This is a genomic window from Proteus sp. G2300, assembly GCF_009915965.1.
Classification (GTDB): domain Bacteria; phylum Pseudomonadota; class Gammaproteobacteria; order Enterobacterales; family Enterobacteriaceae; genus Proteus; species Proteus vulgaris.
The window spans coordinates 173,015-228,705 of the sequence record NZ_JAABNK010000003.1 but is presented as its reverse complement, the minus strand read 5'-3'; the positions used below and the strand labels follow the sequence as shown (position 1 = coordinate 228,705).

At 37.7% G+C, this 55,691-nt stretch carries 47 protein-coding genes and 1 tRNA gene (1 of these 48 cut by a window edge); 27 read left to right on the top strand and 21 right to left on the bottom strand.

Translation table 11 applies throughout. From position 1 onward, the window contains the following. The 4 genes from GWI97_RS01320 to GWI97_RS01305 all read right to left on the bottom strand — a co-directional run. Positions 1–1,704, bottom strand: a 1,704-nt coding sequence (locus GWI97_RS01320; protein ID WP_202609387.1) for a hypothetical protein, incomplete at its 3' end; no start/stop codon positions are given. A gap of 111 nt (positions 1,705–1,815) precedes the next feature. Next, entirely contained in the window at positions 1,816–2,679 is an 864-nt protein-coding gene (locus GWI97_RS01315; protein ID WP_036934312.1) for a YjjW family glycine radical enzyme activase, read from the bottom strand. Then, positions 2,651–4,192: a YjjI family glycine radical enzyme gene (locus GWI97_RS01310; protein WP_036934309.1), complete on the bottom strand. Its 1,542-nt coding sequence runs from the start codon at positions 4,190–4,192 to the stop codon at positions 2,651–2,653. The genes GWI97_RS01315 and GWI97_RS01310 overlap by 29 nt, the downstream gene beginning before the upstream one ends. Before the next feature lie 226 nt (positions 4,193–4,418). Continuing rightward, positions 4,419–5,147, bottom strand: coding sequence for a YtjB family periplasmic protein (locus tag GWI97_RS01305; protein ID WP_052038430.1), 729 nt, complete (start codon positions 5,145–5,147; stop codon positions 4,419–4,421). A 109-nt stretch (positions 5,148–5,256) separates the two neighbouring features. Between GWI97_RS01305 and serB the strand changes: the two genes are divergently transcribed. From serB to GWI97_RS01260, 9 genes are all read left to right on the top strand, one after another. Next, positions 5,257–6,234, top strand: coding sequence for a phosphoserine phosphatase (gene serB / locus GWI97_RS01300; RefSeq protein WP_036934307.1), 978 nt, complete (start codon positions 5,257–5,259; stop codon positions 6,232–6,234). Between the two features lie 38 nt (positions 6,235–6,272). Next, positions 6,273–7,664, top strand: coding sequence for a DNA repair protein RadA (gene radA / locus GWI97_RS01295; protein ID WP_036934306.1), 1,392 nt, complete (start codon positions 6,273–6,275; stop codon positions 7,662–7,664). 11 nt (positions 7,665–7,675) lie between these two features. Then, positions 7,676–8,920, top strand: a complete 1,245-nt coding sequence (gene nadR / locus GWI97_RS01290) for a multifunctional transcriptional regulator/nicotinamide-nucleotide adenylyltransferase/ribosylnicotinamide kinase NadR (RefSeq protein WP_036934305.1) — start codon at positions 7,676–7,678, stop codon at positions 8,918–8,920. Between the two features lie 383 nt (positions 8,921–9,303). Then, on the top strand, positions 9,304–10,443 hold the full coding sequence (locus tag GWI97_RS01285) for an ElyC/SanA/YdcF family protein (protein ID WP_161751808.1): 1,140 nt from the start codon (positions 9,304–9,306) through the stop codon (positions 10,441–10,443). 156 nt (positions 10,444–10,599) lie between these two features. Beyond that, complete coding sequence (locus GWI97_RS01280; RefSeq protein WP_226905384.1) at positions 10,600–12,156, top strand: alpha/beta hydrolase-fold protein; 1,557 nt, start codon at positions 10,600–10,602, stop codon at positions 12,154–12,156. A 200-nt stretch (positions 12,157–12,356) separates the two neighbouring features. Beyond that, the gene (gene phoA / locus GWI97_RS01275) at positions 12,357–13,796 is read left to right on the top strand and encodes an alkaline phosphatase (RefSeq protein ID WP_161751807.1); all 1,440 of its coding nucleotides are present in this window, start codon (positions 12,357–12,359) and stop codon (positions 13,794–13,796) included. Positions 13,797–14,217: 421 nt separating this feature from the next. Then, the gene (locus GWI97_RS01270; RefSeq protein WP_036934303.1) at positions 14,218–15,849 is read left to right on the top strand and encodes a Na/Pi cotransporter family protein; all 1,632 of its coding nucleotides are present in this window, start codon (positions 14,218–14,220) and stop codon (positions 15,847–15,849) included. A gap of 2 nt (positions 15,850–15,851) precedes the next feature. Further along, entirely contained in the window at positions 15,852–16,400 is a 549-nt protein-coding gene (locus GWI97_RS01265; RefSeq protein WP_087803377.1) for a GNAT family N-acetyltransferase, read from the top strand. Positions 16,401–16,598: 198 nt separating this feature from the next. Beyond that, entirely contained in the window at positions 16,599–16,862 is a 264-nt protein-coding gene (locus GWI97_RS01260) for a DUF1435 family protein (RefSeq protein WP_087803379.1), read from the top strand. A gap of 60 nt (positions 16,863–16,922) precedes the next feature. Here GWI97_RS01260 and GWI97_RS01255 read toward each other — a convergent pair. Both GWI97_RS01255 and rsmC read right to left on the bottom strand, forming a co-directional pair. Further along, positions 16,923–17,009: transfer RNA gene (locus tag GWI97_RS01255), tRNA-Leu, on the bottom strand. Positions 17,010–17,178: 169 nt separating this feature from the next. Continuing rightward, positions 17,179–18,195, bottom strand: a complete 1,017-nt coding sequence (rsmC, locus tag GWI97_RS01250; protein ID WP_072064368.1) for a 16S rRNA (guanine(1207)-N(2))-methyltransferase RsmC — start codon at positions 18,193–18,195, stop codon at positions 17,179–17,181. A 129-nt stretch (positions 18,196–18,324) separates the two neighbouring features. On the opposite strand from rsmC, the gene GWI97_RS01245 reads away from it, so the two are divergent. The 12 genes from GWI97_RS01245 to GWI97_RS01190 all read left to right on the top strand — a co-directional run bounded on the left by GWI97_RS01245 (position 18,325) and on the right by GWI97_RS01190 (position 32,331). After that, positions 18,325–18,735 carry a DNA polymerase III subunit psi gene (locus tag GWI97_RS01245; RefSeq protein WP_036934300.1) on the top strand — a complete coding sequence of 137 codons (411 nt, stop codon included), beginning with the start codon at positions 18,325–18,327 and terminating at the stop codon, positions 18,733–18,735. Further along, complete coding sequence (gene rimI, locus GWI97_RS01240; protein ID WP_036934298.1) at positions 18,704–19,150, top strand: ribosomal protein S18-alanine N-acetyltransferase; 447 nt, start codon at positions 18,704–18,706, stop codon at positions 19,148–19,150. The genes GWI97_RS01245 and rimI overlap by 32 nt, the downstream gene beginning before the upstream one ends. 699 nt (positions 19,151–19,849) lie before the next feature. Then, positions 19,850–21,439, top strand: coding sequence for a peptide chain release factor 3 (prfC, locus tag GWI97_RS01235; RefSeq protein ID WP_036934296.1), 1,590 nt, complete (start codon positions 19,850–19,852; stop codon positions 21,437–21,439). Between the two features lie 490 nt (positions 21,440–21,929). Continuing rightward, positions 21,930–22,274, top strand: a complete 345-nt coding sequence (locus GWI97_RS01230; protein ID WP_036934295.1) for a BON domain-containing protein — start codon at positions 21,930–21,932, stop codon at positions 22,272–22,274. Between the two features lie 128 nt (positions 22,275–22,402). Continuing rightward, positions 22,403–23,464, top strand: coding sequence for a patatin-like phospholipase family protein (locus GWI97_RS01225; RefSeq protein WP_036934293.1), 1,062 nt, complete (start codon positions 22,403–22,405; stop codon positions 23,462–23,464). Beyond that, entirely contained in the window at positions 23,461–24,243 is a 783-nt protein-coding gene (locus GWI97_RS01220) for a TatD family hydrolase (RefSeq protein ID WP_087803381.1), read from the top strand. Before GWI97_RS01225 ends, GWI97_RS01220 begins: the two co-directional genes overlap by 4 nt. A 351-nt stretch (positions 24,244–24,594) precedes the next feature. Continuing rightward, positions 24,595–25,896: a NupC/NupG family nucleoside CNT transporter gene (locus GWI97_RS01215; RefSeq protein WP_036934290.1), complete on the top strand. Its 1,302-nt coding sequence runs from the start codon at positions 24,595–24,597 to the stop codon at positions 25,894–25,896. A gap of 522 nt (positions 25,897–26,418) precedes the next feature. Beyond that, complete coding sequence (gene deoC / locus GWI97_RS01210; RefSeq protein ID WP_036934288.1) at positions 26,419–27,198, top strand: deoxyribose-phosphate aldolase; 780 nt, start codon at positions 26,419–26,421, stop codon at positions 27,196–27,198. Positions 27,199–27,265: 67 nt separating this feature from the next. Next, positions 27,266–28,588, top strand: coding sequence for a thymidine phosphorylase (deoA, locus tag GWI97_RS01205; RefSeq protein ID WP_036934285.1), 1,323 nt, complete (start codon positions 27,266–27,268; stop codon positions 28,586–28,588). A 66-nt stretch (positions 28,589–28,654) separates the two neighbouring features. Then, positions 28,655–29,881 (top strand): phosphopentomutase, encoded by a 1,227-nt coding sequence (gene deoB, locus GWI97_RS01200; RefSeq protein WP_036934281.1) that lies wholly within the window; start codon positions 28,655–28,657, stop codon positions 29,879–29,881. 77 nt (positions 29,882–29,958) lie between these two features. Then, the gene (gene deoD, locus GWI97_RS01195) at positions 29,959–30,675 is read left to right on the top strand and encodes a purine-nucleoside phosphorylase (protein ID WP_036934279.1); all 717 of its coding nucleotides are present in this window, start codon (positions 29,959–29,961) and stop codon (positions 30,673–30,675) included. Between the two features lie 342 nt (positions 30,676–31,017). Beyond that, entirely contained in the window at positions 31,018–32,331 is a 1,314-nt protein-coding gene (locus tag GWI97_RS01190; protein WP_036934277.1) for a CitMHS family transporter, read from the top strand. A gap of 61 nt (positions 32,332–32,392) precedes the next feature. Here the strand turns inward: GWI97_RS01190 and GWI97_RS01185 are convergent, their stop codons facing one another. Further along, positions 32,393–32,842 (bottom strand): hypothetical protein, encoded by a 450-nt coding sequence (locus tag GWI97_RS01185; protein ID WP_036934275.1) that lies wholly within the window; start codon positions 32,840–32,842, stop codon positions 32,393–32,395. A gap of 692 nt (positions 32,843–33,534) precedes the next feature. On the opposite strand from GWI97_RS01185, the gene GWI97_RS01180 reads away from it, so the two are divergent. Beyond that, a complete protein-coding gene (locus GWI97_RS01180; RefSeq protein ID WP_036934271.1) occupies positions 33,535–35,271 on the top strand; it encodes a pyridoxal phosphate-dependent decarboxylase family protein in 1,737 nt (578 codons plus the stop codon). A 96-nt stretch (positions 35,272–35,367) separates the two neighbouring features. Here the strand turns inward: GWI97_RS01180 and GWI97_RS01175 are convergent, their stop codons facing one another. The 4 genes from GWI97_RS01175 to GWI97_RS01160 all read right to left on the bottom strand — a co-directional run bounded on the left by GWI97_RS01175 (position 35,368) and on the right by GWI97_RS01160 (position 39,506). Continuing rightward, a complete protein-coding gene (locus tag GWI97_RS01175; protein ID WP_036934269.1) occupies positions 35,368–35,634 on the bottom strand; it encodes a DksA/TraR family C4-type zinc finger protein in 267 nt (88 codons plus the stop codon). 155 nt (positions 35,635–35,789) lie between these two features. After that, positions 35,790–36,950: an MFS transporter gene (locus GWI97_RS01170; RefSeq protein ID WP_036934267.1), complete on the bottom strand. Its 1,161-nt coding sequence runs from the start codon at positions 36,948–36,950 to the stop codon at positions 35,790–35,792. Between the two features lie 27 nt (positions 36,951–36,977). Then, positions 36,978–38,279 carry a hypothetical protein gene (locus GWI97_RS01165; protein WP_052038428.1) on the bottom strand — a complete coding sequence of 434 codons (1,302 nt, stop codon included), beginning with the start codon at positions 38,277–38,279 and terminating at the stop codon, positions 36,978–36,980. Between the two features lie 39 nt (positions 38,280–38,318). Then, positions 38,319–39,506 (bottom strand): ROK family transcriptional regulator, encoded by a 1,188-nt coding sequence (locus GWI97_RS01160; protein ID WP_224215390.1) that lies wholly within the window; start codon positions 39,504–39,506, stop codon positions 38,319–38,321. 285 nt (positions 39,507–39,791) lie between these two features. Here GWI97_RS01160 and GWI97_RS01155 point away from each other — a divergent pair, with 285 nt between their 5' ends. Continuing rightward, positions 39,792–40,208: a Rap1a/Tai family immunity protein gene (locus tag GWI97_RS01155; protein WP_036934265.1), complete on the top strand. Its 417-nt coding sequence runs from the start codon at positions 39,792–39,794 to the stop codon at positions 40,206–40,208. 103 nt (positions 40,209–40,311) lie between these two features. On the opposite strand, the gene pyk is transcribed toward GWI97_RS01155, so the two are convergent. Both pyk and GWI97_RS01145 read right to left on the bottom strand, forming a co-directional pair. Continuing rightward, positions 40,312–41,763 (bottom strand): pyruvate kinase, encoded by a 1,452-nt coding sequence (pyk, locus tag GWI97_RS01150; RefSeq protein WP_036934263.1) that lies wholly within the window; start codon positions 41,761–41,763, stop codon positions 40,312–40,314. A gap of 65 nt (positions 41,764–41,828) precedes the next feature. Continuing rightward, positions 41,829–43,166 carry an MFS transporter gene (locus GWI97_RS01145; RefSeq protein WP_036934261.1) on the bottom strand — a complete coding sequence of 446 codons (1,338 nt, stop codon included), beginning with the start codon at positions 43,164–43,166 and terminating at the stop codon, positions 41,829–41,831. 300 nt (positions 43,167–43,466) lie between these two features. On the opposite strand from GWI97_RS01145, the gene GWI97_RS01140 reads away from it, so the two are divergent. The 3 genes from GWI97_RS01140 to GWI97_RS01130 are packed head-to-tail and all read left to right on the top strand — an operon-like array spanning position 43,467 to position 48,432. Next, a complete protein-coding gene (locus GWI97_RS01140; RefSeq protein WP_036934260.1) occupies positions 43,467–44,744 on the top strand; it encodes an ABC transporter substrate-binding protein in 1,278 nt (425 codons plus the stop codon). A 57-nt stretch (positions 44,745–44,801) separates the two neighbouring features. Next, positions 44,802–47,177, top strand: coding sequence for an ATP-binding protein (locus tag GWI97_RS01135; RefSeq protein ID WP_036934258.1), 2,376 nt, complete (start codon positions 44,802–44,804; stop codon positions 47,175–47,177). After that, positions 47,155–48,432 carry a sigma-54-dependent transcriptional regulator gene (locus tag GWI97_RS01130; protein ID WP_123822390.1) on the top strand — a complete coding sequence of 426 codons (1,278 nt, stop codon included), beginning with the start codon at positions 47,155–47,157 and terminating at the stop codon, positions 48,430–48,432. The genes GWI97_RS01135 and GWI97_RS01130 overlap by 23 nt, the downstream gene beginning before the upstream one ends. 74 nt (positions 48,433–48,506) lie before the next feature. Here GWI97_RS01130 and GWI97_RS01125 read toward each other — a convergent pair whose 3' ends face one another. The 7 genes from GWI97_RS01125 to GWI97_RS01100 all read right to left on the bottom strand — a co-directional run bounded on the left by GWI97_RS01125 (position 48,507) and on the right by GWI97_RS01100 (position 54,916). Next, the gene (locus GWI97_RS01125; RefSeq protein ID WP_036934253.1) at positions 48,507–49,088 is read right to left on the bottom strand and encodes a common pilus major fimbrillin subunit EcpA; all 582 of its coding nucleotides are present in this window, start codon (positions 49,086–49,088) and stop codon (positions 48,507–48,509) included. Positions 49,089–49,563: 475 nt separating this feature from the next. Further along, positions 49,564–50,250 (bottom strand): hypothetical protein, encoded by a 687-nt coding sequence (locus GWI97_RS01120; RefSeq protein ID WP_036934251.1) that lies wholly within the window; start codon positions 50,248–50,250, stop codon positions 49,564–49,566. A gap of 136 nt (positions 50,251–50,386) precedes the next feature. After that, a complete protein-coding gene (locus GWI97_RS18460) occupies positions 50,387–50,518 on the bottom strand; it encodes a hypothetical protein (RefSeq protein WP_257474733.1) in 132 nt (43 codons plus the stop codon). Between the two features lie 660 nt (positions 50,519–51,178). Next, on the bottom strand, positions 51,179–52,630 hold the full coding sequence (gene dhaM / locus GWI97_RS01115) for a dihydroxyacetone kinase phosphoryl donor subunit DhaM (protein WP_115370680.1): 1,452 nt from the start codon (positions 52,628–52,630) through the stop codon (positions 51,179–51,181). Between the two features lie 25 nt (positions 52,631–52,655). Next, positions 52,656–53,288: a dihydroxyacetone kinase subunit DhaL gene (dhaL, locus tag GWI97_RS01110; protein WP_161751806.1), complete on the bottom strand. Its 633-nt coding sequence runs from the start codon at positions 53,286–53,288 to the stop codon at positions 52,656–52,658. Between the two features lie 30 nt (positions 53,289–53,318). Next, positions 53,319–54,383 carry a dihydroxyacetone kinase subunit DhaK gene (gene dhaK, locus GWI97_RS01105; RefSeq protein WP_036934246.1) on the bottom strand — a complete coding sequence of 355 codons (1,065 nt, stop codon included), beginning with the start codon at positions 54,381–54,383 and terminating at the stop codon, positions 53,319–53,321. Positions 54,384–54,655: 272 nt separating this feature from the next. Further along, the gene (locus GWI97_RS01100) at positions 54,656–54,916 is read right to left on the bottom strand and encodes an ogr/Delta-like zinc finger family protein (protein ID WP_036934245.1); all 261 of its coding nucleotides are present in this window, start codon (positions 54,914–54,916) and stop codon (positions 54,656–54,658) included. Between the two features lie 475 nt (positions 54,917–55,391). Here GWI97_RS01100 and GWI97_RS01095 point away from each other — a divergent pair, with 475 nt between their 5' ends. After that, the gene (locus GWI97_RS01095) at positions 55,392–55,589 is read left to right on the top strand and encodes a hypothetical protein (RefSeq protein ID WP_036934244.1); all 198 of its coding nucleotides are present in this window, start codon (positions 55,392–55,394) and stop codon (positions 55,587–55,589) included. A 26-nt stretch (positions 55,590–55,615) separates the two neighbouring features. Here the strand turns inward: GWI97_RS01095 and GWI97_RS01090 are convergent, their stop codons facing one another. Further along, positions 55,616–55,691 carry the 3' end of a hypothetical protein gene (locus GWI97_RS01090; RefSeq protein WP_036934243.1) on the bottom strand. 1,496 nt of this gene lie beyond the right edge of the window, so the window shows 76 of its 1,572 coding nt (coding positions 1,497–1,572); its start codon lies beyond the right edge, outside the window — the gene reads right to left on this strand; it ends in the stop codon at positions 55,616–55,618.

Genomic DNA, 55,691 nt, shown 5'->3' with positions numbered 1-55,691 from the left:
GTTGGCTTTATCGGCTTGCTCTTTAGCTAGGTGCTCTTGCTCAGCGTTGGCTTTATCGGCTTGTTCTTTAGCTAAACGCTCTTTTTCAGCTTGAGCTTCTTGTTGTTTGGCTATCTCGGCTAAGCGTTCTTTTTCTCTTGCATCGTCAGTAAATTTTTGTTTTTCATTATTAAAGTATTCATTACTGATTTTATTACTCTTCCAAATGACTTGGCGCCAATTATTATGTTTATCAGTAGATAAACCATAAATAATTCTTCCATCGTCAGTAATTGAATGTGCTTCAGAATCATTACCTTCGTCAAGGGTTCCTAAATCGTACATGATTTCGTTTGAGTAAAGAAAGGCATGACGATGGAATATAATAAACGTTTCCGGCCCTTTTTTTGATGAATCCATTGGGATTGTATCGTAATTATAATGATCCGTTTCAGACCATCCCACGATATATTGACCATCAGCTGAGATATCCATAGCTCTTGCATTTCGAAATTGTGCTTCATTTGTTTTTTTAGAAAGGTTACCTATATTCTTCAGCTTATCGTTCGAGAAATCATAGAGTAGTGCATGGCTAAAAAGTGAAGAAGATTTTTTTATGCTATGAGGTAGTTTTATTTCATAATCAGCATGCCAAATTTCGCCCCAGCCAACACTATAATTGCCATTTTCTGAAAAAGCAGTAAATTTAGATGAACCAAAATCAGAGTAGCTCACTTCTTTTATTGGCCCTTCTTTTCTAGTAATAAAAGCTACTTTAGGATATCCAGCATCAATGAGTTGTTTTTTAGATAGATTTCTATCGAGTTGGCCAATAATTACCTGAGCATTATCACTTACTTTTTGGATATCAACATTTCTTTTCTTTATTTTATCTAAAATTGGAGGAGAGCTTATTGCTAAAAGTAAGATGTCTTTTTCAGGGTGCGCTGGTAAATAATGGTTAATATTTTCAATGCTAAGGATAAAACTTTCTTTTTTAGCTATATCATATATATGTAAATTTTTTTCTTTATTTGAGGAATATAAAATAAAGTTACCATCTTTAGTAAGATGATGAATATTTATCTTATTATCTAGGATTGTAAATATATCATTTCTACTATTGTAGATAAAAGTATGACATAAAGGATAACCTGAGCAACCATTAACGTCATAAGTTATCTCAGTTAACCTTGATTTAGACTCTGTTGCATAACCAACGATAACTTCACCATTATAAGAGATTCTATCTAGATAAAGGGTATCTAATCGTTCATCTCTCCCCTTATTTATTTTCTTATGAGTGATACCGCCATCTGTGCTGATAAATAATTCACTGGGAAGAATGCTTTCATTAAAAAATGATGACTTTCTTATATCGTAAGACGGTAGCTCTTTTTGATTTTCATTATTTATATTATCTGCAAATATATTATATTTTAAAAGCGTATCATCATCTACGGCAGTATAAACATAGACACTTCCCAAAGGAGTAAATAGTTTTTGATTATAATTAGTCTTATCTAATATTTTACCATGTTTATATTTTATATCGTTATGTTTATTATTTCGAAGTTGATAATATTGGGTTGCATTATTTGAAATGCTAAAGGGTTTATAATTTGAATTACCCATATCTTTTATATCATAATTAGCATGGGAATTAATTGGAAATATATATATTGAGTATGTTATCAATAATATTGATTTATGTTTTATTTTCATAGCAGGAGCCCATAAAGAGATTTTCTAAATGAGATTATCTTCTGAGTTAATTAAAGTCAAATAGATAAGTTTGCATAAATTATAATATTTAATGGGGTTGAATTATTATATTTAATAAATATTTTGTATTTTAATTGAATTAATGTTTCTAGCTTTAAATTCATTCGTTAAAATAATAACTTCTTGTTGAGAAGCTGCACGCCAATTGCTGGCTTCTCCATAAACACCATGTTGATGGAATGCATTAATACGGATCAATACAGATTCACCAAGTGAATTAATAAATTGAGAAAGTAATTCAATATTCTCTAAATAATCAGTTTTCTCCGGAATATATAAAAGGCGTAATTCTGTAAGTAAATTATTCTTAGCTAACCATTTGATTGATTCTTTAATCCGTTGATTACCTCTACCCGTTAAATAAATATGAGTATCTTCATTCCAACTTTTTAAATCGATCATGGCACCATCCATAAAGGGAGCGATTTTTTGCCAGCCATTAAGGGAAAGAGTGCCATTACTGTCGATTAAACAAGTAAGGTGTTTAAGATCGGGTGCTTCTTTGATTGCTTTAAAATAATCAATCAAAAAAGGTAGCTGTAACGTGGATTCACCACCGCTTACTGTGATGCCATTAATAAATGCTGCATATTTGCGTGTAATAGCCATTAGCTCATCAACAGTATAGGTTAATGTCATCGGGCTTGATTGTCGTGGGCATTGTTGAATACAAGTGTCACATTGTTCACAACTGGTGCTGTTCCAACTTATCACACCATTTTGTAATGAAAGTGCTTGCTGTGGGCAAGTTGGAATGCAGTCACCACAATTGTCACAGATCCCCATCGTGTAAGGATTGTGACAATTTTTACACCGCAGGTTACACCCTTGCAGAAAGATGGCTAGACGATTGCCTGGGCCATCAACACAAGAGAAAGGGAGTATCTTATTTATCGAAGCGCATCTGCTGTTCATGACTGATAACTCGTGGTTTACGTTCAGCGATATGGCAGTTTGCTGTGGCTTCATCACCTAACCAAGTGGTATTAAGGCGGGAGCCTTCTTCTTTGTATTTTTTTAAATCCGATAAACGCACCATATAACCTGTAACACGAACGAGGTCATTACCACCTACATTGGCAGTAAATTCTCTTAATCCAGAGGAAAATGCCCCTAAGCAGAGTTGCATTAGGGCATCAGGATTTTGTTTGATGGTTTCATCAACCGTTAAAATATCGCTAATTCCTGAGGTATAAAATTGATGGTGAGGAGCAACCGTTATTAAGTGGGTAACAGGATCAGGCTCTTTACCATAAGGAATGCGAGTTGCAGGGGTTGTGCCAATATCAGAACTAATACCTGATTGTGCATGCAACATAGCTCGATGCTTCCAACCATATTTAACCGGTGTATCTGCGACAAATTGTGCTAGTTTTTCACTGATAACATAACTGAGTTTATTGGCAGATTCATTATCACCATAGGCAACTTGCTTGCCTTCTTTTTCAAGTAAAAACGCTACTGCTTCTGCCATGCCATAAATACCAAACATAGGGGCAAAACGATCAGGTGAGATCAATCCTTCTTCAACTAAGAAACTCTGTTTAAAGAAGTTAGATTTCTCATAGAGAAACTCACAACGAGCATCAATGATCTCAATCTGTTTTTGCATATAAAAAGGCAATACATTATTAAGAAAATCAGAGCTATTTTGGCTACGTTGTGCAACCTCTTTGAGGTTTATACGCACTAAGGTGCTACCACCACCACTTTGAGGTAAGGAGTTATAACAACTTACAATGCCATATTCATCTTTACCAAATACCGCATCTTGCAATGTGCCGTTGGCAATATGGGGTTTGCTACTATGGCAAATATTGGTGATGGCTTGATGCAATAAGTCAGAAGGTGTTGAATTTGCATCATAAATAAACGTGAGATTGGGGGCGACTTGTTGAAGCTCAACATCCACTTTAAGAATTAAACGTGTAAGAACAGAGTCTTCTGGACCAATATTGGCGTGCATAAAAGCATCTGGGAGTGTTCTATCAAGATAGCGCCAGAAGCGCTTTAATTTTGGGTAAAGTTGCTCTTCGGTTAGCTCGCCAACATAAGGTAGTAGGATTTTATCAATACGGCCTAAATAAACAGGCATAGAGGTTACAGAAGGAACATGATGATAAAGGATAGTCAGCATGTTTAAAGCGTCGTCAAAGTCTTGCGCGGGCTCTAGCTCTAAATAACGAGAACCTTGCGCTAAAAACTTCGCATAATCAGGTAAAACATAACGCGGTTTATATGGGGCGTGACCTTCATACATATCACAGATAACCCGTTCATTAAGCGCTTTAGTTGCATCCTCAGGAAGTGATGGATAAGGCAACATATTTTCAGCTTCTAATGCAAGAAAATGGCGTTTTTGTTCAGGAGAAAGGGTTGGATTTTCTACGATTTGTCGACAACGTTGGATAACGGATTGTTCAGTCATAACCACCTCAGTACTCAAAGAGCCAGAAAAAGATTTAAAACTTATCTTTTTAGGTTAATGACTTGGTTGAAATTTACCGTGACTTTAAACAAAACCCCTTTAAAGATTAAGGAAATAGCACAAAAATACGCATAAATTAGATATATCTAAATAACTGAGGTTAAAAAAGTGAGCTTAGCTAATTATTGACTAAACTCACTGAGTCATTTGTTAAAAGAATAAAGCGTTATGTTTTACCTATTCTATTATCAGTGTCATTATTTTCCTCTTTGACACTCTCTTTTGATTCATTTTCTTCATGATTTTCGTTTTCTTCAACGTCCTCTTTTTCAGTACGAGGCGGCAAATTGGCCGTTAATAAATAGGGGGATTGTTGCCAATGAACGGGGGTTAACTGAAGCAGGTTATGAGAAAGCAAAAAGCCAATGGCAAGTGCAACTAATAACATGACGCGTAATAAATTCGTTGTGTTATCGACTTGACTTGATTCTGTGATCAACTGATGAGTATCTAATGTCAGCCTTAAAAAACCTTTTGGTTTATCTTTACCCGGTACGGGAACAACAAGTTGGTGATTAAAAGAACCGCCACTCTTTTGCCCTTCTAGTGCTAATCGCTCTTTAACAGTGACATTTTCACCACTATGCGCTATTTGTGTCCCATCTTCTAAATAAAGACTGGCGTCAAGCACCCGACTATTGTGGGTAAGATGATTTAAATTAGCCATAATGAGGGGATTTACGTTATCTTTGCTACTGTCATCCAGATACGTGGATAAAGAGAACGCAACTTGTTCTGCCAGCGTTTTTGCAAGCTCTTCAAACTGGGTAATACGGGCATGCTGATTAGCACGGCTAAAATAAGACGCGCCTTGCATAAGAAATGCCAATAGTGCGATACAAATCAGTATAATCGCCGTTTTTTGTAGTTTGAATTTTAGTTTGTCTTTAAGCATGTTCATCCTTTTGCGTAAGCAAGTATGTGCATGTTGCCAGATGAGCCTGAGATAGAATAGGCTGAATAACGATTATTTTGTTCAGACAGGGGAAAACAGGAGAATAAGTATGTCAAATAGTCTGACCTATTGCTATTTACCGGATGAAATCCGTAAATGGCCAGGTCTGCCGTTATCACTCAGTGGCGAAGAGGTAATGCCACTAGATTACCGCGCTGGCGATAGTGGGTGGTTACTTTATGGACGTGAACTTGATAAGAAAAGAATAAGCGAATTCCAACATAAATTAGGTGTGGCAATCGTGGTGGTTTCTTCATGGCGTATTGATGATTACCAAGTGGTGCGTATTGCAGGTAGTCTAACTCGTCGAATTCGCCGTTTATCTGATGAATGTGGCCTAGATGTTGTCCCTCTCGGTGAAATCCCTCGCTTACGTTCTCCTGGGCTTTTAGTGATGGATATGGATTCAACGGCTATTCAAATTGAGTGTATTGATGAAATCGCTAAACTTGCGGGAGTTGGAGATAAAGTTACGGCAATAACAGAACGCGCGATGCAAGGCGAAATGGATTTTAGTGAAAGTTTAAAACTCCGTGTTGCTGAACTTAAAGGCGCGGACGCTTCTATTTTACAAAAAGTGATGGATGATTTACCACTAATGCCAGGATTAACGAGCTTAGTGCGCAAACTTCAGGCAATGGATTGGCATATTGCTATCGCATCTGGGGGTTTTACTTATTTTGCTGATAACTTAAAACAAAAATTACGTTTAGTGGCTGCTGTTGCTAACCATCTTGAAATTAAAGATGGCAAACTAACAGGTAAAGTTAAAGGCACCATTGTTGATGCGAAATACAAAGCACAAGTGCTTGCGCGTTTAGCAAAAGATTTAGAGATCCCAATGGAGCAAACCATTGCCATTGGTGATGGCGCAAACGATCTTAAAATGTTAAGAAAAGCCGGACTGGGTATTGCTTATCATGCAAAACCTAAAGTGTATGCTCAGGCAAAAGTGGCTATTCGTCATGCTGATTTAATGGGTGTGATGTGTATTTTAAGTGGTGGTTTAAAACACGAAGAACGCTAAAAGGCGTTTTTTAGAATGATTATCATAGGGAGAGATGTGTGGCAAAAGCAGCTAAAAGAGCCTTTGTATGTAATGAATGTGGTGCAGATTATCCTCGTTGGCAAGGGCAATGTTCGGCTTGCCATGCGTGGAATACAATTACAGAAATTCGTCTTGCAGCTGCGCCTTCTTCCCGTAATGAGCGCTTTAGTGGATTTGCTGGTGATGCAAAAGGCGTTAGCCGAGTTCAAAAATTATCTGACATTAGTCTTGAAGCATTACCCCGATTTTCGACAGGATTTAAAGAGTTTGACCGTGTATTAGGCGGTGGTGTTGTTCCTGGAAGTGCAATTTTAATTGGGGGAAGTCCCGGAGCGGGTAAAAGTACGTTATTGCTACAAACTATGTGTCGTCTAGCAACAGAAATGAAAACACTGTACGTCACTGGTGAAGAGTCGCTCCAACAAGTTGCGATGCGAGCACATCGATTAGGTTTACCGACCGCAGAACTGAATATGTTGTCAGAAACCAGCATTGAGCAAATCTGTTTAATTGCTTCACAAGAAAAGCCTAAATTGATGGTGATTGACTCTATTCAAGTGATGCATATGGCGGATATTCAATCTTCACCGGGCAGTGTTGCTCAAGTTCGTGAAACGGCTGCTTATCTGACTCGCTTTGCTAAAACCAATGATGTTGCCATTATTATGGTGGGCCATGTCACAAAAGATGGCACCTTAGCTGGGCCAAAAGTACTGGAACACTGTATTGACTGCTCTGTTATGTTGGATGGCGAAACAGACTCTCGTTTTCGTACTTTACGTAGTCATAAAAACCGTTTTGGTGCTGTTAATGAGTTAGGCGTTTTTGCAATGACTGAGCAAGGATTACGAGAGGTGAGCAATCCTTCAGCTATCTTTTTAAGTCGAGGGGATGAAATCACATCAGGCAGTTCTGTAATGGTGGTATGGGAAGGAACAAGGCCTTTATTGGTTGAGATCCAAGCCTTAGTTGATCACTCAATGCTATCAAATCCGCGTCGTGTGGCTGTGGGATTAGAGCAAAATCGACTCGCTATCCTACTGGCTGTGTTACATCGCCATGGTGGGTTACAAATGTCTGATCAAGACGTTTTTGTCAACGTCGTGGGGGGGGTAAAAGTCACAGAAACGAGTGCAGACTTAGCTTTGTTATTATCATTAGTATCGAGTTTTCGTAATCGCCCTTTACCACGTGATTTAGTGATATTTGGCGAAGTTGGCCTTGCTGGTGAAATTCGCCCTGTACCTAGTGGACAAGAGCGCATCGCAGAAGCAGCAAAACATGGTTTTAAACGCGCTATTGTACCAAGTGCAAATATGCCAAAGAAAAATCCACCGGATATGAAAGTGTATGGTGTGAAAAAACTGTCAGATGCATTATCTGTTCTTGATGATTTAGAAGACTTCTAAAGGAGCTAATTATGGGACCTTTTGATTATATCAAACAGGCTATCAGAAAAAATGGGTATACCTTACAACACGTTGCTGATGAAAGTGATATGACAAAAGGCTATCTTAGCCAATTGATTAATAATAAAATCAAGAGCCCTAGTGCGCAAAAGATGTCCGCATTACACCAATTTTTAGGATTAGAATATCCCATGAAAAAGAAAACAATTGGTGTTATTTTTGGTAAGTTTTATCCTCTTCACACAGGACATATTTATTTAATTCAACGTGCTTGTAGCCAAGTTGATGAATTACATGTGATCCTCTGCCATGACGAACCTCGCGATAAGGATCTATTTATTAACAGTGCGATGTCTCAACAACCCACAGTGAGTGACAGATTGCGCTGGTTATTACAAACCTTTAAATATCAAAAGAATATCCGTATTCATGAGTTTGATGAGCACGGTATCGAACCACAGCCCCATGGCTGGGAAATGTGGAGTGAAGGGATAAAAACCTTTTTGCGTGAAAAACAAATAACGCCTGATTTCATCTATACCAGTGAACGTGATGATGCGGATCAATATAATGCTTTCTTAGGGATTGAAACGGTATTGATTGATCCAGAACGCTCATTTATGAATATCAGTGGCAGTCAAATTCGCCAAGCACCTTTTAAATATTGGGAATATATTCCAACAGAAGTCAAACCTTTCTTTGTACGTACAGTTGCTATTTTAGGCGGTGAATCTAGCGGTAAATCAACGTTAGTCAATAAGCTTGCCAATATTTTTAATACAACCAGTGCATGGGAATATGGTCGTGATTATGTTTTCTCTCATTTAGGGGGAGATGAGATGGCATTGCAATATTCGGACTACGATAAAATTGCATTGGGACATGCTCAATATATTGATTTTGCAGTTAAATATGCCAATAAAGTGGCTTTTATTGATACGGATTTTGTCACCACCCAAGCGTTTTGTTTACGCTATGAAGGTAAAGAACACCCTTTTGTTCAAGCGCTTATTGATGAGTATCGTTTTGATTTAGTGATTGTTTTAGAAAATAATACGCCATGGGTAGCGGATGGTTTACGCAGTTTAGGCAGTGATAAAGATCGTCGCCGTTTTCAAACCTTACTCATGGAAATGCTTGATAAAAACAATATTGAATATATTAAAGTTAACTCTCCCGATTATGACGAACGCTTCTTAAGTTGTGTCGAATTAGTCAGAGAATTATTGATGATGCAATCAAAGCATATTGAGTAAAAATATAATGTAAAAAGCGCCATTAGTGGCGTTTTTACATTGAAGAACAAAATAAATAATACGATTTCAAACTTTTCACTTTCCACTAAAGAATAAATCGTTTTTTTATTCTTTATCACTGATGATCTATCAGAACAAAATCATTAACCAAAAGATAAAAATATATAAAAGAAACTGTCAAATAAGCTATCTACGTAATAATGCTATTTTTTTCAATAAGGTGAAAAAGGTTACTGAAAATTAATTCAGGGATCTTTATGATAGATATTAGGTATAGATTTATCGGTGTGTATTTCTTTTGTCATTAGGTGTGAGGAGTTACACACTCTATCTTCATTCGCTCAGGTGAAGAAGCAGACTATTTTTCGTAAAAGGATAAGATAATGGCGCAACCTTCCCGTGTTTCACTTCATATCAAGAAAACGGTCATTTCGTTAGCGATAGTAGCTTTAGGTTTTACCGTCTCATCAACTGCATTGGCTTACCAAAAAGTTCATCAGCCAGATAATAGTTATCAGCAATATGTTTCTCAGCGTCAAACTGTTGATAGCTTGATCCAAGATGCGTTAGATGCATTTAAGTCGCCGGCACGAGTGTCGGATGCAGGCTTTACAGGAAAACTGCCATCAAATATGGAAATAGTGACGCAAAAATTGCAACAAGCTTATAAGTTAGAGCCTTATCGCCTCGATTTATTATTTAGTACTGCTAGTGCTTATATCTATAACAATGATGTCCCTCGCGCTATTACTATTTATAAACAGATTTTAGAAGCGGCCCCTGATGATATTGATGCGCTAATTTACGTCACTTCGTGGACTCGTTTTGAAGGCAAAGATAAAGAAAGTGAAGCATATTTCAATAAATTAAAATCATTAAATCCGGCTAAAGCTGAAGAAGTCAGTCGTTTTTTTGCAGAGATTGATCGCGTAAGCAAAATGCCGTTAAGTGATAAATTGACACCAGCAGATTTGGCCAAACTAAATAAAACCAAAGATAACAACGCGATTGTGACATTGGGGTATGCCTTAAATCCTGATGGCACAATGAATAAGATTTTAATTGAACGCTTAAATAAAACTTTAGAAGTGGCTAAACAATTACCAGAAGCCATGATTGTCGTTACGGGGGGCGTGCCAAAAGCACATCAAACGGAAGGGAAATTAATGGCCGATTGGTTGGTAAAAAACGGTATTGCACCAGAACGTATTTTCCAAGAGAACTATGCACGTACAACGGTCGAAAATGCGTTATTTAGTCGTTATGCATTAACTAAACATCGTATTAAAACGGCTGTTATTATTAGCTCTGGTAGTCATGTCCGTCGTGCAGACGCAATTTTCACGCTTGCCAGTTGGCAAAGTGGCCCAAGTGATATTACTTACTTAACGGTTGTTGCACCTGATAAACCCTTAGCGGAATTACAAAAAGCGAGCAAATCAGATATCCAAGGCATTTATCGTGATGGCTTAAAGGCGCTGGGCTTATGGAGCTTCCGTAGCTATCCGTTAGAAGAGCGTTAATTTAATATTGGATCATAAAAAAGCTCAAATAAATTATTTGAGCTTTTTTATTTGAGGTTAAAAATAATTTTGATGATATACAGCCATTTTATTTATGGTAATGATAACAATTATCATTACCATTGTTTCTCACAATAGTTAATAATGAGAAATAAAGTGAGAATTCCTCTGATGATATGCATGTTGATGGCCTCTTTTTCAAGTTTTGCCAGTTGCTTAACAGTGACAGAAAATAAAGAAATGACAGGCCAGTTTGATAACGACACGGTGTGTTTTACCACTCATTTAGAAAGTCAACGTTATGTTGAATTAAGCGTAAAAGGGATACAAAATTTACGGTTAGAGAAACAAGATGGTACTCATCTTCGTCATTTATTAAAAGATATTCCCGCTGACGGGCAACAAAAGGTACGTTTTTTATTACCTGAAACTGCTAATTATCAATTAGTTGCACAAGGTGAAGCTAAAAACCAGTGGCTATTCATGCTAACAACACAACCTTATCAACCTTTAGATAAAGATGCTGGTATTGCACCAACTAGCCCTCGTTTGCAAACTCTCGCTAAACAACTTGATCAAAAAAATATTCAGGCATTTTGGCAACAAATACACCAAGAAGGGACTCCTCTGATTGAGCCTTATGATCATGATAAAAAGCGAGTAACTTTTCTCTGGCAAGGCGCAAAAAAGAATGTCTATTTGCTGGGATCACCTGAAGGTAACCATGATCCGTTAACTCATTTACCCAATAGTGATATTTGGTATCGTAGTTATATCGTGCCTAACGATACATTAATGCAATATAAATTAGCCCCTGATGTTCCGGTTATTGAAAATGCAGAACCCTTTGAACAACGTCGCGCGATTTTAACCACAGCACAGGCGGATCCGTTGAATTCTCACGATTCACCAAGTCAGTCAGAGGATATTTATAATCATTTCTCTTTGTTGTCATTAGACCGTCAGCGCGAATGCCATTTGCCTGATATTCTTGATAGAGCAATGAAAGGCAAGACAGAGATTGTTCGCTTTCACAGCGAGATCTTAAATAATGATCGTGAAATAGCACTTTACCTGCCAGCTCAAAAAATGGAAACGCCTCGACTTCTTGTATTATTTGATGGGCAAACTTATCGTCGCCAATATGGTATTGATAAGTTTTTTGATAAACAGATCGAAGAGGGGAAATTACCGCCAATCATGATCCTATTTGTTGACAGTATTGATGGCGATCGACGTGGGATCGAATTACCACCCAATCCTGATTTTTACCGTTTTTTAGCTGATGAATTGTTTGTTTGGTTAGAAAAAGAGAAAGGTATCCATGTCTCGGGGGAAGAAACGATAGTGTCAGGTTCTAGTTATGGTGGATTAGCTTCTTCATGGATTGCATTTAATCGTCCTGAGCGCTTTGGCAAAGTACTCAGTATGTCTGGCTCCTATTGGTGGGCGCCTGAAAATGAAGAACCAGAATGGCTTATTCGTCAATTTAAGCAAGCGGATAAAAAACCATTACAGTTTTTCTTAGAAGCAGGACTATTTGAAAGCCGTGGAGATAAAGGGGGAATTCTAAATAATAATCGCCATCTTAAACAAGTTTTAGAACAAAAAGGTTACCCTGTTAAATCACTCGAAATGGCCAGTGGACATGATTATATCTCTTGGTGTGAAACACTGTATCTGGGAACAAAAGCACTAACACAAGAAAATTAATCTCTCAGGACTCAATCGTAATACAATAGAAGCTTATACAAGATAATGCATAGTATAAGCTTCGTTCTTGTCACTAACCTGTCATAAAGCTGTCATCAAAATTGCTTTTACTCTTCATTTCTTTGTCATTTAACTACCGTAAGCTTTTTCTGACTTAAAACATTAATCTTGTTTTTACTTTAGAGTGCAAGGAAAAAGCTATGTCTCATCGTTACCAACGTTCTATTTTATCCGTTATTGTCACAACGCTATTGGCTGGTGCGAGTTTCTCTTCTTTTGCTGCTCCCGTTGCTGCGGATGCAATTTTGGCACAAGATCGCGCAGCAAAAGGTAATATCACAGAATTTGGCGGTGCTCGCCGTATGACTCAAGATCAAACTGAGGCATTAAAAGCAGCTTTAAATAATAATCAAGCGAAAAATGTGATCCTCTTTATTGGTGATGGTATGGGGGATTCTGAAATCACTGTTGCACGTAACTACGCTGAAGGTGCGGGTGGTTTTTTTAAAGGTATTGATGCATTACCGATGACGGGTCAATATACACACTATTCATTAGACAGAAAAACACAAAAACCTAACTATGTCACAGATTCGGCAGCCTCAGCAACGGCATGGGCTTCGGGTGTGAAAACGTATAATGGTGCATTAGGGATTGATGTATTTGGTAAGGATCATCAAACCATTTTAGAATTAGCAAAAGCCAACGGAAAGGCAACGGGGAACGTGACAACATCAGAAATTCAAGATGCAACACCTGCCGCACTATTTTCTCATGTCACTGGACGTAAATGTTATGGTCCTGTTGAAACCTTAGAAAAATGCTCAACTAATGCATTAGAAAATGGCGGTAAAGGTTCTATCTCTGAGCAACTACTAGTGACTCGTGCAGATGTTACATTAGGGGGCGGTGCAAAAAGTTTTGCTCAAACCGCAGTAGCGGGTGAATACAAAGGTAAAACATTAGAACAACAAGCCATTGAACGTGGTTATCAAATCGTCAAAGATGCTAAATCATTAGACGCCATTACTTTGGCGAATCAAGATAAGCCAGTATTAGGGTTATTCCATGAGGGCAATATGGCTGTAGCGTGGGAAGGGCCTAAAGCGGTTTATCATGGCAATATCAATAACCCGCCATTAGAATGTAAACCTAACTCTAAACTTGACCCTAATGCGCCAACACTGGCACAAATGACCAAAAAAGCGATTGATTTACTGAAAACCAATGAAAATGGCTTCTTCTTACAAGTCGAAAGTGCCTCTATTGATAAGCAAGATCATAATGCTAATCCTTGTGGTCAAATCGGTGAAACAGTTGCGTTAGATGAAGCTGTACAGATCGGTTTAGATTTTGCTAAACAAAACGGTGACACTCTGATTATTGTTACAGCTGACCACGCGCATTCAAGTCAAATTATAGAAGCTGATGTGAAATCAAGTGGATTAACACAAGCACTTATTACCAAAGATGGTGCGGTTATGGTGGTGAATTACGGTAACTCAGAAGAAGGATCTCAAGAGCATACGGGGGCACAATTACGAGTTGCGGCTTACGGTCCACATGCAGCTAATGTAGTTGGATTAACAGATCAAACGGACTTGTTCTTCACCATGCGTGATGCAATGGGCCTGAAATAAATTTAAGTTGATTTAATAGTCTGTCTGAACATGTAGTCGAATTGCCTTACTAAATTGTTGTATTTTTGCGCGACCTAGAGAGATACCCTCTGGTCGCGTTTTTTTATTGAACGTTTGATACATGAAAAATAAAATGATAATAAATCAATGGGTTATTTGTAGTGCGATTTTGAAAATGACATATTCTCTGTTATAATTAACAGAATTTACGAATTAATCTATGTAATATTCTCAACTTCTCCATTGATTATTGTGCTTAAGTTGCAATATCTTTTTGTCTAATAACGCACTGTGTTATTAAGGCATTACCAATAAAAATCTTTTCTCAGATAATTTATCTGCTCATGGTCTTTCTCTTTTTTATGAGATTGAAGGAGAACAGAGTCAAACAAACAATGATAAAAATAAGGTTGTTATTTCTATGCTGACACTGCTTCATTTACTCTCATCAGTCGCGCTTCTTGTATGGGGAACACATATTGTTCGTACTGGGATAATGCGTGTTTTCGGCTCTGATTTGCGCCGAATTTTAGGTAAAAGTATTAATAAAAAATCCAATGCTTTTCTTGCGGGGGTTGGTGTAACGGCATTAGTTCAAAGTAGTAATGCAACGGCACTTTTGGTTATCTCTTTTGTGACGCAAGGGCTGATTTCGATTACGCCTGCACTGGTTATTATGTTGGGGGCGGATGTCGGTACGGCGTTAATGGCGCGAGTACTGACATTTGATCTCTCTTGGTTATCTCCACTTCTTATTCTTATCGGGGTAATTACTTTTTTAAGTCGAAAAAAAGAGCGAGTCGGACAATTAGGGCGTGTAGGTATTGGCCTTGGTTTAATTATTCTTGCTTTGCAACTTATTGTAACATCCGCAGAGCCAATTACACATGCAAGCGCCGTAAAAGCCATTTTTACCTCATTAAGTGGCGATACTGTTTTAGCGCTTTTAGTTGGTGCTTTGTTTGCTATGGTAAGTTATTCAAGTCTTGCCGCGGTGTTATTGACTGCAACATTAAGTGCAACAGGGCTAATGCCATTGTATATCTGCTTATGCATCGTTATTGGCTCTAATATTGGTAGTGGTTTGTTGGCATTAATGAGCAGTCGAGGACAAAGTATTGTCTCACGTCAAGTGGTGTTAGGAAGCCTATTTTTTAAATTAATCGGTGCGTTGCTGGTTTTACCTTGGATAATTATTATTGCAAATAAAATTCAGCAATACGGATTTTCATCTGCTGAAGTCGTGATCTATTTTCATGTTATTTATAATCTCGCACGCTGTGTATTGATGATCCCTTTTGTCGGCATAATGGCAAAATTATGTCAGCGACTTATTCCTGAATTACCGGCTACGGGATCTGAAGTTGCACCTCGTTATTTAGATCAATCAGCGATTGATACTCCATCTTTAGCTATCGCTAATGCGGTTAGAGAATCGCTACGATTAGGTGATGTTGTAGAACAAATGTTGCAACGTTTTACGGCGTTAATGGAAGGCGATCGTCAGCAGAAAAGGGAAATTAGTCAGTTAGAAGAAGAGGTTGAATTACTCCATAGCAGTATTAAATTATATATGGCTCAAATTCAACAGCATGATTTGGGAACAGAGGATTCTCGGCGCTGGGCTGAAATTATTGATACAGCGATGAACTTACAACAATCATCCGCTATCATAGCGCGTATGTCTGCTGAAGTGGTGAGTAAAGGTTTAAATCATCACTTATTTTTATCGGAGGAAGGGCGTCGTGAATTACAGACACTCCTTGAGCGTCTGCAAAGTAATCTGAATCTGGCGATGTCGGTATTTGTTTCCGGCAATATGGAACATGCTCGTAAGTTACGTCGAGCAAAACATCGTTTCCGTTTACTCAACCAACGCTACTCGTTTGCACATGTAGAACGTCTTCATTTGCATAATATACGAAGCATTGAAACCAGTTCTCTGCATACCAGTTTGTTGGGTGATATGAAACGGTTGAATTCCTTATTCTGTGCGGTGGCTTACCACGCACTAGAACGAAGTGAATCATCATCAGAACAGGTTAATCTTTAATAATGAAAAATGTTATTCGTCAATTAACACGAAATGAAATTCCACAAGTTTGGGACATCGATAGAACTGAGCTTATTGAAAAGCTATATGTATTAAAAGAAGGAAAGTTGCTTTTATCAGAGCAGCGCTTTGATATGAAAGGTTGGCCAGAAGGTGAAGCAGAACATTACACCCCTGTTTTACTTGAAAGCTTTGATCGAGGGGCGCCTTTTTGGGGCATTTTTGAACATGATCGATTGGTCGCTGCGGCAAGTGTTGATCCGAAAAAACGCGGTCAAAATGGTACTCTACTTCAACTCTCTTTTTTACATGTTAGCCACCAGCAACGTGGGCAAGGTTTAGCACGAATACTCTTTGGCTATTGTGTGAAATATGCGAAGGAAAACGGTGCAAATGGATTATATATCTCATCAACACCTTCTGAAAATAGTGTGAACTTTTATCAGCATTTAGGCTGTCGCTTAATTGATATTCCTGATCCTGAACTTTATGAAAGAGAGCCAGAAGATATTCATTTGGTCTTTTATTTTATAAAGCCAAATAACGCATAATTTCGTTTATTGATAACATAATAAAATCAAACGCCTTATTGTTAAAATGATAAGGCGTTTTTTGTTTATTATATTTTAATGTATACTTAACCCTTTAAAAAATAAGGATATAAAGTTATTTTTTTTCATTATATAAGTTGATTTGGCATTGGGGTTATATATAATAATGAAAATCATTATCATTAATGGTGAGTTATTATGGCTAAATCAACACGCTTATCTCAAGTCGCTTCTTGGACATCTCGTATCAGTTTATGGGAAATGTTAGCTGTTTCTTCTTTATTTACAGTCATTATGCACTCTATTGCTGGAACATCTGCATTTACGTTAGTTTTAGTCGTTTCAATGCTGTTATCAACATTGATGTTATTCCATAAAAAATTACAGATGTGGGTAATGATCCCCGCTGGCGTAGTGTTGACCTATAGTTTGATGACACTTTTAGTTGCGTATCACGGATAGCAAATAAAACAGTAAAAAGAGGGGTTGAATGGAAGCCAAGGAAAAGAAAGGTTAATTGAGTGGTGCGAAGAGGGGGACTTGAACCCCCACGTCCGTAAGGACACTAACACCTGAAGCTAGCGCGTCTACCAATTCCGCCACCCTCGCAATCTCAACATTATCTTTGCAGATAGGAGGCGAATTCTATGCTTTTTATTTTTGGCGTCAATTATTTTTTTCACTAAATTATCTTAATGATGAAAAATAAAACACCCTGAATTATCACTTAAAATCAGCCTCAAAAATAAAGCCCTGTTTTAGATAACAGGGCTTTTGATTAATCTTTCTTCGTTGCTTGGTAAACTTTGAATTTACCTGTTGATGCGAGTACTTCATGAGAGCCAAACACATGATCGAGTATGTCGGGGTAAGGGATAAAGGAATTCGCTACAATGCGTAATTTACCGCCTTTTTTCAGGTAATTTGGTGCAAGACGAATAATATCTTCGGCTGCTGTATAGCTTGTGCCTAAACCATCATGGAAAGGTGGGTTTGAGATTATCCAATCATAGGTCTCTTCAACGGCAGAATAGACATTACTGGCAATGACTCGACCTTCTAATTCATTCACGTTTAAGGTGGCGATACTAGAAGAAATTGCCGCTGCATTCACATCACACAGTGTCAGTTTCAACATTGGGTTTTTCTTACCGAGTACAGTGGCAAGTACACCACAACCACATGCCATATCCAGTAAATCGCCAACCATTGCATCATCAAAAGTTGAAAGTAATAAACGGCTACCCTCATCTAATGCATTTTGGCTAAAGACACCCGGTAATGCCATTACAGTAAGATCGTCATGGCGGTAAGTTTGCCACCAGTTATTACGGTCAAACAGTGTTTGATATGTTTGAGTACCAAAAAATAAGCTGCAACGGCGTGCTGAATCTATTTTTTTAAGTTTAGCGATACCGTTCATTAATTCAGTGGCACTTTTAACACCGCTACGGTTTTCACCGACGATAAAGATTTCAGTACCCACTTGTAAATTAGAGCAAAGGCTACGCAGTTGGAAAGTGGCTTCGTTTTTATTTTTAGGCCAAAAATAGATCAAGGTATTGCAATATTTCACAAAGGACTGATCTGCAACTAAACCGAAGAGTGCGTTATCACCCATTGATTTTAGTAATGGTAACCACTGGTGATATTGGTTGGTATATGCTCTGACACTTTTCGCCTGAATTTGCGCCGCGAAAGTATCTTGAAGATCACCTGCAATAAGTACATGCCTGTCTGCGAAATGATCTAGGTGACGAAGAATAACTTCGCTAGCAGGGGACAGTGAGGACATTATGATTATTACTCCTTAAAAAACATGAGACGCATGATATCAGATATAAAGAAACCGACGCTATTTATTGGCGTAGTTTATGCCCTCTGATACTATGTACCGTTGTTCTACACTTGATAGGTAAGCATAATGAGCCGTAAAGACAGAATGTTATCCCAACTAGGAATTCGTCAGTGGGTACTTCGTAAGCCTGCCGTGTTAAAAGGCGAGCATTCTGTTCAATTTCCGGATACAACACGTTTACTTATCATTACTGATGATACCGTTGATCTAAATAACGGGCTTTTCTCTGATATTTTTAGCGCCATGGGGATAGATAAAAACGAAATCTATTGTATTACAACAAACGATGTGAGTATGCTCACAGAATCTTTTGATCTTCCCTGCTGGTTATTAGGCACTGATCTCATTCTTCCCTCTGAATATACTTCTTTGAGAAGCCCTTCATTACATCAGTTATATTTTGATGCCGATGCAAAACGCGATCTTTGGAAACAAATCTATCAATATGAAGACCATTTCACCCTTAAACCCTGCTGATTTACCTTTAGCATGGCAAATAGAAAAATTAAGTCATTCATTCCCTTGGAGTGAAGAAACATTTTATAGTAACCAAGGAAGTCATTATTTTAATCTGAAAATTTGCATTGATAATATTATTGTAGGTTTTGCAATTACGCAATTAATATTAGATGAGGCAACTCTTTTTAATATTGCGATTCATCCCGACTATCAAGGGAAAGGTTATGGTAAAGCACTTTTACTTGAACTAATTGAAATTCTTGAGAAAAAAAATATCACTACCTTATGGTTAGAGGTACGAGAATCAAATGAAAAAGCGTTCAATCTCTATGAATCTATAGGATTTAATTTTGTTTCAAAGCGCAAAAATTATTACCCGACAAAAAACGGAAATGAAGATGCGATTATCATGGCTTATCCTATTTCCTTCTAATTAAATATTTATTTAAGTTAAATTTAAAACGTCTTCTTTTAGGCGTTTTTTTTATTTTAAATAGCGTGCATGAATTTGTTTTTTTATTAATTGTATTTAAAATTTATCTTTATTTTTACTTAATGGAAATTTATTGGTTTAATTTCACTTTTGTCATGTTTTCATTGTAAGGTGAATGTGATTATAACAGTGTTAAAATAGTGAATAATATTTGAAATAAGTAAATCGAGTATTTGGTTTTGTTTTAAATAAAGTGATTGTTCTCTAAATATAGAAAAATTAAATTTAAACAAATGTACATTTATTTTGAATCTGATATTCAATCCCGCGTTTAACCAAAAATAAATAGGTTAATTCTTCGTATTATGAGTCGCCTCATAAAGGCAATTTGTAAATTTTTTAGTAAAATAGGTATTTGAGTGCATCAAGGAAAATAATGTTGGTTATATAGGTGTGAGAGCGGTTTTTGTCTCCATGGTGTAAAATAGACACGATTAATTTTTTCAAATACTAGGCATCATTCCTTCAAGCAGATAAAATAGTAACCATTGATTGTTTATACAGACAAGATAGGCGAAAATAAGCGCCAATTAAGATTAACTTGCGGGTTGAATGTCTTTATAGTCACTTTAATTATTAGTTATATAAATATATCAGTGCTTTACATTCACTCGTCTATCAACCAGAAGATCACCATTGATGTCTAATCCTATTTTTCAGCAAGAAGTTGCTCGTCGTAGAACTTTTGCCATTATTTCTCACCCCGATGCGGGGAAAACCACCATCACTGAAAAAGTGTTGTTATTCGGACAAGCTATTCAACGTGCAGGAACCGTAAAAGGGCGTGGTTCAAATCAGCATGCAAAATCTGACTGGATGGAAATGGAAAAACAACGTGGTATTTCTATTACAACCTCAGTCATGCAGTTTCCCTATGCTGATTGTCTTGTTAACTTACTCGATACCCCAGGGCACGAAGACTTCTCTGAAGATACTTATCGTACTTTAACTGCTGTTGACTGCTGTTTAATGGTAATAGACTCCTCTAAAGGGGTTGAAGATCGTACTCGTAAGTTAATGGAAGTAACACGTCTACGTGATACGCCAATCCTGACTTTTATGAATAAACTCGACCGTGATATCCGTGACCCAATGGAATTAATGGACGAAGTTGAAACAGAGCTAAAAATTGCTTGTAGCCCTGTTACTTGGCCTATTGGTTGTGGAAAACTCTTTAAAGGGGTTTATCACATTCTTAAAGATGAAACTTATCTTTATCAAACTGGGCAAGGTCACACTATCCAAAATTCTCGTGTAATTAAAGGATTAGATAATCCTGAACTTGATGAAGCGGTAGGTGATGATTTAGCAAGCCAATTGCGTGACGAATTAGAGCTTGTTTTAGGTGCCTCTCATGAATTTGATCATGAAGCTTTTTTAGCGGGCGAATTAACGCCTGTATTCTTTGGTACTGCATTGGGTAACTTTGGTGTTAACCATATGCTTGATGGCCTTGTAAAATGGGCGCCAGCACCAATGCCTCGTCAAACTGATATGCGCCAAGTGACAGCGAGTGAAGAAACATTTACTGGCTTTGTTTTTAAGATCCAGGCCAATATGGATCCTAAACATCGTGACCGTGTTGCTTTTTTACGTGTTGTGTCAGGTATGTATGATAAAGGGATGAAGTTACACCAAGTCCGAATTAAAAAAGATGTGGTGATTTCCGATGCACTAACCTTTATGGCGGGCGATCGTTCCCATGTTGAACATGCATATCCTGGGGATATTATCGGTCTTCATAACCACGGTACAATTCAAATTGGTGATACCTTTACTCAAGGCGAGATCCTGAAGTTTACGGGGATCCCAAACTTTGCGCCTGAATTATTCCGCCGTATTCGTTTACGTGATCCGCTAAAACAGAAACAGTTACTGAAAGGATTGGTGCAGTTATCAGAAGAAGGTGCTGTACAGGTCTTTAGACCACTAGCAAATAACGATTTAATCGTAGGTGCAGTGGGTGTACTTCAGTTTGATGTGGTTGTGGCAAGACTCAAGAGTGAATATAACGTTGAAGCGATTTATGAGTCCGTTAACGTTTCAACAGCTCGCTGGGTTGAATGTAATAACGAGAAAAAACTCGAAGAGTTTAAACGTAAAAATGAACAAAACTTGGCACTTGATGGTGGGGATAACTTAACGTATATCGCCCCAACGATGGTGAACTTGAACTTAACGCGTGAGCGTTATCCTGATGTTGAGTTTCATCAGACTCGTGAACACTGATACTTGTCATACTTCAAGTTGCAACGTTGTTGACTACGTTCATTCGCACTTTGAATCATTTTGAGTTTTTAACTTAATGAAAAAGCTGCATTTTTAATGTGGCTTTTTTGTTTCTTCGCGTCATTATGTATTAATTAACAGTAATACTCGATGAGATACGCTATTTTTCTATCAAATCTGCTTTTCATATCCCAAATATCCTGTCAAAAGATCTGCCTTCATTTGGAATTACTCTTTTTTTTTTCTGTTAACATGATACTCGTTTTTATATCTATTAATAAATATATGTAAAATTTTTTATAGTTTTATTCGTTATTATTGGAATAAAATTATTAGGATTAGTCTTTATTTGTTTTTTTTAACTTTATTAAACTAAAATACCTTATTAATGTAATGACTTTGTTTGTTAACATTTTGTAGTACTTCATAAAAATACAGATATTGATGACACATATTTTTTATCACCATTATTGTGATTCGGGGGAGAGCAATGAAACAATATAACATGTTGAAATTAGCATTAGTTATGTCCATAGGACTTGCTTTTGTCAGTACGGGAGCATTAGCTGAAACATCGTGGTATAGCGAAATTAATCGTGGAACGAATAATACTAGCGACACAATTAGCGACACGGCGATCTCTACAAAAATTAAAAATACATTATTACCTATCGAAAGTATTGATAGTGAATCTCTTTCTATTCGTACAGAATTTGGACATGTCTTTGTGACAGGATTTGTTAAGAGTAAAGAACAAGAAGCACAAATTACGCAAATTATTGAAAAAGTAGAAGGTGTGAAAAGTGTCGATTTTTCAGCAAATATTCAGCCTTAAATTAAGCTCATTTTTTTAGGTGATGAAAAACCGCGAAGACCACCTATTTTATTTGTATGAATTCGTAAAAAGAATGACGCAGAAAAAATGTGCGGGTATCCTTTGTTAAGTTGTATAAAGGAGACATTATGGGGAAGTATATACCTGTCACATTAAATAATATTACAGCACTTGAATTTCAATCCTCACTGCCACAAGGCAAAGTTGCTTTAGTCTGTGAAGGTGGAGGTCAACGCGGGATCTTTACCGCGGGTGTTCTTGATGAATTTATGCGCTCACAATTTGATCCCTTCGATATTTTACTTGGGGTGTCTGCGGGGGCGCAAAATTTATCTGCTTTTGCCTGCGGTCAGCGTGGTTATGCGCGTAAAATTATTAATCGCTATACAACCAATAATCAATTTTTTAATCCTATCCGATTTGTCCGTGGTGGTAATTTATTAGATCTTGATTGGTATATAGAAACGACGGCCAAAGAAATGCCCCTTGATATGCCAACAGCATTAAGGCGTTTTGATACTGGTCGCGAATTTTATATGGTAGCCAGTCGTTCTGATAATTTTAAAGCAAATTATTTTCAGCCTGATGAACCAACTTGGCTTGATATCATTAAAGCATCCAGTGCGATCCCTGCTTTTTACCGTAATGGCGTTTTATTTCATGATGTTGTCTACCATGATGGCGGAATAAGTGACGCTATTCCAGTAAGAGAAGCTTATCGACGGGGGTGTCGTACTATTGTTGTTATTCGTACTGTTCCCTCTGAATATCAATACACGACAGAGTGGGTCGATCGAATGGGGAAATGGTTTGAAAATAGCCGTTTACAACGTTTTATGGCAATGGCACAAGTACATATCGAAACCTATACCGAAACCCTTAAATTTATTCAATCGCCACCAGAAGATGTCGTTGTTATCGAAATTTATCCACCCACAACGTTGCAATCAAGTGCGTTAGGTAGCCGTTTAAATGCATTAAACCATGATTATCATGTAGGAAGGCGTTGTGGTCGTTATTTTCTGGCGACGATAGGTCAGCATTTTTCTAAGAACAAATTCAAACAACACGATAAAAAAATCTTCAGCTTATTTGAACAAGAAGCAAAAACAGATAAAGCAGAAGAAGCTTCTATCATTCAACAAGGAACAAGGCGTATACATCCTGACGTGAGGCAGGTTCAAGAATGAATAAATTTATTGATACTCACTGTCATTTTGATTTTCCTGTTTTTTATAATGATATTACGAATAGCTTATCTTTAGCACAACAAGCACAAGTTGAAAAAATGATTATTCCGGCTGTTGCTCGTTGGAATTTTGATGTAGTGACTGAATTATCAAATGAATATCCTCAATTATATAGCGCATTAGGATTACATCCTTTATATATTGAAGAACATAGAGAGCAACATCTCCTTGAATTAGAACAAAAATTAAAAATAAACTCTCGTTGTGTTGCTGTAGGGGAAATTGGTCTGGATGGTTATATGGAAAATCCTCAACCAGAAAAGCAGGAGCGTTTTTTAATTGCACAACTGAAATTAGCGGCTAAGTTTGATTTACCGGTTATTTTACACTCGCGTAAAACTCACGATACGCTAAGTGCGCTTTTACGTCGTTATGATGTTCCTCGTAAAGGGGTTGTACATGGTTTTGCTGGAAGCCAACAACAAGCCAAACAATTTATTCAGCAAGGTTACTTTATTGGTGTTGGGGGCACGATTACTTATGAGCGAGCACAAAAGACACGTCGAGCAATTGCTTCATTACCACTCGAATATTTATTATTAGAAACAGATGCTCCCGATATGCCTGTGAGTGGCTTCCAAGGTGAGCCCAATCGACCGGAACGTATTCAACATATTTTTTCTCAACTCTGTGAACTACGTCAAGAATCACCGGAGGTAATAGCACAACAACTCCATCTTAATAGCCTACAATTATTTCAGTTAAAAGATAATATCTAGTTATCGATTGCATTTAACTAACCTAAAGATTAAAAAGTCTCCTCAATTTAATCTTATTGATATGGATAAGGTGCTTATTTTACTTTACTGTTTAAGATTGAATACATGATTTGTTAATCACATGATTTTTTCTCTTTATCCTGCCTATTCAATAAATGTGTTTTTCTCTCTTTTTGTGTGATCTACTTCTCATTTGTGACTTTTGTGTTACTTTTTCCAGACTCTATTTGTGATGGATGTTGAGGGTTCTTTTCTTAGACTAGGTATAATTATCTGGCAAAAAGAGTCAATAAGCTCGACTAGAGCGTTATTGATAATCCATTAAATTTTTATATGAACAGGGATCCTTCAATGCAACTCATTATGAGCTTGGTCGGAATGGCAACATTAATATTGATAGCCGTTCTATTTTCCAGCAATCGACGTGCAATTAGACTACGTACAGTTGGTGGCGCATTCCTTATTCAGATTGGCTTAGGTGCATTTGTTCTTTATTCCGACAGTGGTCGTGAGGTACTTCTTGCGATTTCTGATGGCGTTAAGAATGTTATTGATTACGGCAATAATGGGATGAGTTTCCTGTTTGCAGGCCTAGTATCAGATAAAATGTTCGAGTTGTTTGGTGGTGGCGGTTTTGTATTCGCCCTACGCGTACTGCCTGTTATCGTATTTTTCTCTTCACTAATAGCAGTACTGTATTACCTTGGTATTATGCAAGTTGTCATTAAAATTCTTGGTGGTGGCTTACAAAAAGTACTGGGTACATCTCGAACAGAATCTATGTCTGCAACGGCAAATATTTTCGTTGGACAAACAGAAGCTCCACTTGTTGTTCGCCCTTATATTGCAAGAATGACAACCTCAGAACTCTTTGCTGTTATGTGTGGTGGTTTAGCCTCTGTTGCAGGTTCTGTACTTGCTGGATATGCCAGCATGGGCGTACCGTTGGAGTATCTGATCACCGCATCCTTTATGGCGGCTCCAGGTGGTTTACTCTTTGCTAAATTGTTGATCCCTGAAACCGAAACCCCTGATGATCAAAAAGATGCGTTTGATAAAATGGCAGATGACGAAAAACCAGCCAATATTATCGATGCAGCTGCTGCTGGTGCCTCTTCTGGTTTACAGCTAGCTCTTAACGTGGGAGCCATGTTACTGGCTTTTGTTGCTTTGATTGCATTAGTTAATGGTATCCTTGGAGGCATTGGTGGCTGGTTTGGTTATGAGAATTTCTCATTAGAATTGGTGTTTGGTTGGGTGTTTGCACCTATAGCCTTCTTGATTGGTGTTCCTTGGAGTGAAGCAACCATTGCAGGCTCATTTATTGGACAAAAAATTGTTATCAATGAGTTCTATGCTTATTCTGAATTTAGTAAATACCTTCAAGAAGATGCACTTGTTGCTGGTTCAGGACTGGTGGTGCTATCAGAGCAAACGAAGATAATCATCTCTTTTGCACTGTGTGGCTTTGCTAACCTTTCCTCCGTTGCTGTATTATTAGGCGGTTTAGGTGGAATGGCGCCAAATCGCCGTAAAGATGTGGCGCGTTTGGGGATGAAAGCTGTGCTTGCAGGTACACTTTCTAACTTAATGAGTGCAACTATTGCAGGATTCTTCTTTGCATTAACGGCAATGGCTGTTGTTGCTGCTTAATTGATTTTTTTATTGTGAAGAGCAGATAGGGTTCGCCTATCTGCTCTTTTTATGTTTGTTTTCTGCTGTAATGTTAACTACTTTTACTGTGTGAGATATTTCGCAGTTTGTATTGAATATGGTCAAAAGTCTGTCATTTCATATCAATTGCACTTTTTTTTACGTTATAAAGACGACTTAGAAACGGTATTCGAGTAATATTAAACCAGAAAATAACCATTATGTGATTTCTATCACATTTATATGTCACTGGTTGCAAGTTGTATTTGATTAGTGTGATGTAAAGCACATCTAATTGTTCCTTAGCGTGTTCAAATAAGATGTGCTGAAACTTCATGGAATGGCGAAGGCTCAATGTCGGGTCGCCGAAGTGAGCATAGCGCGGTGAGAGGGAGCTCAGCTGTCGTTGTAGCACAAGTTACAACAACATCTTCAAGGAACCAAGTCCGCTCGCCAACAAATTTAATCGCTAACCTTAAGCGTACGCCCACAAGGGCTTGAGAAACATCGTTGGAGAGTTTTATGACAGATTTAACCGCTGCAGCGCGCCTTGCGCTGTCTTTGATGGATTTAACTACGTTAAATGATGACGACACTGATGCAAAAGTGACTGCGTTATGTCATCAGGCTAAAAGCCCAGAAGGCAATACAGCCGCTATTTGTATCTACCCACGTTTTATTCCGTTAGCACGTAAAGTGTTACGCGAACAAGGTACACCAGAAATCCGTATTGCAACCGTAACTAACTTCCCTCATGGTAATGATGATTTAGATATCGCATTAGCAGAAACCAATGCGGCATTAGCTTATGGCGCAGATGAGGTTGACGTTGTTTTCCCTTACCGTGCATTTATGGCAGGTAATGAGCAAATCGGTTTTGATATCGTTAAAGCATGTAAAGAGGCTTGCGTAGAAGCCGGTGCTTTACTGAAAGTTATTATTGAAACGGGTGAGCTGAAAGAACCAGAACTTATCCGTAAAGCCTCTGAAATTTCAATCAAAGCAGGTGCTGACTTTATTAAAACTTCGACAGGTAAAGTGCCTGTAAATGCAACACTGGAAAGCGCTGAGTTAATGATCCAAGTGATCCACGATATGGGGGTTGGCAAAGATGTAGGTTTTAAACCTGCAGGTGGTGTTCGTACCGCTGAAGAAGCTGCTCAATATCTAGCATTAGCTAACCGCATTATGGGTGACAACTGGGTTGATGCCCGTCACTTCCGTTTTGGCGCCTCAAGCTTGTTAGGGAATTTATTAGCTACTTTAGGTCATGGCGAACAAAAATCATCTAGTGGTTACTAATCCATTCGTGTAATACGCCTACGTCATATTGTGGGCGTTATCAATGCTATAAAGCCAGGAGGTTGCAGTGTTTCTTGCCCAAGAAATTATTCGTAAAAAACGTGATGGTCATCCTTTAACTGAGGAAGAAATTCGTTTTTTCATTAATGGCGTCAGAGATAATACTGTTTCTGAAGGTCAAATTGCTGCATTAGCAATGACTATTTATTTCCACGACATGACTATGCCTGAGCGTGTTGCTTTGACATTAGCCATGCGTGATTCCGGTACTGTATTGAACTGGAAAAGCCTAAATTTAAATGGCCCAATTGTTGATAAACATTCAACCGGTGGTGTAGGTGATGTTACTTCACTGATGTTAGGGCCAATGGTTGCCGCATGTGGCGGTTATGTTCCAATGATTTCTGGTCGTGGATTAGGTCATACAGGTGGAACATTAGATAAACTCGAAGCCATTCCTGGCTTTGATATTTTCCCTGATGATGAAAAATTCCGCGATATTATTCGCAACGTAGGTGTTGCTATTATCGGACAGACTAATTCATTAGCACCTGCTGATAAACGCTTTTATGCGACCCGTGATATTACTGCTACAGTTGATTCAATCCCTCTTATCACCGCCTCTATTTTAGGTAAAAAATTAGCTGAAGGCTTAGATGCATTAGTGATGGACGTTAAAGTGGGGTCGGGTGCTTTTATGCCAACTTATCAGAAATCTGAAGAGCTGGCAGAGTCTATTGTTCAAGTAGCAAATGGCGCAGGCTGTCAAACTACGGCGTTGTTAACGGATATGAACGAAGTATTAGCTTCTAGCGCAGGTAATGCGGTTGAAGTTCGTGAAGCGGTTCAATTCTTAACGGGTGAATACCGTAATCCACGTCTATTTGAAGTCACTATGGCGCTGTGTGTTGAAATGTTAGTATCAGGTCGTTTAGCGGATGATCGTCAACAAGCTCGTCAAAAACTGCAAGATGTGTTGGATAACGGTAAAGCGGCTGAAGTCTTTGGTCGTATGGTTGCTGCACAGAAAGGCCCATCTGATTTTGTTGAAAACTACAATAAATACCTGCCAACTGCGGTATTAAGTAAGCCTGTATTTGCTGAGAAAGCTGGATTTATCACGGAAATGGATACGCGTGCATTAGGTATGTCTGTTGTGACATTAGGTGGTGGTCGTCGTAAAGCGACCGATGCTATTGATTACAGTGTGGGTTTAAGCGACATCGCTGCGCTTGGTACTGAAATCAATACCGATACGCCTTTAGCGATGATCCATGCTAATAGTGAAAAATCATGGCAAGAAGCTGCCGCTGAAGTCCGTCAAGCGATGGTAATTGGTGACAGCAAACGTGAAGCTTCACCTATGGTGTATCGCCAAATCAGCGAATAAGAACTCAATTACGATTTATAAGTGACATATCCGTGGTCTACGGAGAATGACACAGGAGAGAGAATTATGAAACGTGTACATATCATGGTATTAGATTCCTTCGGTATCGGTGCTGCTGGTGATGCAGAGAAATTCGGTGACCAAGGTTCGGATACTTTAGGGCATATCGCACAAGCGTTTGCTGACGGTAAAGCAGATAGAGACGGACGTAAAGGTCCTCTTCATTTACCTAATCTTTGCCGTTTAGGTCTAGGTAAAGCAGCTGAAGAATCAACAGGTAAATTTCCTATTGGTTTAGATAAAGACGCAGATATCATCGGTGCTTATGGCTACGCGAGTGAAATCTCTTCTGGTAAAGATACTCCGTCAGGCCACTGGGAAATCGCAGGTGTTCCTGTGCTTTTTGATTGGGGATACTTTAAAGAGCTGAAAAACTCATTTCCACAAGCATTGTTAGAAAATATCGTTAAACGTGCCAAATTACCCGGTTATTTAGGTAACTGTCACGCTTCTGGTACGGTTATTCTGGATGAGCTTGGCGAAGAACATATGAAAACCGGTAAACCAATTTTCTATACTTCTGCTGACTCTGTATTCCAAATTGCATGCCATGAAGAAACTTACGGTTTAGACAAATTATATGAGCTGTGTGAAATTGCTCGTGATGAACTAAATAAAGGCGATTACAACATTGGTCGTGTGATTGCGCGTCCATTTATTGGTGACAAACCAGGTAACTTCGCCCGCACGGGAAACCGTCATGATTTGGCGGTGGAGCCACCAGCACCAACGATGTTGAAAAAACTGGTTGATGAAAAACAAGGTCATGTTGTCTCTATCGGTAAAATTGCTGACATCTATGCAAATGTAGGTATCACTAAGAAAGTGAAAGCAACTGGTATTGATGCCCTGTTTGATGCGACACTTGAAGAAATGAAACTCGCGGGTGATAACACCATCGTCTTTACCAACTTTGTTGATTTTGACTCTTCTTACGGCCATCGTCGTGATGTTGTTGGTTATGGTGAAGCACTTGAATTATTCGACCGTCGTTTACCAGAACTTATGGAACTGGTGAAAGAAGATGACATTCTTATCTTAACTGCAGACCACGGTTGTGACCCAACTTGGCCTGGTTCTGATCATACTCGTGAACACATTCCTGTTCTGGTTTATGGCCCTAAAGTTAAACCTGGTTCATTAGGTCATCGTGAAACCTTTGCTGATATCGGCCAAACTGTTGTGAAATACTTCGGTTTGTCTCCAGTCGATTATGGTAAAGCGATGTTTTAATTTAATTTCGGTAGGTATAGTGATATGCCTACCGAATGATATTTGAATAGTAAAAAGATTAATTAAAAGGAAGAATTATGGCTACCCCTCATATTAACGCAGAAATGGGCGATTTTGCTGATGTCGTTTTAATGCCGGGCGACCCGCTTCGTGCTAAATACATCGCTGAAACTTTTTTACAAGATGTCCGTCAAGTAAACAATGTTCGTGGTATGTTAGGTTTTACAGGTACGTATAAAGGCCGTAAAGTTTCTGTAATGGGCCACGGTATGGGGATTCCTTCCTGTTCAATTTACGCGAAAGAACTCATTACTGATTTTGGCGTAAAAGTGATTATCCGTGTGGGGTCATGTGGTGCAGTATTACCAGATGTTGAATTACGTGATGTTGTTATCGGTATGGGGGCATGTACGGACTCTAAAGTTAACCGTCTACGTTTCAAAGACCAAGACTTCGCAGCTATTGCAGATTATCAATTAGTTCAAAATGCGGTTGATGCAGCAAAAGCGAAAGATATTAAAGTTCGCGTTGGTAACATATTCTCTGCTGATCTGTTCTACTCTCCAGATCCTGAAATGTTTGATGTAATGGAAAAATACGGCATCCTCGGTGTTGAAATGGAAGCTGCTGGTATTTACGGAGTTGCAGCTGAATATGGTGCAAAAGCACTGACTATTTGTACTGTATCTGACCACATTAAAAAAGGTACACAGACTACAGCTGAAGAACGTCAAACGACCTTTAACGAAATGATTGAAATTGCATTAGAATCTGTTCTCTTACTAGAAGACTAAACAATACATCTCGTTGCTTAAAAATAAAAACCCAATTTTTGAATTGGGTTTTTTTATTTCTTCCCCTCTTAATATCTCATTCAAACTATCCAAAAAAATTAATTTATTTAACAATTCCTTATGAATGTCAAGTGTAAAGCAAATAATGATTATTCTTATTGTTTTTTTATATCTTATTGATTCTTTTGTTATAAAATGGTCTTGTTTTGAATCTATCACGTTTATTTAGATAAAAAATAATCAGTGATTAACTTCACATCCTTTAAACTGTTTTTACATAATTACGTAGCGTTTTTGTAACATTGGGTTGCAAACATAATAACTATTTAAAAGGATGCTCATGTGTTAACAATCATCGGACTATTCATTATTATTACTATTGTGACATTACTGATGATGGGAAAAACCAGCCCTATTATTGCAATGTCGGTCACTCCGCTTATTGGTGCGCTGTTAGCAGGATATTCATTTAGTGAGATCTCAACCTTTTTTGAATTAGGCATTAAGCAGGTGAGTAGTGTCGCAACGATGTTTTTATTCGCGATACTTTTTTTTAGTATCATGAAAGATCTGCATATTTTTAATCCACTTATTCGCATTATGATAAGCCTCACGCGAGGCAATGTGATTATTGTCTGTGTTGTGACAGCACTCGTGGCGGCAGTTGTTCATTTAGATGGTTCTGGCGCGGCAACATTCTTAATTATCATTCCTGCTTTCTTACCGCTGTATCGACGCTTAGGGATGAGTCCCTACCTTATGCTATTAATTATGTGTACCAGCATGGGCGTTATGAATATGGTGCCTTGGGGTGGGCCTTTAGGACGAGCTTCTGCGGTAACGGGTATTCAAGCTGCAGAGTTATGGCAAAAACTTATTCCTGTACAGTTATTCGGCATTTTAGGCTCAATGGTATTTGCTGCTATTATGGGGGTTAGGGAAAATAAGCGTATTGCAAAAGCAAAACGTAAAGGAACGACGCCTTATCAGAAAGACTCTTTATTAGCCATCTTTGATGAAGAACAACCCGAAACGGGCACTGAAAAACCGAAAAAATTCGGCATAAATATTTTATTGATTGTTGTTTCTATTACTTGTTTAGCGTTAGGGTTGTTCTCTGCACCTTATATTTTTATGGTGGCGTTTTCAGTTGCGTTAGTGATCAATTACCCCAAACCCAGAGATCAAATTGCGATTATTAGCCATCATGCACCACAGGCGTTATCAATGGTAGCAATTATTTTATCGGCTGGTGCATTCTTAGGAATTATGTCTAATGGTAAAATGCTGGAATCAATTGCGCTTGATTTAGCTGCAATCTTACCTCATTCCTGGGTGGATAATTTGCATATTATTGTGGGTATACTAGGTGTACCTATGGATATCTTTACCAGTACAGACGCTTATTACTTCGCATTACTTCCTATTGTACAAGAAGTGACTGCAGGGGGCGGTGTTCCTGCTGCTGATGTCGTGTATGCGATGGCAATAGGTAATAATGCTGGAACGTTTGTTAGTCCATTCTCTCCTGCAGCTTGGTTGGCAATGGGGATTGCAGGAACAGATATGGGAAGGCACCTACGTTATTCATTTGGTTGGATATGGTTATTTAGCTTCTTTACTTTAGGTGTTGGCTTCTTCTTGGGGCTTTTCTAACAGAAAATCTTAGTTGTAACCTTAAGCCTCAGTATTTTCAACTGAGGCTTTTTGATGGAATTTATGGTGCATAGATATAAGTTTCTAAATAAGGGTCCATTTTAATGGCATAATCTTTAATATTATCTAGGCTTGGTGTTAACGGCTCTTTGCACTCTTTTTTGCTGATAATATTGTTGTCTTTATAAACAATTACGCCGTTAAAATTCCATCCTCTTCCTTCACCGTCATAAACGACATAGCTGTAATTTCCATTCTTAAATCGAATGTAAGTCGATGCTCCAGCAACGAACATTTGATGCCCATAAAAGACATTATTATTAGGTTGTTGAGGCACGGGTAGTGTGATTTCTGTTTTAGCCAGTGTGCCATAACGATAAACAGGGGGTTTTCCCTGTTCAGCGAACACGCTGACATACTTACCATTTTCAAGTTGGCAGGTAAATTCTTCAGCATAGACACTTGCGGATAATAATACGAATACAGTCGCGATAGCGATACGTGTTTTCATATTGTGTTCCCCGTTAATTACCTACATTATTACTTTTAGTATCGGCAAAAAAAATAAAAAATGTAGAGTAAATATTCTGATTATTTATTAGAGTTACTATTTTTTACTTTAACTGATTTTTTTATTATATCCAGAATTATTCACTATAATAGTTTTTTTCTTTATATTTTCGTATGTAACTACCTTTGTTTTACCCGTAACCAATATTTTATGCCTAAAAATTGTTTAAATTAGAATTAATTTGCTGATTGTTGAAAATATAGTAGTTTTTTAGTTTGATTTTCTCATCATTAATTAAAATTAATATAATTTTAGCAGTATTAATTGCGGAAATAACAGATTAATACAATTAATTGAATCAAGAATTCAATAATATCATATGGTTAGATGGTTATTATTGTATTTTGATTATATTTCAAATAGTTAATAGTATTGTTGGTGATTGTTTCTATTTATAGTCCTATTTTCATTGTGATCTCAGTCACATAAGTACATTAATGAAAAGTTAATGGCTGTAAATTTAACTTTCCGTGTCAATATAAATTATTGATATTAATAATAAATACTATTAAGCCGTTATAGGCTATGTGGTAGACGTTATCACATTGCTCACTAACTAATTTAATTAGAAAATGTATAGTATTGCTGTGCAACTAAATTAAATTATTGTCGGTTTCTATTTGGAGAATATAGTGAAAAATCAAGATTTATTGGGTTTATCTTCTGCCAATATTCTGAACTCGGAATTTGAGAAGAAATACCACGACGTTATTGCTCACTTTTTCAGCCGAGATCCGAAGTATTGGCCGATATTTCAGGATAAAACAATCCAATCGATTACACAGTTTAGAAAAACAACGAATAATGATAACGACCAATTACAGCGCTATGCTAATGGAGCACAATTATTTGAACGTTTAATGGCTGATACACAAATTCAGCAAAACATTAATTACCCAGAAAACGATCCTAATGAATTGCTGATGTTGGTTTCAACGTTATGTAAAAACTGGGAAAATCCACTCGCAGTTGAAAACGTAATTGCAATGCCAAGTGATCCAGGTGTTTATGGTTCAATTTTAGGGTTAATGGGTAACCCGAATATGGTGTATTGTGAATATTCTGGTGTTGCAGATGCACTAGAAAAAATAACAATTAAAAAAGTCGCTAAATTAGTGGGATACGATCCTGACGTTGCTTCCGGTGTATTCACACAAGGTGGCACCATGTGTAACTTATATGGTTATCTCTTTGGGTTACGTAAATCCATGCCTAATTCTAAACATTCAGGTATGGCAGCAGATCAAGACTATCGCATCATTAACTCTCAAGGCGGTCATTATTCAAACATGACTAACCTTGCACTATTAGGTGTTGATGTAGATAACAAAACTATTCGTATTAAAGTATCTGAAGATAATACCATTAATCTAGAGCACTTAGAGCGTGAATTAAGAGCCTGCTTTACTGTTAAGTGCAAAGTTCCAACTATCATGTTAACCACAGGGACAACAGATACCTTTGGTGTGGATGATGTGAAAGGGGTTTGTGAATTACGTGACCGCTTATGTGAAGAGTTTGAGATCCCTGTTAAGCCTCACGTGCACGTTGATGCCGCTGTGGGCTGGCCGATCATCTTCTTCTTAGAATATGATTTTAGTGGTAACCCACTGGCGATTAATGATGTCACCTTAGAAGGCTTACGTCAGAACGTTGAGAAATTTAAACATCTGAAATATGCTGACTCTGTGACTATCGACTTCCATAAATGGGGCTATGTTCCTTACACTTCAAGTTTAGTGTTAGTGAAAAATGGTCATGATTTTGTGGCACTGGAGAACGATCCAGAAAACTTCACTTATTTTGAACATGAATTAGAAGGGCAGACTCACTTACAATCTACTATTGAATGTACACGCAGTGGTGTGGGTATCTTTGGTGCTTATTCTGCAATGCACTATATGGGGATTGAGGGTTACCAAACCATTATTGCTCACTGTTTGCAAAACGCGAACTACATGCGCCATCGGTTGTTAGAGATGGGTAATGCAAAAGTGATCGTACCGCAAAACCAAGGTCCAAGTGTTGGTTTTAAACTGTATGATCCAAACTTAGTGAAAGATCCTAATGTTGCTTTTGATTTAGAGTTAACGTGTTCTACAGATAAAGAGGCATATGACTTTATGGTTCATAACACACAGTGGCATAGAAAACTTTTCTTACAGCGTGGTAGAGAAGGGTTGTTTACTAACTGGGTGGATTCTATTGCCTGCTCTAAATATGCGAAAAATAACCGTTATGTTTATCTTCCGGGTGAAAAAGCAGTATTTATGAACCCAAATACTGAACGTGCACATATCGATAATTTTATGAAGATTTTAACCGAAATGAGTCAAGATATGAGCTCAAAGAAGGTCGCAAAAATCTAATTCAATAACCGTCTAATTCAATAAAACAAACTGTACTTTAATCGAGGAAACGCATATTAAGGTACAGTTTTTATTTTATATGCTTATGATTGCAGATTATCTCAGTTGGCTGTCTTTACTACCTCGACGATTATACCCACTAAAGGCATTATTTTTTTTATCAACCATCTCCTGACAATTTAAACAATAACGTACACCAGGAACGACTTTTTGCCTAGCCGGAGAGATTGGCTCACCACATTCATCACAAAACTCGGCACTTTCACCTTGTGCCATTTGATTGCGAGCTCTTGCAATTGCATCATCAATGGTGGCATCTATTTGCTCTTGAACTGCACTATCATTAGCCCATCCACTTGCCATCATATTCTCCTATTTTAACAGTGAATATAAATACTATTATTAGGGCGATGGCGAAAAAATCAACAAAGTAAAAGAGAAAATACACTTTAAGATATCGTGATAGAAATAAAAAACCCCTCATACCGAGGGGCAAATTTCAGAGGCAACGCTTGTTGTTATTGTTGTTGTTCTCGGATAAACAGAGAAATGATAAAGAAGAGGGCGACGAATACGATTATTAGGTTAAAGCCAACAGAAACATTATAGCTTTCTGAAACCTGACCGATTAATGAACCTGCTAACGCTCCGCCCAATCCTGAAGCTACATAAATAAGTCCCATCACCGAGCCACTTTTGCTAGTTAATTTTGTGGCAACCGCTGCGGCTGTTGGAAATAGCACAGATAATGCAAAACCAAATACCATAAATAGATAAACAACATCTTGCACAAAGATACGGCTAACAATAATGGCAATAAGCGAGAACAGTGAGAATAAAATCAATGTTTTACGATCACCCAGTGCAAGGTTAATAAAACCACCAATAAAACGACCGATAGTAAATAAGAATGCAAAACTAGAAATAACATAAGCGGCGGTTTCTGCTTTTTGTGTATTACTCATATTCCCAATATCCATAGAGGTATAGAAAATAGGGAAGAAGTTTAAGAACGCGGCTTCGGCTGCCACATATAAAGTGATAAATAAAATAACCAGCAACAGTGACTTTTGTGTCAGCAACTCTAAAAAGTCACTGAATTTCATATCGACTTGTGCGCTACTTTCTATTTTTAACGTACTTAATACTAAAATAATCACAGCAACAATAACGGCAACACCAACATAAAAGGTACGCCATGAAATAGAGTGTGAGAATAAATATTGTAAAATAAGAGGCGTAACAATCATCCCTACACCAAACATGGCGTTAGAGACGTTAAACATCATTCCTGCTTTCTCTTTATAGAAAGTTGGAATAACAGTAACGATAGAGACAAGCATTGAGCCAATCCCTAAACCAATGACCAGATAAAAGCCAAAAAATAGCATCACGTTGAAAGCAAGGCTGGTTCCTGTTAAACCAACAGCCATCATTAATGAGCCAATAAACATCATGACTTTTAACCCTTTTTTATCGGTAAAATAGCCCGTTAATAAACTGGCGACTAAAAAGCCGATTTGGAAAAAGGTAATTAATGAACCTACTTGGCTCATATTTAATGAAATATCATGTTGAACTTGTTCGAGGATCAGCCCTTTTGTATTTTGAATGCCACCGAGTAAAAACATCGTGACAAACAGAAGGAAAAAGACTTTCCATTTTTGTTGTTTAGCCATAATTTGATCCTGATTTTCCGCGGTGTATTATTCTTTAATTGTGTTGTTGTTATAAGTGTTATTATTAGGTGTATTGTGTTCGCCAATGGCATCAAATAATTCTTGAGTCGCCCATCCATAGCAATAATAGAGTAAGTCATCACAAGCACTTTCTTCAGCGGCAATGACTGCTTCAATTAATTGAGTGGCAGGTAAATTCCACATTTGAATACCGCTATAAATAAAGGTATTTGGCTGTGAAAGTTGGCGAACTTTATTATTTTGTTCTGCAACAAAATGAATAGGAAAACCTTGCTGTTTAAAGGTTTCATATGAAATATCATAGGGCAATTCAAATAAGCGTTTGAATGCCGTAAATGCATGCTCTTGGCTTTCGCTATTATGGGCAAAATGATTAATTAACCCTTGAACATCTGCACCTCCCCCTAATTTATGATAAGGGAAATGTTTGAGCGTTGAAGAATAACGGGTTAATTCATGATAATTTTGACCTAAGATCCAACTGTAAGCAGGTGGCCATAGATCAAGCCATAACGTAATACCACCCGCAGTTTGTTTGGCATCAGACAGTAATTTTTCAACTAATTGAGTCACACTTTGTTGGCGAAATGCTTGCCACGCTTTTAACAAAGGCTCTTCTTTTAATGCGGAAACAGGTGTTTCGAAATCCCCTTGTTTCAATGAATCAGCTAAAGCCACAAGACGATGTTTGATTTCGTTAATAGGCAAACCTTGCTGTACCATTTTCTTTTCGCAGTGAGGGCAAAAACAGGTAAATAATCCCGCTGGATTGACTTCTTTACCTGCCCAATCAGGGAAACGAATTCGGTCAATTAAAAAGGTGTCGTAACCGTAGTTTTGTTTTAATGCTGTGAATGTCTTTTGCCATAATTGAGCAACATCAGGAGCATTAGGGCAGAGCCAATGTGCTTGTGGACGACCTTTAAAATCGACAACCTGATTGTTTTCTACATTACCAATAAAATCGCCATTCAGAATATTTGCCCATGGAATGACTTTATATTTTCCACCATCGGTGGCTTTTTTTATCGTCATTAGTGGATCTGCACCCGCTAAAATAGTGGGATCGACCCGTTGGCTCAGATGAGGAAAATCAGTATGAGTATTGATATGTAGTGTACCTGTTCCCATAACCATATTATGAATAGGGTTATGAGGTAGATCACCAACAGGGTAAGGGTTACGTTCAAAAATCGTATTAATTTCGACAAATAAATGCTCAACATGCTTCATACCGTCAAGGCGTTGAAGAATAGCGGGCATGCCTTCATCTAAAATATCATGTGGGTGAAGATGTATTCCTGCCATGAGTTGCTCCCATCTCGTTTAAAGGCTTTTTTATTAGGGTTATCTCAATTGGATCTCGGGCATAAATTGAATTGATGGATAAACCGTGGCTAAGGCGAGAATAGCAATGCCATAAAGCGGGCCTTTTTCCCATAATTCAGAAAGCTCGATATTCACTTTGGTGTTAGCAAATAAATGTCTATCTAGATTTGCCTGAACACGCGGTAAAAAGGTATCAGCAGAGCGGGTGATACCGCCTGTTAATACCACTTTTTCCAAATTTGCAATGGCGACTAAATTCATAATGCCGATGGCAAGATAATCAGCCATTTCTTCAACTAAGGATTGAGCAAGCGGATCGCCTTGTTGTGAGGCTTGAATAATCTCAATTGCACTAAGATTTTCCTCTCGTAAGTTTGCCATTCGCTCACTTAAACCTGAGCCAGAGCAGAAACTCTCAAAGCATCCTTTATTGCGCCAATTGCGAAAGAGATGGTCACGAGCAAACATCATATAGCCGATTTCACCAGCTGCATTGTTTGCGCCACGGATAACTTTTCCATCCATTAGTAAGGCGGAGCCTAATCCTGTGCCGATCCCAATCAGCGCACAACTGTGTGTATGACGGCAACGGCCTTTCCACATTTCACCGACAAGTGCTGCACGAATATCATTTTCGAGTACAATGGGTACATTGAGTTTTTCTGTAAGTTGTTGTGCTAGAGGCAAATTATCCCAATGAGGTAAGTTAGGGGAGCCTTCTAGTACAACCCCATTTTTGATATCGATGATCCCTGGTGTGGCGACACCGATAACATTGATCTTTTGGCGATCTACGCCGCTTTTTTCGATCACATTTTCAATACTTTGCGCAAATTGCGTAATGAAGTGTTCACGATCGTCAGTATCAAAGGTAGGCTCTTGATATTCATACAATAATTCGGCATCTAAGTTAAAAACCGCATAAGCGATTTTGGTTCCACCTAAGTCAATGCTGACACCTAAACTGTGTTGAGGATCGAAGTTAACTAAAATACCTTTTCTGCCTTGTCCTGCAGGCGAACTGACACCGCTTTCATAAACGATTTTTTCTTCAAGGAGATCGTTAATAATTTCAGACACCGTCGCTTTTGTAATTCCACTGATCTTGGCTATCTGAGCCCGTGACAAAGGACCTTGATGACGAATGACATTTAATACAAGCGAGGCATTCATTTGCCGTAATGTATTGGGTACGTTCGGTGTCACGTTACTACTCCATTTGTTTAGAAACAAAACTAAAAGATGTTTTTTTTATATAAAATCGTCTGTGTTTGATAGTTATGCACCGTTTTATTTACTTTGTAAAGTATAAAAAGACTAATTAGTTTAGAAACCATCCTAAATGAGTTTGTGATCACAATTTGATGAGTCTGATTTGTATAATGAGATCGTCCAAAAGATCTTCAATGTATATATTCGTTGCACATATTCTTAGGGCAATAAAATGACTAGAATGAAATCAATATCTATTGAACTAAAGAGAAAATTAGCATGAAAAAAGTAATGTTATTAAACGGGTTAATAGGAATGCTATTGCTATTCCCACTGTATTCGCAGGCAGTAACATTAAGCGGTTATCTTGAGGTAAAACGATTATTAGCTTTAGATCATCCTTCTAATAAACAACTAGAATCAGTGACACAAGCGTATTTAAATGGTATCGCGAATGGATTTAATTTTTATGCTGTTGCCGTAAAAATTGAGAATCAAAATAACGATAATTTTCGACCTCTTTATTGCCCGCCTCCGAAAGTAGAACAAAATGGCGATTTTATGGTTAAGCACATCGATGCTTATTTAGATAAAAATCCTGAAGTGAAGAAAAAACAAAAAGAAACGCCGTTGGAGTTAATTTATATTTTGGCATTACAAGATGCCTATCCTTGCCATGCTGATGGAAGTCTCTAAACGAAAAATAGCCACAATCCTTGTGGCTAAAATGATTTGGTGTGCTCTTTTTTTGTTATTTACTTCAGGTTGCCTCTCTCATAAGCCCCTTGATGGAAAACACTCAAGCGATTGCAACTTCAACTTGTTTTACGGGAACAAGGTGACAACAATCACTTTCACCGGTTTTCTCAAAGGTTGATAAACGGGTGATCAAGAGTGAATTCATGTCTGTTAATAATCCTTCTGCTTGCAGCTTTTGCATGATGTTTTCATCACAATCACTATTGTTATGACGTTGATAAGCAACAGGTGTGACACCACGCAATACGGTCAATTGACCTGCAAGTGCAGGATTATCTGTTAATGCATATACATTGTTATTCGGCATAAAACGTGACAACAAGGTCACTGATTTGCCATTTTCTGTTAATACGGCGACACTTAAATGTTTGTCGTCATGAAAAGCGGTTGTGGCTGCAGCCAGTGCAATCCATCGACCGGTTTGCGAATAGTAAGACGGTGATTGCCAAGGGTTTTCAGCATTAGCTGCAAAAGAGCGCTCTGCGCCTTCAGCTACGCGTGCCATTGCACTAACGGCTTCCACTGGATATTTCCCTGCTGCCGTTTCAGCTGACAACATGACGGCATCTGTTCCATCACCAACCGCATTTGCAATATCCATAACTTCTGCACGGGTTGGCATCGGGCTTTCAATCATTGATTCCATCATTTGAGTCGCGGTAATAACAGGGCAACCTAATGCGCGACAGCGTGCAATAAGTTGCTTCTGTGCACCCGGTAAACTGGCATCACCGATTTCAACCGCTAAATCACCTCGAGCCACCATAATGACATCAGATGCTTTAATAATGTCATCCATATTTTCTTCACAAGAAACCACTTCTGCACGTTCAACTTTAGCAACGATTTTGGCGTGACTTCCTGCTGCGATCACTAAATCACGGGCATATTCAATATCCGCACCATTACGTGGGAATGAAACGGCAATGTAATCTGCTTGAATAGTGGCTGCTGTGTGTATGTCTTGTTTGTCTTTCTCTGTTAATGCAGGTGCAGATAAACCACCACCGAGTAAGTTAATCCCTTTACGGTTAGATAATTTTCCACCAACAGTAACGACAGTCTCTATTTTATTATTATTGACGGCGCTGACTTGTAATTGAATATTGCCATCATCAAGTAACAAAATATTCCCTGGTGTGACTTCTTGAACAAGTTGTGGGTAATCCAAACCCACTTGTTGCTCGTCGCCTAATGTGCTGTCTAAATCTGCATTTAAAATAAAACTATCGCCTTGTTTTAATTGAATTGAATCATTTTTAAAGTTAGCGATACGAATTTTAGGACCTTGCAGGTCTGCTAAGATCCCGATAAATACACGATGTTTTTCTGCGACCTGACGGATAGTTGCGGCAGTGGCCTGATGCTGTTCGCGAGTACCATGTGAAAAGTTTAAACGAAATACGTTAGCACCTGCCATAATCAGCTTTTCAATCATCTGTTCTGAACAGCTAGCTGGGCCAAGAGTCGCAACAATTTTTGTCTTACGCATAATGACATTCTCTTTTTAAAGAGGGATACCCAACGGTATCCCTTGATGACAACTTAATTAATTCATTAATCCATGGTAACTTTTTTCGCATTCCAGACCATCATTGCGAGGATCATGGATACGATGGCAGAACCTATCCAGAAATACTGTACTGTGCTGAAGTCATAGTGAGTTACACCATCAATTTCAGTGACTTTAATTAATGATGCAGAAATTAATTCTTGTGCTGAGGCTGCAATGTAGGCGAATAGTCCGATAAAGCCTTTTACTGCGCCTACTGCGTTTTTCGGCATCAGGTCACAAGCGGTTAAACCTGCTAAAAACACAACTAAACCACCAATTGCAAAACCAATCATACTTAATGCAACTGCATCCATAACACGGCTTTGTGGACCCCAGAACATCAGTGCAAAACCTGCAATGTTGGCAATACCGTAAATCAGTGTTGGAATATGGCGGTTAGCGTTAAACAGTTTGTCTGATGTGATACCTGCTAAGATTGCACCGAAGAAACCAGCGATTGGGTAAGTTGACATGGCAAAACCAGCGTCAATCAGTGAATAGCCTTTTGAACCTTGTAAATAAAGAACAGCCCATGAACTGATTGCGTAGCGAGAGACGTACATTGCTGCACAGGCTGTGGCAATGATCCATACAGTAGGTTGTTTTAATATGAATAATTGTGCACGGCGTGTTTCTTTTGGATCGCTACTTTTAGCAAACTCAGCTTCTTCACCGAATGCAGTTGCTGGATCTGGCAGACCATAAGTGCGAGGACGATCTTTTAATAACATTAGTAAGATAATACCAGCAGCTAAACTAGCAATACCTGCACCGATAAAGCCTGCGCGCCAACCAAAGAAGCTCACTATGGTTGCAGTCAAGATCCATGTAATAGCTTCACCGATATTACGTGAGCCACCCCAGATAGAATAAACACTACCGCGTTGTTTTGGTGAGAACCATTGGAAGATAGAGACACAAGAAGGTGCTGAACCGACAGATTGGAACCAACCGTTAATACCCCATAATAGGACGAAAAATAGGCCGGCCGTTGACATCCCCATAAAAATACAGGTAATTGAGGAAGCAATTAACGAGATGGACATAAAGCGTCCAATATTCGCATAATCGGATAAGAAGCCGTTAGAGAACTTACCAAATGCATAAGTAAAGAAGAACGCAGAACCCATTAAACCGAGTTCAGTTGTTGTTACAATACCTGCATCTAGCATCGGTTTTTTTACCACACCGAGTGCCATTCGAACTACATAGAACATGGCGTAGCCAAAAACAAGCCCTATAAAAACCTGCCATTGGTATTTTTTATAAATTGATCTGATCTTTTCATTAGATTCTTCTAATAGAGGGAGATCTTTTCTTGTTTTAAAGAAATTAAACATATAGATAGCTCCGAAAAAAAATAGATAAAGCTGAAAGTTTTTAGTCGGAGTGAATACTAGCGAGTAGGAAGGAATAACAGCAAAACGTTAACAATGAGTCATGATTGACACATTACCTTAATTCGATGGGTTAAAACTGTAATCTAGGTAATTTATATTAGTATCAAAAGAAGAGAATATAAGCGTATCTCAAAAAAGATTGGGTCATAGTTGACTCACAATCGAAATAAAATAATTATCATGAAATTTTAAATTTATGATCCTGAGCACAATTCTAAGAAAACTTCTATGGTGGGGAAAATGAAAGGGAAACTTATTTTGTCATTCTTTTGTTTGTTTTTTATTTTCGGCGCAAATGCAAAAGATGATCGGCTTGTTATCTTGACTACACATTCAGATACAGTAATGCGCCCATTAATGCTAGCTTTTGCTGATAAATATCCAAATATTAAAACACAAGTTGTTTATCGACGTGTTGAGATTGCAGAAAGATTAATAAAAAATTATCCTTATCAGTCTATTGATATTGTAATGTCTTCTTCTGCAAATTTTTATCATCATCTTGATAGAGAAGGTTTGCTTTCTCGTTTGCCTATTAAATATGAAACCCCTGATTGGTTATTAAAGCACAGTAGTATTATAAACGATAAGGTAACGGCGTTTGGTTATTCAGGGATTGGGATTATTAGTAATACACAGTATTTACAAAAACATCAGTTACCATCACCTAAAAGTTGGAAAGATCTCACTGCTCCTATTTATCAAGGTCATTTAACGATGACAACACCCGCTAATTCTGGCACGACACAACTAATGGTCGAAAATATTTTACAGGAAAATGGTTGGGAAGAAGGTTGGAAAATCCTATTAGAATTGAATGGTAATTTAGCATCAATATCAGCGAGAAGTGCCAGAGTCAGTGATGCTGTTGCTAGGGGGATTGTTGGTGCAGGGCCTGTAATTGATAATTATGCTTTCAACCATCAAAAACGGTTTGATTTTATTGATTTCGACTATTTTGATAAATCAATAATTTTACCCGCTTATGTTGCTATTTTAGCTGAAAGTGATAAGCACGCTGAAGCAGGTGTTTTTATTTCTTTCCTTCTTTCCGAAGAGGGGCAGGAAATTGTTTATAACAGTGATATGGCAAAGATCCCGCTAAGTGAAAATGTATTAAGTACTAATTCTCAATTAGCTGATTCAACAGATTTTATTTTAGATAGTAATAAAGCTTATCATCGCCGTGAAGTAGTCAACGCTTTATTTGATCAAATGATCACCCATAATTTCCCTTTAATGCGTCAAGTTTGGAGTGATATTCATGAAGCAGAAAGACAAAAAGATCAAACGCCAGAACGGCTTGATGCGATTAGTCAAGCACGCAATATAGCAAGTTCAGTGCTTATTAGTGAAAATGAGGCTAATTCGCCAACTTTACAGGCACTTTTTACAAAAGCAGCAGACCAACGAGAATATACCGATCAAGCTTTAGCCGTGCTTTATCAATGGCGTACTTTAGAGGCCGAAAGACTTGAACAAGCACTGGCTTTATTGAAAGAGACAAAATCACCCTAACCGCCTTGTGGTTCAGATATATAGCAGGAAGCGCTGTTTTTATGAAGGGTATTACGGATGAAATTATTAGTGCCTAAACAATTTGGCAAGCTAGGTAGGCGCCTTTATATGGCGTTTACTTTTAGTTTTTTACTCACCTTACTGATTGGGGTGATTATCTTTTTTATGTGGGGAAAACTGGCGACACAAATTAATGCGTCAGTGGGAGAATCTCTACCCATGTTAACCATCAGCTATAACATGGAGCGTTATAGCACCAATTTACAAATGTTATTAAAAGAGCGTGAACAAACACAACGAAAATCGATTTCAGAGCAACAACAACAGGAAATTCATCAGTTATTAGACAATTTGCGCGAATTCCCTATTGAGCAAAAGCCTCAACGTGATTTTTATACTCAACTTGTTGATGAATTATCATCGTTAATTTATCAACAGGATGTATTACTAGATAAACGACGTGAATTAGAAAATCGTCTTGCACAATTATTAGGGCAACTAGCGTGGATGCATGATGCTGTCGGCGAAGATATTAAGCCACTACTTAATGAAATCGAGTGGCATGTCAGCCAAATGATCAATGAGAAAAATGTACAGGAAAATAGTTTACAACTGTTATTAGAATCAACGTTATTACAAGAGTTATTTACCACGGAAAATGAGTTAATTAGCTTAGTTGAGGAAATTGCTCATCAACGTTATAGCCGTGATATTGATGTCGCCTTTCACTATATTAGTGTCAAAATCGATGAAATTATTTCGTTAAATCAGAAGTTAAAAAGCTATCCGTCGACGATTGCTCATCGTCAGGTATTACAAGAGATCATCGCTATTACTCGTTATGACGGCGATATCTATAACACATTGATTGATGATGTCGAAAATGAGAAAAAACTCAAAGCATTAGCACCTGAATTAAATGAAAAATTATCACAATTTGATAATGCGGTAAGTGGTAATGTTTTTGCGACCAGTGAAGTGTTAAATGAGCTCAATGGTAATACGCGTAAACTGATGGCGACGGGAAAAATCGTTATTGTGGTGATTATTGTCGTCTCTTTATTACTCAGTATTATTGTGATGAAAATCTTGATTGATAGACGATTAATTGCGAGGTTGAATAAACTCAGTGATGACCTAGCGCATGTGGCTAAAGGCAATTTAACAGAACCAATGCTCATTGAGGGGCAAGATGAAATTGGTTTATTAAGCCGGCGACTTCGTCGTTTTTGGCGTCAAATGAAAGAAGTTGAAGCGACTAATGCGTTAAATCTTATCAATAACACCGATGCGAGTTTAATTACCTGTCACCACGATGGCAGAATGGAAACCGTTAATCCGAGTGCTGCAACGTTATTAGGTACAGGTAAAGAGCAAAGTAATAAACCACTTTGGTTATTATTTAATGGTGAAGCCAGTACTATGTTGAAAGCGCAATTTAGTTCAACAAGTCCGCTTTATCGTTTAGGACAAAGTGAATGCATCATTCGAATGGTAAAAGCGAGTGAGCCTCATTTCTTACAATTTAATATTCGTGAATACCCTCATAAAGACGAACATAAATATATTGTGACTATCACCGATATTACGCGCCAAGAGTTAAGTCGATTAGAGCTTCAACGGCTGGTGGCCCTAAAAACACAAGATTTGCAGGATAAAAACCAGCAATTAAATGAAGAGATTGTGCGTCGTGAGCAAGCACAAAAACATTTAATTCAGACCCAAGAAGAGTTGGTTCAAGCTGCCAAAATGGCGGTTGTTGGGCAAGCGATGACAAGCCTTGCTCATGAGCTTAATCAGCCCCTTTCAGCAATCAATACCTATCTGTACAGTGCAAAACTCACCATACAGATGGAAAAATATGATCAATTGCCTGATTCTATAGAGCGTATCGAGAAGCTTTGTGCACGAATGAATCGAATTATCACTGCATTACGTAATTTTTCACGTAAATCGTCATCTGAAATTAGCTTTGTTTCAGCACCATTAAAAGAGCTTGTGGACAGCGCCATGGTGCTGGTTGAGTCTCGTTCTAAACGAGAGCAGTGTATCATTACGAATAATATCCCTAATGAATTAACTATTTGTGCCGATCCGACGCAAATAGAGCAAGTCTTGGTTAATTTGTTTGTTAATGCAATGGATGCAATTGCCGGTGTTGGTGAAAGTCAGATCACCATTGACCTTTTATCTGTTGATCCTAAAAGAAAATTAGTGGGGATCTCTGACAGTGGAGAAGGGTTCAATTCCGCTGTTTTACCAAAATTATTTACCCCGTTTACCACAACAAAAGATGTGGGGTTAGGGTTAGGGTTATCCATTTGTCGTTCTATTATGCAACGGTTTGGTTATGAAATTTACTTGGCCTCAGCGTTAAACGGTGGCGCTATGGTCGTTTTGGAGTTTACTGATGACACAATCACTCATGCCTGATATTGATGTTTTATTAATTGATGACGATGAAGATATTCTTGAATCTTATCGTCATTTACTTAACCTTGCAGGTATGGTTGCCAGAGTGACTAATTCGCCTGAAAAAGCATTAAGCCTTTTAACACCAGAGTGGCAAGGGGCTGTTGTGCTCGATATTTATATGCCCGCAATGAATGGTATGGAGGTACTTGAGCGCATTAAGCAAATCGATTCTCGTATTCCCGTCATCATGATCACCGGACATGGCGATATACCATTGGCTGTGGAAGCGGTAAAAAAAGGGGCTTATGATTTTATTGAAAAACCCATTAATCCCCCTGTTTTTTTAGAATTAGTCGCAAAAGCACATAAAGAGCGTCAATCTATTCTCGCCCTTAGAAACGCCGTAATAAGCACCACACAAGAGCGCTTAGTGGGAGACAGTGCGCAAATTACGGCGATTCGAGAACAAGTACAACAAATTGCGGATATTGATAAAGATTTAATGATAGAAGGTGCGATGGGAACAGGGCGTCACCTTCTTGCTCAATTGCTACATGAGTTAAGTCCACATAGTGATAAAGCTATCCAAACGGTAGACTGTCAAAATTTATCCGATATCAAACAGGTTATTGTTCAAATTGAAACTGATGGAGTGGGTACGTTAATTTTACGTTCTCCATATGATTTATCATCAGAAGCACAGCGTTGGTTAAGTTCTTATCTGCTGGATATGGAACGTCAAGGAAAGCGTCACTTTAGAACCATTGCGATTTTAGAAAATAATACACAACAACTGGTGACGGAAGGGCGATTAATACCTGAATTCTATTACTATTTTTCACAAATTACCTTTTCATTGCCTCCCTTAAGCGCAAGACGTCCTGATATTATTCCATTATTTAGAGCCTTCTTACGACAAAGTGCACAGCGACTCGGTATTGCCATCCCAAAAATTGATCGTAACTATCTTGATATTTTAAAACGTTATGATTGGCCAGGTAACATTCGCGAATTACGAAATGTCGCTGAGCTTTATGCGGTAGGTATTGTGAAAATGGTAGATAGTGAACAACACCGAGCGATTATTCCACCTGAAGGCCCTTTAGATAATCTTGTAGATGAATATGAGCGTCGATTAATTGAAGATGCGTTATATTTATTTGCGGGTCGCGTCAGTGATGTTGCTGATTATTTAGGTATTCCACGTAAAAAATTGTATTTACGGATGAAAAAGCACGACCTTGATAAGGATAGCTATAAACCAAAGGTTTAATTTACGTTTTATTGCATAACAAAGAGGCGCCATACTGGCGCTCTTTCACATTTTTTTAAGATACATTACTTGAATTATCTTGTCGCTAGTGTCACAAAATCGCCTGCCCACTTGCTGGTAAATTCAATGCGCAAAGCGCCTTCCCATAAACCTTCAGGTAATGATGCTACAGATTGAGAACCATTGATGACATTAAATAAAAAAGCACTTTGAAGACTTTTTAGCTCACTTTTCTCTGACGCTTTATTTGCTGGCATCAGCCCATGATGAATACCTTTTTGGTTATCAAGAATAACGGTTTCTTGATTATTTGATAATGTTTTACCGTTCCAGTCTGTTTTTACTATTAATACTGAATTATCTGTCGCATTTTTAAGTTCATTACTAATAATTTTCGATGTTAATTTAAAATCTGTTGCCCCTTCAGCATCTTTAACGGTGATATCAAAAGCGCCATCTTGTGCATTAAAACGGTTATTTTCTGTGACTTCAAAATGCAGGGCATTTAAAGGGGTTACACCTAATTCACTCTGGGGTTTCTTTATTGCTGTGGCATGCCAATTTGCAATTGTCTGTACTGATGAAGTATTGGCAAAGGTTGTTGTTGTCGTGAAAGCCGTCAGTAATAAGCTAAGTAATACGTGGTATTTTTTCATGGTTTATTCCTACAGAGTAAATCGACGTTAATAGCAATATCGGCTAAAAAGTCTTTTTCATGAGTTTATACATAAAATTTAGATTATCTAAAAAAGATGATTCATTAGATAAATTATAGAATGAATTGAAAAAATAGTTTATTTAAAACATCATAAAAAAATAGGAATAAAATGTAATAAAAATAGCTTTATCGTTAATAATGTAAAGTTATTTATTATCATGTGGTTATGTTTGTATTGCTGTCTTTTTGTGATAATTAATTGAAAATTAAAAATGACAAATATGACAGAATATAAAATAATTTAATTAATTATGTATTTATAAAAATTATATATTTAACCAAGTTACATTTTCTTTCAAATGGGAGAATAGGCTGAATAGGGTAGAGAAGATTATTGAATGGGTAAAAATACTTACATTAATCGTAAAAAGGTAGCCTGATAGGCTACCTTGAGTTTTGCCATTATAGTTTTGTTAGTTTGAAGCACAGTTATTTTCTAATCCAATATAACGGTCAAAAGCAATAATAAACTGCTTATGCTCTTTCTTTAACCAAGGGTGTTGGTAACTTTCGCCGGGTAATAGCTGTAATATCTTGGCATTTTCTTCATCAGAATCGCACTTATCATTTAACAGTAAGCGAAAATAAGTATTGCCTGTGTTTTTGATAGTGCCAGCAACATTATTATGATCATAAGTGAATTTCATTTCACGAGGACGAATAACCATCACGGTATTTAACCCAACAGTAGGAACGACTAAAGGCTGCTTACTGTTTTCCTGATAAGGTACTAAGTTAACCGGTGTTTCTTCAATAATAATACGGTAATAACGCTCTTTATCATCTTTAGCACCTTTATAAAATAATTTAAAAAACTCATGTTCATTAGGTAATAATACTTTTTGCAGAGGAGTGTAAAGTATTTCACCATCTTCTATAGGAAGTTGTTTTTCATCTTTTTCTTTACCTCCCGGCTTTTCTATTTTATAGACATGAATTTTATAAAGGTTTGTTCTATCAGTATTATTAAGATAAGTACGAGAGAAAAAAGATTTATCAGATTCAAGAGTAAAAACTTCAGAGCCAACATAAAGCGCATGGGCTGAAAATACCAGTGTTGAGAGTGTTAATGTGCTAATAAATGTTAATATTTTTTTCATTCTATCTCTTTAATTCGTTGTTTTTAATAATCAGTAATAAACAACACTATAATACCGTTAATCTCGATTACATAATGTAGGATTAAATGCAAAACGGGTATAAACACTCAATTTATCTCCGCGAGTAGTACGGTATTTATTGTACTTCCCCGGCACTGGGTAAGGAAACAGTGATCGGCATTAACGAAAGCTGTGTATTACTGACTTTGGATGAGGAATTATTATCATAGGGGATCCCGTAAACTTTACTGCTATTGAGTGCAGACATGGTTGCCCATACGCCGTTGCACTCAGGTTTAAGTGGTTTTCTGCAAAACTCCAAATGCTATCAACAGAAAAATAACTGTTAGTGTTATCTTTTTGCTGTTTCATCTTATTGTTATAGCCCCCTAAATTATAGGTTGTGACAGAGGAAATATTATTGACCGTTGATTTTCCTAATATCTATGAGCGTGCTTTAATTTGTGTGGCCAGACCCGCTTCATTGACATTTAACGACATAATAAAAGTACTTAAATCAAAATTAATCTTGGCATCAGGAGAGAGAATGATGGTGTTTTTTATCTACAGCAGAGGCGTATTTTTTATTAAATAAAGTTAATTACAATCTAATTATGGCTTGTATTGTATGAAGCATGGAAAGTCATTATTTAACATTGTTTTTTGATTATCAAAAATACACATTCTTTTAAGGATGAGTCTTTTTTGAGTATGAAAATAATTTAATTATATATTTTATAAATGGATTTTTATGGCTCTTTTAATAAATTAATCAAGTGTTATTATTTTATTAAATATTAAAATTCATTTTCTTTTAAATATTTAATCAATATATTTTCTTTATTTTATTAATAGTCATCGTGTATTTTGTTGACTTGCCCGCACATGATTGTGCGGGTTTTTGTATGCGGTTAATTTAAAAAGAGATTTATAACGACGTTATAGGTTCAATAACTAATTCACCCTTATTGATATCGAATTTTAACTTTTGTGATTCAGTGATTTTTAATAGAGAAGGCCCTAAATTGACTAACATTGGTAAGTGCATTTCAGCTGCAATAATAGCACTGTGAGAGAGAGCATCACCTTTCGCTAAAGCAATACCGACTAATTGACTATCAATTAATTGAATTAAAGTAGAAGGAAAAAGCTCTTTTGCTACTAAAATAGCGGGTTGTGAAGGGGTAAAGCTTGGGCGAGTTTTATCCTGTAACTGATAAAGTACTTGATTACGTAGATCACGAAGATCGAGTTCACGTGCTCGTAAATAAGGATCTGTGAGTGCGCAATACAACTGTATCCTTTCTTGTATTTCATCAGACCAACTTTGCTGAGCGCTGATCTTCTCTTCTCTAATGCGATCAATCACACTCGCGATTAACTCATCATCATCTAGCATCATGATATGGCCATTAAAAATAGCCCCTATATGCTCACCTAAAATTTGGTTCGCTTTATTAGCATGTTGCTTTAGATCGTTTAACGTGTTTTTAATGGCATGATTAAATTTTATGATTTGATCGTCAATATCAATTGGTTCAGATAGATTTTCTACGGGTGACAATTCAGTTTCATGCCAAATAAAAGCAGGGGCTTTAATTTGGGCGATAGGGGCTAAAATACCTTTTAGTGTCGTGGTATCAGGATCAGAAGAAAACGCTTCACCGAAGCCATTTTGAGCGAGTTCAAGAAAGGCGGTGATTGCTTCATCTTCTTGCTCACCCGAGGCAATTAAAGTGATTTCATCGCCTTGGCGAATTTGTATTAATGAAAGCTGATTTAAACTGAGAGGATTAATACGTCTATTCCCTTTAACTAATTGATAATCAGCTTGAAAGGTAGAAAGGATTTCCACTAAGGTGGCCGCTGGTCTTACATGTAAACCATGAGGATTACGTACTACCCAACTTGCCTCTTTACCCTGAAGTTTGACAGGCGCATTAATGTCATTTTTAGGCTGAACAAAGTTTTCACCAAGCTGAATTTTTTTGGGGTATAACGAGTTTGTGGCCTCTTCAATGACTTTTTCTAAAGATGCGCCAGAAGAGGCGGCAACGACGGCAGCAAGAGTGCCTTCAACTAATGGTGCAGAGCAGAGCGTGACTTTTTCAGCGAGTTCTGGTTCAAGTAGTTCAATTGCGGTTTCTGCACTCAATATGGCACTGCCTAAATCCATCATCACAACAATAGACTGTGCCTGCGAAAGAGATTCAATCGCCGTCATAATTTTAACGGCATCCGTACCAATCGCATGTTCTTCATCATTAATACCGGCGGCAACAGCAAGTTGACAGTGAGTAGGATTAATCATCTGACTGGCAAGTTCTGCCACACCATCAGCGAGATGTTTACTATGAGAAACAATAACAATATTTATCATGGTAGACCTTTTATTTATTTGTCAGCTATGCATTAATGCTATTAGCAAGCGCTTTTATCATTAGTACCACTGAAGCACTGCCAGGATCTTTATGTCCGATGCTACGTTCGCCTAAGTAGCTTGCTCGTCCTTTTCTGGCTTGCATAGGAATGGTATTGTCAGCGGCTTTTTCGGCCACAATTTGTGCTTGGGCGAGGGCTTCTTCGATAGAAAGATTTTGTGTATTAGATTGTTTTAATGACTCAACCACAGGCCACCAAACATCACACATGGTTTTGTCATTGGGCTCTGCTTTTCCTCGACTCACAATACCTTCTACACCTTCAGTTACCATTTCAACAAGTTGATTGAGTTCTAAGTTTTGTAATGAAGCCGTCGGTTTTGCTGCGCGAATAAAGAAAGTGCCAAATAGAGGACCACTTGCGCCACCAATGTTAGAAAGCAATATCATGCCTGTGGTTTTAAGAATAGAGCTAATATCTTGGCTTTCAAATTCAGGTAGTTTTTCCAGCACTTTTCTAAAGCCACGGTTCATATTTAAACCGTGGTCGGCATCACCTATTTCGCGATCTAAGTCTGTCAGATAATCACTATTTTGTTCAAAAAGTGATGCACATTGTTCTAGCCAAAGAATAATTTGAGCATGAGTTAAAGCCATTTCGAGTTCCTTTTTCTTAAAATTAAAAACTTATTTCACCATCGCCGGTGTGTTAACAGGCGCATCCCATAAGGTAAGTAATTCGTTATCGGCTTTTAATAACGTAATTGAGACGCCTGACATATCGAGTGAAGTGCAATAAGAACCAATTAAAGAACGCTCGATGGTTAAGCCAAAATTTTCACAGCATTGGGTCAAATGGTGATAAACACCATACAATTCAGATAGTGGTGTTGCACCAAGGTTATTAACTAAAGCAATAACGTGATCACCGGATTTTAACGGCTGCTTTTCTTGATTTTCATCTAACCAAGTGCCATTTTCACGATCCCAATTGCGGATCACGCGTTGATAGTGACCATTTTCAATTAAGGTGTTAAACATGGCATCAACGGTATCATTGAGGGAAGTAAATTTACGGCGATCAATACCCGGTTCACCGTGAATACCGACACCAAACTCCATTTCATTTTCAGGCAAAGTAAAAGACGGTTTTCCTGCGGCTGGCACAGTACAGGCGCCTAAGGCAATACCAATAGAAAAACCATTGTTGTTAATGTGGTGACCTAATTTAACCAGTTCATCAAGAGAGTCACCTCTTTCAGCAGCTGCACCCAACAATTTTTCCATTAAAACAGTATTGGCAACACCACGGCGTCCTGCGGTATATAAACTGTCTTTAACTGCTACATCATCATCCACTAATACGGTTGCGATTTTTACACCATCGTCATGAAGTAATTCTGTTGCTGTTTCAAAGTTCAGCACATCACCCGTGTAGTTTTTTACGATCATTAAAACACCTTCACCGCTATCAATGGCTTTGGCGCAGTCATACATTTTATCAGGTGTGGGTGATGTAAATATTTCACCGGGGCATGCACCATCAAGCATCCCTTTACCTACAAAACCTGCATGCATGGGTTCATGCCCGCTTCCACCGCCAGATAACAGAGCAACTTTACCTTTTATTGGAGCATCTTTTCTTGTGACATAAAAAGAAGAGGGATGAAGTTTGATTTCAGGATGGGCTTTTGCGAAACCTTGTAATTGTTCAGATAACACATCATCAACTCGATTAATCAGCTTTTTCATCTAAAATGCTCCATTTTGAAATTTGTGTTTAGTCTTCAAATCAGAAATGAGGTTTCTGTTTTTGGGGCTGACAAATTATTTATTAAAGGATTGGCAAACACAGTATAAATAGGCGGTGTTTGTTTTATTTAAACATAAGAATTATTTTTATTTAGCTCAAAAATGAATCTACATCATTTATCTTTCTATAAAAATAGGTGCGTCAAATAACCTGTCAGAATGGGAGCAAGATCATAAAAATAGATGAAAAAGAAAGTATCTGATCGTGATGGCTACATGCCTTGCAAAAGAGTGAGTGCTTTCTCTCTCTGTTCTGGAGAGAGGTTTTTGATAACATCGAATAACAACGTATCTTTGTTTTTTGCACTTGGCATCAATGTATGACTAAAGGTTAAGTTTAAAACAAAGGTATGCCCACACTCAGGATCACGGCAGGCACAATAGAGATCGGATAACTCTTTGTGTTTGCGATTACTTTTCTTTATAAGCGCTTTTTCACCACATTCAGGACAAAAAATAGTTAAGACACGCATATCATTTTCTCTTTGCTATAGACTATCTGATGCCTTCTATATTAGCTGAAATTTGTATTATAACCAGCCTATTTATTGTTTTTTATATAAATCTTTGTTTAAACGTGATTAAAAGAGCTGTTAAACAACTTTTCTTGTTTTTCTGGGTGTGTAAAGTTCGGTTATCATCGGTTATTAAGGTTTAACCGATGATAACCGAACAAACTTACTAGCCTAAAATACAAACTTTATAGATAATAGCTTCACATTAAATCATATGGAGATAATCAACTTATTGAATTTATTTTTTATTGTTTGTTGATTTTAATGTAAGTAGAAAACAATAGACAAGGATGTCTATTACAAATTAACAAGGAAGTTAGCAGTAATATAACCGAATCGCTTATTGTTTATCGCAAATGGGTATTGCATATATACCAAATAAAAGAAATTCAGGTTATCTCAATTTTGTCTCGAATGACGAAGGAGTTAAGTTATGTCCAACACTCTAGCGGTATATGCATGGATTGCACTAATGGCGTTTAGTTTGGGTTGGATTGCTCAAGGATGGCATCGAGATAATATAACGTTAGAACAACGGATGTTAATAACGGAAATCGAAGATCAAGCAAGCATGGATGCTTGTCTTGATCTTCAACTTTTTTCTTATGTATTAGAGGAAACATCTTTCTAATATAAAAGAGGAAATTTTTATTTCATTTAGTGAATATCCGTTCCTGACCATTCGGCAAAGACATTAACATAACCACGGGCTTCTACTACTCCAAGCCAGTCT

What these genes read in the sequence shown, in the direction of transcription:
- GWI97_RS01185 (WP_036934275.1), bottom strand. Translation starts at nt 32,842, where the DNA reads ATGAAAACACGTATCGCTATCGCGACTGTATTCGTATTATTATCCGCA.
- nadR (WP_036934305.1), top strand. Translation starts at nt 7,676, where the DNA reads ATGGGACCTTTTGATTATATCAAACAGGCTATCAGAAAAAATGGGTAT.
- prfC (WP_036934296.1), top strand. Translation starts at nt 19,850, where the DNA reads ATGTCTAATCCTATTTTTCAGCAAGAAGTTGCTCGTCGTAGAACTTTT.
- GWI97_RS01145 (WP_036934261.1), bottom strand. Translation starts at nt 43,166, where the DNA reads ATGTTTAATTTCTTTAAAACAAGAAAAGATCTCCCTCTATTAGAAGAA.
- GWI97_RS01130 (WP_123822390.1), top strand. Translation starts at nt 47,155, where the DNA reads ATGACACAATCACTCATGCCTGATATTGATGTTTTATTAATTGATGAC.
- GWI97_RS01220 (WP_087803381.1), top strand. Translation starts at nt 23,461, where the DNA reads ATGAATAAATTTATTGATACTCACTGTCATTTTGATTTTCCTGTTTTT.
- deoC (WP_036934288.1), top strand. Translation starts at nt 26,419, where the DNA reads ATGACAGATTTAACCGCTGCAGCGCGCCTTGCGCTGTCTTTGATGGAT.
- GWI97_RS01225 (WP_036934293.1), top strand. Translation starts at nt 22,403, where the DNA reads ATGGGGAAGTATATACCTGTCACATTAAATAATATTACAGCACTTGAA.
- GWI97_RS01170 (WP_036934267.1), bottom strand. Translation starts at nt 36,950, where the DNA reads ATGGCTAAACAACAAAAATGGAAAGTCTTTTTCCTTCTGTTTGTCACG.
- GWI97_RS01245 (WP_036934300.1), top strand. Translation starts at nt 18,325, where the DNA reads ATGAGCCGTAAAGACAGAATGTTATCCCAACTAGGAATTCGTCAGTGG.
- pyk (WP_036934263.1), bottom strand. Translation starts at nt 41,763, where the DNA reads ATGCGTAAGACAAAAATTGTTGCGACTCTTGGCCCAGCTAGCTGTTCA.
- GWI97_RS01315 (WP_036934312.1), bottom strand. Translation starts at nt 2,679, where the DNA reads ATGAACAGCAGATGCGCTTCGATAAATAAGATACTCCCTTTCTCTTGT.
- rimI (WP_036934298.1), top strand. Translation starts at nt 18,704, where the DNA reads ATGAAGACCATTTCACCCTTAAACCCTGCTGATTTACCTTTAGCATGG.
- deoD (WP_036934279.1), top strand. Translation starts at nt 29,959, where the DNA reads ATGGCTACCCCTCATATTAACGCAGAAATGGGCGATTTTGCTGATGTC.
- serB (WP_036934307.1), top strand. Translation starts at nt 5,257, where the DNA reads ATGTCAAATAGTCTGACCTATTGCTATTTACCGGATGAAATCCGTAAA.
- deoB (WP_036934281.1), top strand. Translation starts at nt 28,655, where the DNA reads ATGAAACGTGTACATATCATGGTATTAGATTCCTTCGGTATCGGTGCT.
- GWI97_RS01310 (WP_036934309.1), bottom strand. Translation starts at nt 4,192, where the DNA reads ATGACTGAACAATCCGTTATCCAACGTTGTCGACAAATCGTAGAAAAT.
- GWI97_RS01265 (WP_087803377.1), top strand. Translation starts at nt 15,852, where the DNA reads ATGAAAAATGTTATTCGTCAATTAACACGAAATGAAATTCCACAAGTT.
- GWI97_RS01270 (WP_036934303.1), top strand. Translation starts at nt 14,218, where the DNA reads ATGCTGACACTGCTTCATTTACTCTCATCAGTCGCGCTTCTTGTATGG.
- GWI97_RS01140 (WP_036934260.1), top strand. Translation starts at nt 43,467, where the DNA reads ATGAAAGGGAAACTTATTTTGTCATTCTTTTGTTTGTTTTTTATTTTC.
- GWI97_RS01175 (WP_036934269.1), bottom strand. Translation starts at nt 35,634, where the DNA reads ATGGCAAGTGGATGGGCTAATGATAGTGCAGTTCAAGAGCAAATAGAT.
- GWI97_RS01305 (WP_052038430.1), bottom strand. Translation starts at nt 5,147, where the DNA reads ATGCTTAAAGACAAACTAAAATTCAAACTACAAAAAACGGCGATTATA.
- GWI97_RS01285 (WP_161751808.1), top strand. Translation starts at nt 9,304, where the DNA reads ATGGCGCAACCTTCCCGTGTTTCACTTCATATCAAGAAAACGGTCATT.
- GWI97_RS01120 (WP_036934251.1), bottom strand. Translation starts at nt 50,250, where the DNA reads ATGAAAAAAATATTAACATTTATTAGCACATTAACACTCTCAACACTG.
- dhaL (WP_161751806.1), bottom strand. Translation starts at nt 53,288, where the DNA reads ATGGCTTTAACTCATGCTCAAATTATTCTTTGGCTAGAACAATGTGCA.
- GWI97_RS01215 (WP_036934290.1), top strand. Translation starts at nt 24,595, where the DNA reads ATGCAACTCATTATGAGCTTGGTCGGAATGGCAACATTAATATTGATA.
- GWI97_RS01095 (WP_036934244.1), top strand. Translation starts at nt 55,392, where the DNA reads ATGTCCAACACTCTAGCGGTATATGCATGGATTGCACTAATGGCGTTT.
- GWI97_RS01230 (WP_036934295.1), top strand. Translation starts at nt 21,930, where the DNA reads ATGAAACAATATAACATGTTGAAATTAGCATTAGTTATGTCCATAGGA.
- dhaM (WP_115370680.1), bottom strand. Translation starts at nt 52,630, where the DNA reads ATGATAAATATTGTTATTGTTTCTCATAGTAAACATCTCGCTGATGGT.
- dhaK (WP_036934246.1), bottom strand. Translation starts at nt 54,383, where the DNA reads ATGAAAAAGCTGATTAATCGAGTTGATGATGTGTTATCTGAACAATTA.
- GWI97_RS01125 (WP_036934253.1), bottom strand. Translation starts at nt 49,088, where the DNA reads ATGAAAAAATACCACGTATTACTTAGCTTATTACTGACGGCTTTCACG.
- GWI97_RS01100 (WP_036934245.1), bottom strand. Translation starts at nt 54,916, where the DNA reads ATGCGTGTCTTAACTATTTTTTGTCCTGAATGTGGTGAAAAAGCGCTT.
- GWI97_RS18460 (WP_257474733.1), bottom strand. Translation starts at nt 50,518, where the DNA reads ATGTCTGCACTCAATAGCAGTAAAGTTTACGGGATCCCCTATGATAAT.
- GWI97_RS01260 (WP_087803379.1), top strand. Translation starts at nt 16,599, where the DNA reads ATGGCTAAATCAACACGCTTATCTCAAGTCGCTTCTTGGACATCTCGT.
- GWI97_RS01135 (WP_036934258.1), top strand. Translation starts at nt 44,802, where the DNA reads ATGAAATTATTAGTGCCTAAACAATTTGGCAAGCTAGGTAGGCGCCTT.
- GWI97_RS01155 (WP_036934265.1), top strand. Translation starts at nt 39,792, where the DNA reads ATGAAAAAAGTAATGTTATTAAACGGGTTAATAGGAATGCTATTGCTA.
- GWI97_RS01165 (WP_052038428.1), bottom strand. Translation starts at nt 38,279, where the DNA reads ATGGCAGGAATACATCTTCACCCACATGATATTTTAGATGAAGGCATG.
- rsmC (WP_072064368.1), bottom strand. Translation starts at nt 18,195, where the DNA reads ATGTCCTCACTGTCCCCTGCTAGCGAAGTTATTCTTCGTCACCTAGAT.
- phoA (WP_161751807.1), top strand. Translation starts at nt 12,357, where the DNA reads ATGTCTCATCGTTACCAACGTTCTATTTTATCCGTTATTGTCACAACG.